51 protein-coding genes, 1 tRNA gene and 1 pseudogene (2 of these 53 running past the window's edge) are annotated in these 57,671 nt (G+C 45.0%); 29 read left to right on the top strand and 24 right to left on the bottom strand.

Annotated features, from left to right (window positions below; genetic code table 11):
• From ACR64J_RS10365 to ACR64J_RS10350, 4 genes and pseudogenes are all read left to right on the top strand, one after another.
• On the top strand, positions 1–498 hold the 3' portion of the coding sequence (locus ACR64J_RS10365) for a chemotaxis protein CheW (protein ID WP_435949622.1). 33 nt of this gene lie to the left of the window's left edge; only the last 498 of its 531 coding nucleotides appear in the window; the start codon falls outside the window, past its left edge; it ends in the stop codon at positions 496–498.
• A gap of 500 nt (positions 499–998) precedes the next feature.
• Positions 999–2,042, top strand: a pseudogene (locus ACR64J_RS10360) (methyl-accepting chemotaxis protein); the annotation flags it as partial.
• Positions 2,043–2,315: 273 nt separating this feature from the next.
• Complete coding sequence (locus ACR64J_RS10355) at positions 2,316–9,137, top strand: Hpt domain-containing protein (RefSeq protein WP_435949621.1); 6,822 nt, start codon at positions 2,316–2,318, stop codon at positions 9,135–9,137.
• Between the two features lie 37 nt (positions 9,138–9,174).
• The gene (locus tag ACR64J_RS10350) at positions 9,175–9,678 is read left to right on the top strand and encodes a hypothetical protein (protein WP_435949620.1); all 504 of its coding nucleotides are present in this window, start codon (positions 9,175–9,177) and stop codon (positions 9,676–9,678) included.
• A 62-nt stretch (positions 9,679–9,740) separates the two neighbouring features.
• Here ACR64J_RS10350 and minE read toward each other — a convergent pair whose 3' ends face one another.
• From minE to ACR64J_RS10325, 5 genes are all read right to left on the bottom strand, one after another.
• Complete coding sequence (gene minE, locus ACR64J_RS10345; RefSeq protein ID WP_317199176.1) at positions 9,741–10,028, bottom strand: cell division topological specificity factor MinE; 288 nt, start codon at positions 10,026–10,028, stop codon at positions 9,741–9,743.
• Positions 10,028–10,843 (bottom strand): septum site-determining protein MinD, encoded by an 816-nt coding sequence (gene minD, locus ACR64J_RS10340; protein ID WP_317199175.1) that lies wholly within the window; start codon positions 10,841–10,843, stop codon positions 10,028–10,030. The genes minE and minD overlap by 1 nt, the downstream gene beginning before the upstream one ends.
• 353 nt (positions 10,844–11,196) lie before the next feature.
• The gene (gene minC / locus ACR64J_RS10335; protein WP_435949618.1) at positions 11,197–12,009 is read right to left on the bottom strand and encodes a septum site-determining protein MinC; all 813 of its coding nucleotides are present in this window, start codon (positions 12,007–12,009) and stop codon (positions 11,197–11,199) included.
• A 213-nt stretch (positions 12,010–12,222) separates the two neighbouring features.
• Positions 12,223–13,305, bottom strand: a complete 1,083-nt coding sequence (locus tag ACR64J_RS10330) for a hypothetical protein (protein ID WP_435949617.1) — start codon at positions 13,303–13,305, stop codon at positions 12,223–12,225.
• A gap of 68 nt (positions 13,306–13,373) precedes the next feature.
• A complete protein-coding gene (locus ACR64J_RS10325; protein WP_435949615.1) occupies positions 13,374–14,336 on the bottom strand; it encodes an acyltransferase in 963 nt (320 codons plus the stop codon).
• 323 nt (positions 14,337–14,659) lie between these two features.
• On the opposite strand from ACR64J_RS10325, the gene ACR64J_RS10320 reads away from it, so the two are divergent.
• The 7 genes from ACR64J_RS10320 (at position 14,660) to ACR64J_RS10290 (ending at position 22,890) form a co-directional block, all read left to right on the top strand.
• A complete protein-coding gene (locus ACR64J_RS10320; RefSeq protein WP_317199171.1) occupies positions 14,660–15,316 on the top strand; it encodes an OmpA family protein in 657 nt (218 codons plus the stop codon).
• Between the two features lie 284 nt (positions 15,317–15,600).
• Positions 15,601–17,049, top strand: coding sequence for an imelysin family protein (locus ACR64J_RS10315; protein ID WP_435949613.1), 1,449 nt, complete (start codon positions 15,601–15,603; stop codon positions 17,047–17,049).
• Positions 17,050–17,187: 138 nt separating this feature from the next.
• On the top strand, positions 17,188–18,747 hold the full coding sequence (locus tag ACR64J_RS10310; protein WP_435949612.1) for a di-heme oxidoredictase family protein: 1,560 nt from the start codon (positions 17,188–17,190) through the stop codon (positions 18,745–18,747).
• 45 nt (positions 18,748–18,792) lie between these two features.
• Entirely contained in the window at positions 18,793–19,929 is a 1,137-nt protein-coding gene (locus ACR64J_RS10305) for an imelysin family protein (protein WP_435949610.1), read from the top strand.
• Positions 19,930–19,966: 37 nt separating this feature from the next.
• Positions 19,967–21,478, top strand: a complete 1,512-nt coding sequence (locus ACR64J_RS10300; protein ID WP_435949609.1) for a DUF1513 domain-containing protein — start codon at positions 19,967–19,969, stop codon at positions 21,476–21,478.
• 3 nt (positions 21,479–21,481) lie between these two features.
• Positions 21,482–22,156 carry a M48 family metallopeptidase gene (locus ACR64J_RS10295; protein ID WP_435949607.1) on the top strand — a complete coding sequence of 225 codons (675 nt, stop codon included), beginning with the start codon at positions 21,482–21,484 and terminating at the stop codon, positions 22,154–22,156.
• A 131-nt stretch (positions 22,157–22,287) separates the two neighbouring features.
• Entirely contained in the window at positions 22,288–22,890 is a 603-nt protein-coding gene (locus ACR64J_RS10290) for a methyltransferase domain-containing protein (protein ID WP_435949606.1), read from the top strand.
• Here the strand turns inward: ACR64J_RS10290 and ACR64J_RS10285 are convergent.
• Together ACR64J_RS10285 and ACR64J_RS10280 are read right to left on the bottom strand one after the other, a co-directional pair.
• Positions 22,871–23,518: an HD domain-containing protein gene (locus ACR64J_RS10285; protein WP_435949604.1), complete on the bottom strand. Its 648-nt coding sequence runs from the start codon at positions 23,516–23,518 to the stop codon at positions 22,871–22,873. The two genes, ACR64J_RS10290 and ACR64J_RS10285, sit on opposite strands and share 20 nt — an antisense overlap.
• Before the next feature lies 1 nt (position 23,519).
• The gene (locus ACR64J_RS10280; RefSeq protein WP_435949603.1) at positions 23,520–24,428 is read right to left on the bottom strand and encodes a hydrogen peroxide-inducible genes activator; all 909 of its coding nucleotides are present in this window, start codon (positions 24,426–24,428) and stop codon (positions 23,520–23,522) included.
• A gap of 279 nt (positions 24,429–24,707) precedes the next feature.
• Here ACR64J_RS10280 and ahpC point away from each other — a divergent pair, with 279 nt between their 5' ends.
• Positions 24,708–25,274, top strand: a complete 567-nt coding sequence (gene ahpC, locus ACR64J_RS10275; protein WP_317199162.1) for an alkyl hydroperoxide reductase subunit C — start codon at positions 24,708–24,710, stop codon at positions 25,272–25,274.
• Between the two features lie 379 nt (positions 25,275–25,653).
• On the opposite strand, the gene ACR64J_RS10270 is transcribed toward ahpC, so the two are convergent.
• Complete coding sequence (locus ACR64J_RS10270) at positions 25,654–25,896, bottom strand: YdcH family protein (protein ID WP_317199161.1); 243 nt, start codon at positions 25,894–25,896, stop codon at positions 25,654–25,656.
• A 418-nt stretch (positions 25,897–26,314) separates the two neighbouring features.
• On the opposite strand from ACR64J_RS10270, the gene ahpF reads away from it, so the two are divergent.
• Together ahpF and ACR64J_RS10260 are read left to right on the top strand one after the other, a co-directional pair.
• Positions 26,315–27,895 (top strand): alkyl hydroperoxide reductase subunit F, encoded by a 1,581-nt coding sequence (gene ahpF, locus ACR64J_RS10265; RefSeq protein WP_317199160.1) that lies wholly within the window; start codon positions 26,315–26,317, stop codon positions 27,893–27,895.
• Positions 27,896–28,119: 224 nt separating this feature from the next.
• Positions 28,120–29,568 (top strand): alanine/glycine:cation symporter family protein, encoded by a 1,449-nt coding sequence (locus ACR64J_RS10260; protein WP_435949602.1) that lies wholly within the window; start codon positions 28,120–28,122, stop codon positions 29,566–29,568.
• A gap of 99 nt (positions 29,569–29,667) precedes the next feature.
• Here the strand turns inward: ACR64J_RS10260 and ACR64J_RS10255 are convergent, their stop codons facing one another.
• The 5 genes from ACR64J_RS10255 to ACR64J_RS10235 all read right to left on the bottom strand — a co-directional run bounded on the left by ACR64J_RS10255 (position 29,668) and on the right by ACR64J_RS10235 (position 33,828).
• On the bottom strand, positions 29,668–30,528 hold the full coding sequence (locus ACR64J_RS10255) for a bile acid:sodium symporter family protein (RefSeq protein ID WP_435949601.1): 861 nt from the start codon (positions 30,526–30,528) through the stop codon (positions 29,668–29,670).
• 282 nt (positions 30,529–30,810) lie between these two features.
• A complete protein-coding gene (locus ACR64J_RS10250) occupies positions 30,811–31,143 on the bottom strand; it encodes a TIGR01244 family sulfur transferase (RefSeq protein ID WP_435949600.1) in 333 nt (110 codons plus the stop codon).
• Between the two features lie 86 nt (positions 31,144–31,229).
• Positions 31,230–31,556, bottom strand: a complete 327-nt coding sequence (locus ACR64J_RS10245) for a beta-lactamase hydrolase domain-containing protein (protein ID WP_435949599.1) — start codon at positions 31,554–31,556, stop codon at positions 31,230–31,232.
• A gap of 170 nt (positions 31,557–31,726) precedes the next feature.
• Positions 31,727–33,466, bottom strand: coding sequence for a SulP family inorganic anion transporter (locus ACR64J_RS10240; RefSeq protein ID WP_435949597.1), 1,740 nt, complete (start codon positions 33,464–33,466; stop codon positions 31,727–31,729).
• Positions 33,467–33,516: 50 nt separating this feature from the next.
• Entirely contained in the window at positions 33,517–33,828 is a 312-nt protein-coding gene (locus tag ACR64J_RS10235) for an ArsR/SmtB family transcription factor (RefSeq protein WP_435949595.1), read from the bottom strand.
• A gap of 385 nt (positions 33,829–34,213) precedes the next feature.
• On the opposite strand from ACR64J_RS10235, the gene ACR64J_RS10230 reads away from it, so the two are divergent.
• From ACR64J_RS10230 to trxC, 4 genes are all read left to right on the top strand, one after another.
• Positions 34,214–35,089 carry an MBL fold metallo-hydrolase gene (locus ACR64J_RS10230; RefSeq protein WP_435949593.1) on the top strand — a complete coding sequence of 292 codons (876 nt, stop codon included), beginning with the start codon at positions 34,214–34,216 and terminating at the stop codon, positions 35,087–35,089.
• A gap of 116 nt (positions 35,090–35,205) precedes the next feature.
• Positions 35,206–35,388 carry a YgaP family membrane protein gene (locus tag ACR64J_RS10225; protein WP_435949592.1) on the top strand — a complete coding sequence of 61 codons (183 nt, stop codon included), beginning with the start codon at positions 35,206–35,208 and terminating at the stop codon, positions 35,386–35,388.
• Positions 35,389–35,442: 54 nt separating this feature from the next.
• Entirely contained in the window at positions 35,443–36,063 is a 621-nt protein-coding gene (locus ACR64J_RS10220; protein WP_435949590.1) for a class I SAM-dependent methyltransferase, read from the top strand.
• Positions 36,064–36,105: 42 nt separating this feature from the next.
• A complete protein-coding gene (gene trxC / locus ACR64J_RS10215) occupies positions 36,106–36,543 on the top strand; it encodes a thioredoxin TrxC (RefSeq protein WP_435949588.1) in 438 nt (145 codons plus the stop codon).
• Between the two features lie 84 nt (positions 36,544–36,627).
• Here trxC and ACR64J_RS10210 read toward each other — a convergent pair whose 3' ends face one another.
• The 4 genes from ACR64J_RS10210 to ACR64J_RS10195 form a co-directional block, all read right to left on the bottom strand.
• The gene (locus ACR64J_RS10210) at positions 36,628–37,029 is read right to left on the bottom strand and encodes a hypothetical protein (RefSeq protein WP_317199149.1); all 402 of its coding nucleotides are present in this window, start codon (positions 37,027–37,029) and stop codon (positions 36,628–36,630) included.
• Positions 37,030–37,195: 166 nt separating this feature from the next.
• Positions 37,196–37,555 carry a SirB2 family protein gene (locus ACR64J_RS10205; protein ID WP_317199148.1) on the bottom strand — a complete coding sequence of 120 codons (360 nt, stop codon included), beginning with the start codon at positions 37,553–37,555 and terminating at the stop codon, positions 37,196–37,198.
• A gap of 47 nt (positions 37,556–37,602) precedes the next feature.
• Complete coding sequence (locus ACR64J_RS10200; protein ID WP_435949585.1) at positions 37,603–37,932, bottom strand: BolA family protein; 330 nt, start codon at positions 37,930–37,932, stop codon at positions 37,603–37,605.
• Positions 37,933–38,129: 197 nt separating this feature from the next.
• Positions 38,130–38,942 (bottom strand): M48 family metallopeptidase, encoded by an 813-nt coding sequence (locus ACR64J_RS10195; protein WP_435949584.1) that lies wholly within the window; start codon positions 38,940–38,942, stop codon positions 38,130–38,132.
• A 510-nt stretch (positions 38,943–39,452) separates the two neighbouring features.
• On the opposite strand from ACR64J_RS10195, the gene ACR64J_RS10190 reads away from it, so the two are divergent.
• A tRNA-Gly gene (locus tag ACR64J_RS10190) sits at positions 39,453–39,527 on the top strand.
• Positions 39,528–39,646: 119 nt separating this feature from the next.
• On the opposite strand, the gene ACR64J_RS10185 is transcribed toward ACR64J_RS10190, so the two are convergent.
• The 4 genes from ACR64J_RS10185 to nadR all read right to left on the bottom strand — a co-directional run bounded on the left by ACR64J_RS10185 (position 39,647) and on the right by nadR (position 44,189).
• Complete coding sequence (locus ACR64J_RS10185; protein WP_435949583.1) at positions 39,647–41,182, bottom strand: class I SAM-dependent methyltransferase; 1,536 nt, start codon at positions 41,180–41,182, stop codon at positions 39,647–39,649.
• A 513-nt stretch (positions 41,183–41,695) separates the two neighbouring features.
• Positions 41,696–42,151 carry a DUF962 domain-containing protein gene (locus tag ACR64J_RS10180; protein ID WP_317199144.1) on the bottom strand — a complete coding sequence of 152 codons (456 nt, stop codon included), beginning with the start codon at positions 42,149–42,151 and terminating at the stop codon, positions 41,696–41,698.
• 144 nt (positions 42,152–42,295) lie between these two features.
• Positions 42,296–43,045 (bottom strand): nicotinamide riboside transporter PnuC, encoded by a 750-nt coding sequence (gene pnuC, locus ACR64J_RS10175; protein WP_435949581.1) that lies wholly within the window; start codon positions 43,043–43,045, stop codon positions 42,296–42,298.
• A gap of 85 nt (positions 43,046–43,130) precedes the next feature.
• Entirely contained in the window at positions 43,131–44,189 is a 1,059-nt protein-coding gene (gene nadR / locus ACR64J_RS10170; RefSeq protein ID WP_435949579.1) for a multifunctional transcriptional regulator/nicotinamide-nucleotide adenylyltransferase/ribosylnicotinamide kinase NadR, read from the bottom strand.
• Positions 44,190–44,846: 657 nt separating this feature from the next.
• On the opposite strand from nadR, the gene ACR64J_RS10165 reads away from it, so the two are divergent.
• The 5 genes from ACR64J_RS10165 to ACR64J_RS10145 all read left to right on the top strand — a co-directional run bounded on the left by ACR64J_RS10165 (position 44,847) and on the right by ACR64J_RS10145 (position 49,588).
• Positions 44,847–45,059: a PspC domain-containing protein gene (locus ACR64J_RS10165; RefSeq protein ID WP_317199141.1), complete on the top strand. Its 213-nt coding sequence runs from the start codon at positions 44,847–44,849 to the stop codon at positions 45,057–45,059.
• A 553-nt stretch (positions 45,060–45,612) separates the two neighbouring features.
• On the top strand, positions 45,613–46,587 hold the full coding sequence (gene glyQ / locus ACR64J_RS10160; RefSeq protein ID WP_435949577.1) for a glycine--tRNA ligase subunit alpha: 975 nt from the start codon (positions 45,613–45,615) through the stop codon (positions 46,585–46,587).
• A gap of 19 nt (positions 46,588–46,606) precedes the next feature.
• A complete protein-coding gene (locus ACR64J_RS10155) occupies positions 46,607–47,002 on the top strand; it encodes a GFA family protein (RefSeq protein WP_435949576.1) in 396 nt (131 codons plus the stop codon).
• Between the two features lie 42 nt (positions 47,003–47,044).
• Positions 47,045–49,138 (top strand): glycine--tRNA ligase subunit beta, encoded by a 2,094-nt coding sequence (gene glyS, locus ACR64J_RS10150; RefSeq protein WP_435949574.1) that lies wholly within the window; start codon positions 47,045–47,047, stop codon positions 49,136–49,138.
• Positions 49,139–49,279: 141 nt separating this feature from the next.
• Positions 49,280–49,588 (top strand): hypothetical protein, encoded by a 309-nt coding sequence (locus tag ACR64J_RS10145; RefSeq protein ID WP_435949572.1) that lies wholly within the window; start codon positions 49,280–49,282, stop codon positions 49,586–49,588.
• 18 nt (positions 49,589–49,606) lie between these two features.
• Here the strand turns inward: ACR64J_RS10145 and ACR64J_RS10140 are convergent, their stop codons facing one another.
• The gene (locus tag ACR64J_RS10140; RefSeq protein ID WP_435949570.1) at positions 49,607–50,098 is read right to left on the bottom strand and encodes a cell division protein ZapA; all 492 of its coding nucleotides are present in this window, start codon (positions 50,096–50,098) and stop codon (positions 49,607–49,609) included.
• Positions 50,099–50,211: 113 nt separating this feature from the next.
• Positions 50,212–50,652: a hypothetical protein gene (locus ACR64J_RS10135; RefSeq protein ID WP_435949569.1), complete on the bottom strand. Its 441-nt coding sequence runs from the start codon at positions 50,650–50,652 to the stop codon at positions 50,212–50,214.
• Positions 50,653–50,829: 177 nt separating this feature from the next.
• Here ACR64J_RS10135 and ACR64J_RS10130 point away from each other — a divergent pair, with 177 nt between their 5' ends.
• The 4 genes from ACR64J_RS10130 to ACR64J_RS10115 all read left to right on the top strand — a co-directional run bounded on the left by ACR64J_RS10130 (position 50,830) and on the right by ACR64J_RS10115 (position 54,051).
• Positions 50,830–51,483 carry a UPF0149 family protein gene (locus tag ACR64J_RS10130; protein WP_435949567.1) on the top strand — a complete coding sequence of 218 codons (654 nt, stop codon included), beginning with the start codon at positions 50,830–50,832 and terminating at the stop codon, positions 51,481–51,483.
• Between the two features lie 31 nt (positions 51,484–51,514).
• Positions 51,515–52,000 carry a nucleoside deaminase gene (locus ACR64J_RS10125; RefSeq protein ID WP_317199135.1) on the top strand — a complete coding sequence of 162 codons (486 nt, stop codon included), beginning with the start codon at positions 51,515–51,517 and terminating at the stop codon, positions 51,998–52,000.
• Between the two features lie 23 nt (positions 52,001–52,023).
• On the top strand, positions 52,024–53,268 hold the full coding sequence (gene argE, locus ACR64J_RS10120; RefSeq protein ID WP_435949566.1) for an acetylornithine deacetylase: 1,245 nt from the start codon (positions 52,024–52,026) through the stop codon (positions 53,266–53,268).
• Positions 53,269–53,379: 111 nt separating this feature from the next.
• On the top strand, positions 53,380–54,051 hold the full coding sequence (locus ACR64J_RS10115) for a LysE family translocator (protein WP_317199133.1): 672 nt from the start codon (positions 53,380–53,382) through the stop codon (positions 54,049–54,051).
• 221 nt (positions 54,052–54,272) lie between these two features.
• On the opposite strand, the gene miaB is transcribed toward ACR64J_RS10115, so the two are convergent.
• Positions 54,273–55,763, bottom strand: a complete 1,491-nt coding sequence (gene miaB, locus ACR64J_RS10110) for a tRNA (N6-isopentenyl adenosine(37)-C2)-methylthiotransferase MiaB (protein WP_317199132.1) — start codon at positions 55,761–55,763, stop codon at positions 54,273–54,275.
• Between the two features lie 376 nt (positions 55,764–56,139).
• Between miaB and ACR64J_RS10105 the strand changes: the two genes are divergently transcribed.
• On the top strand, positions 56,140–57,671 hold the 5' portion of the coding sequence (locus tag ACR64J_RS10105) for a transglycosylase SLT domain-containing protein (RefSeq protein ID WP_435949564.1). It continues 607 nt past the right edge of the window; the window shows 1,532 of its 2,139 coding nt (coding positions 1–1,532); the start codon lies at positions 56,140–56,142; its stop codon lies beyond the right edge, outside the window.

Genomic DNA, 57,671 nt, shown 5'->3' with positions numbered 1-57,671 from the left:
CTAGCCGACTTAGCGCGTGCTCGCAAAAGCGGCCGCCGCGGCGGGCAGGAGTCTGATTGGCAAGGACTGGTTTTTGATATTGGCGGACAACGACTCATCGCCCCTATGGGCGAGGTGTCTGAGGTTTTGATGATGCCTGAGTATACAACCATGCCTCTGGTTAAGCCTTGGATGTTAGGGATTGCTAATATTCGTGGGCGCCTGCTGCCTTTGACTGATATGTCCAAATTTTTGCAGATACCAAGCATGCGCACGCAAATGAGCCAGCGCAAGGTACTTGTGATCGATCACGAGACCATGTTCTCAGGACTATTGGTCGATCAAGTGCTCGGTATTGAGCAGTTTAGTCAAGATCAGTACCGAGCAGAAGCCATTGATAGTCAGTCGCCTTTTGCGCCTTACAATCATGGCAAGTTTTATAAGGATGAGCAAGATTGGTTCATCTTTATGCCAAGCTTGCTAGCGCAAGATAAGCGCTATAGCGACGCTGCCATATAATAAGCTGTCATATAATAATAAATAAGATTATAGCGACTGATTGTGATACATCAGTACTCACGTAGACCTTTAGTTATCAAGCGCAACAATCTTGATAGGGACAAGGTCAGTCACGATAAGATTTTTGCGACTGTTTTAAAGGAATAAGCACGATGAGTAATATTACAAAAAGCCCAGCGATCGGGCCAAATAGATCTGTATCGGTACCCAAAGAGAGCGCCAACAAGTGGAAAGGGGTACTTGCGCTTTTGGCCTTGGTGAGCGTAGCCTGTTTATTTTGGCTTATAAGCTCACTATCTTCGGTCAGTGAGTACGTGACTAACTTTAATCAATCAATAGTGATACCTGCGCTGATATTTGTGGTAGCGCTATTGGGTATTTTGTATGCTTTGTCGCAGATATTTGGACAGCGAGGCAGCTCTGAGCGTTTATTGATCGAAAAAGAGACACTGCGTAATCGTCAAGAAGCCGACGCGGAATCTGAGCGCGCCCGTCAAATTCAAGAAGAGAATGATCGTAACCAGATGGCCATTTTGCGCCTGCTTGATGAGTTAGGTGATTTGGCAGATGGTGACTTGACTGTGAATGCGACAGTATCAGAGGATTTTACTGGAGCGATTGCAGACTCCGTAAACTTTGCAATTGACCAACTTCGTCAGCTCGTCACAGCTATTAACAGCACCGCAGATCGGGTATCGCGCTCATCAGAGCAAACGCAGGTCAACGCCTTTGAGCTTGCCCGCGCCTCAGAAGATCAAGCACAAGAGATCGCAGGCGTATCAGCGTCGATTAGTGAGATGACGCTCTCTATTGATCAGGTATCTAATAACGCTGCTGAGTCAGCTGCCGTCGCCAAACGTTCTGTTGCTATTGCCTATAATGGTGCTGAGGTCGTACAGCGCTCTATCGATGGTATGAATGTCATTCGAGATCAGATTCAAGAGACCTCAAAGCGTATCAAACGCTTAGGCGAGTCCTCACAAGAGATTGGTGATATTGTCGGACTGATTAACGACATCGCTGATCAGACCAACGTGTTGGCATTGAACGCCGCTATTCAGGCTTCTATGGCTGGGGAAGCGGGGCGAGGCTTTGCGGTCGTCGCCGATGAGGTTCAGCGTCTCGCTGAGCGCTCAGCCAACGCCACCAAACAGATCGAAACTCTGGTTAAGACAATTCAGACAGATACTAGCGAAGCGGTTGTATCTATGGAATCAACGACATCAGAGGTGGTGCGCGGTGCGCGCCTAGCACAAGATGCTGGTGAGGCGCTTGAGGAAGTACAAAACGTATCTAGCACCTTGTCTGATCTTATTGAAAACATCTCAAATGCAGCGCAGCAGCAAGCAAGATCTGCGGGAAGTATCTCGCAAACTATGACGGTTATTCAAGACATCACCTCGCAAACCTCATCTGGTACGATGGCGACAGCGCGTTCAATCGGTGAGCTAAGCGAGATGGCATCAGCACTACAAGAGTCAGTTACTGGCTTTAAAATCTCAAATGACGATGAGCAAATAGACGACGCTCACTACAGTTTTTAATTAAAGCACAGAGCCTTTGATTAGAGCATAAAGTGTTTGATGAGAGCATAGAGTGTTTGATGAGAGCGTGCAGTTTTTGATAAAAGCGTAAGGGGGAGACCCTGCGTTATTTAGCATGTTGCGATTGACTTTATTTACAGTCAGTCTTTGGGCGTTTGGTAGTCCGCCAAAAAGACCAAAGCGCTCAATTTTGTGCCAGCAAACCAGTCGCTCCACCTATTGTAAAGTCACTAAATGACAATAATCAGTGCCCAAAAGAGTCAGGATTAACTTATGAAAAATAAGCCCAAGGATATGGTGACGCTTGAGTGGCTACTACCCTCTCTCAACCAGCAGCTCACACAAGTTGCTGAGGACTGGCAACTAGGTTCTGACAATACAAATCCTCAGCAGACCGTAGATCATTACCAAGAGATCATCGATGCGCTGACGATAGCAGACTTGCCTGTGTTGGTAGAGCTGGCTGACAAGCTTAGGTTGCTGATACAAGTAAGCGCTCATACATCACTGGCTGATAAAGACAGACGCACAGGAATGTTGTCGCATCAGTTATTGCAGCATGAGCTAATGGAGTATGTAGAAACAGGAAGCTATCACACCGAACTGCTGAGCGATACTGTAACCGAGCTGACGCGAATACTCGCTACTAATCAAACGACTCAAGACATCTCAGTTGCGAGCATGCAAGGCCTTGACTCCACTACCAATGATAGAGTTGCTATTAGTGACGCTGTGATCGATAACACTGCTACTGACAATATCGATGTGATGGACGCCACTAATGTTATGGACGCCACTAATGTTATGGACGTCACTGATATAGACAGCATTGACGCCTTATCCAAAGATCAATATCAGCAATTATTGTTCGCTTGGCGTCAGCAAGTACAGCAGCTACTTACTATCAATGAGAATCATCGGCCCATCCTAAAAATACTAAAAAAGGTTAGTCATTATTTAAAGCAAACTGCTACTAATGCTGAGCAAGAGCGTCTTTGGCACCTCACTACACTATGGCTCAGTGCTCTTGCACATAATCATATCCCTTTACCTGAACATTATGCCTCACTACTTGCATCATTAGAGCAAGTGATAGAGTCAATCCCAGCGCATAACAATGATGACACTTATCAAGACACTCAAGATACGCTTAAGACACTGACAAATACGATTTATACTGAGCTGTTGGCACTCAATGACATCGATGAGCAAACGCTTACGCTCAGTCACTCTTTGATGGATGAGTCATTTAACATCTTATCTCATACCCTAACTGAGCTTGAAACCGTTATATTTAATCTCGACAATCCTCAGACTGTGGCGTCTTCAATGCATCGTATCAGCATGCAGCTTGAGCATAGTGGACAGTCCGCTTACGCAGACCAAGCTCGCATTACCGCGCAGGATACCGAGCAAAGTATGTCATCAGAAGCAGGATTTGCATCGCAGCAGTGGCAGATTGAGCATCAGCTCCAGGAGCTATATAGTGATATCTATCGGACGCTAGACGATGATCAGGCAGCAGATGAGCAAATAGATAATGCTGCGCCAGAAACAACAGCACCTACCGATACAATAGAGTGGACAACGCTTGATCTAGACGATGATGACTTTGATGATACAGACAATACCTATGATGAGAGTAGCCCTGTTCATGCCCAAGCCTTAGATGACACTGATCATATTAGTTTGGATGATATTGATTTTGAAGACATTAATTTTGAAGGTATTGATTTTAAGAGCACTGATTTTGAAGGTATAGACAGTTTTGATAATCTGCCCAGCGATGATATAGATCTTGAGAAGCAGATGTCATTTGATGAGAACGAAGATGATCAAAAGCTTAATCTTAAAGCCAAAAGTTTTGATGTAGATAAAGACACGCACGATGCCTTTATTGAGAAATCAATGGAAGTCATCAGTGACCTGCAAGATTTTTTACCCGTTTGGGAACAAGATCCCCAAGACCCAACGGCTTTGACAGAGATTCATCGCGGCTTTTTTGTGTTAACGAGCTTAAGCCGTATGGTTGATGCTGTAAGCATTAGTGAGATGACAGCATCTATTGCGCACTTACTCAATGATCGCTTAGACAACGCTAAGCCTGTGCAAGAGGCAGTTGTGACTTTAGTGACTGAGGCGATAGCTCATTTGCCTGAAATGGTCAGTGATTTTAGTGACCCTCAAGATTCAAGCTTTGATGCCAGCGTTATAGTGGCTAATAGTCGTCACTTACTAGACAATACGACAGATGATTTGGACGCTAGTGCGACGAGCACTAACGCTATCGAAGTCGATAACGAGCTTTCAAATAGTGATGACATCAATGACCATTTTGACGTAGAAAACGTGCCTAGCAAACAACAGCCTGTTTTAGCAGTTGCAGATTCGCCTGCAGCACTACTTCCTTTCATGCCAGACATTGGGCAATTACCCCTTGATGCCAACGATGCTGATCCAGACATCAAAGATATCTTTATAGAAGAGGCTGAAGAAGTCTTAGCTGAGATCTCGCCTTTGTTTGAAGAGTGGCAGCATAACTTGGACAATCTGACGCTTTTACAAGACATCCGCCGCGGCTTTCATACCCTAAAAGGCTCAGGGCGTATGGTTGGTGCCAACTATACCGCTGAGCTTGCTTGGTCTATAGAGAATATGCTTAATCGTATATTAGATGGCAATGTTGTGGCGTCAGCACCTATAAAGACGCTTATTAGCGACGTACTAACCGCGTATCCTGACATGATGAATGTTTTTGCCGCAGGCACTCATAATTATCCAGCAGATGTGCCTTTGTGGATAGCGTGCGCCAATGCATACAGCCAGCAGCTTGGAGATGCGTTTGATTATAATTTGATAAGAGATAGCACTTCGATAAAAGACAGCTTTGATTTGGCTCAAGCTGAATCGATGACCTCTACCACTGGGTACAACCTAGACGTCGATAGTACGCTACAAACTATTTATTCTATTAATGAAGTAATGGCAGAAGCGCCAGTAGCAATGCCGCCGCAAAGCGAAGAAGAACAAGAGTTTTGTAAGATATTTATCGAAGAAGCAGAAGAATTACTACAAGATATTAATGATTTTATTATCTTGCACAAAGACGCCACTGAAGTTGACGTAAGTGACGATATTGTCCGCGCTTTTCATACCTTGCGAGCTGCCTCAGGATCTAGTGCTTTGACAGCTATTAGTGAAGTCAGTGCCACGATAGAAAAAAGCCTAGAGCAATTGCAGCAGCAAGACACGCCGATGAGTGCGCAGCATATTACAGCGCTAACCCAATCTGTGACTTTGATTGATGGGTATTTAAATAGTTATAAGCAGAGCATTAAGCCGCAAGCTTTGACGCCTGAGAATACCCAAAGCCAGCAAGATTTAGTCTCCTTGCAAGCAATGCTTGAAGAGGATACGGTCATAGCACCTGACAATCAGCTGAGCGTTGCCCAATTGTTAGAAGATGATATTGACTCTTTATTAGATGCCGAGTGGCAGCTCACTAAAGTGCTCAAAGCCGCAGATATAGAGCAGACTACAGCCTATATTACCAAGCAAAGAGCGCAAATTGAGCGCCTAAGTCAAAAGACTCAAGAGTCGCCAAAGTTCAGCGCGCTGCTTAGCGCTTTAGATAATGCCTACGCCTATCTGAGCGCTCATCCAGAGCAGGCCTTTGATACTGACAATCAAAGCATACTTCTAGACGGTCATGCCCAATTGGTCGATTTGTTTGATGCGTTAGCTGCTAGCATGTCTTTGAAGGTCGATGGTCAAGTTCTAGAGAACTTGAATAATCTGCTTGATGACAGTGCTGAGACGAGCAAGCTTATCAATAGACCCTTTGCAAATGAGCATGCTACAACCGACAGCTCTATGGACGATGATTATCGCCAGGCACAAAGCACTGATGTACAAAGCGACGATTCACAAAACGCTTATGCAGAAAGTGTTGAGGCTCAAAGTGTTAAAACTCAAAGCGTTGAAGCTCAAAGTACTGATATGGCATCAGTCAAAAGCCGCCGTGATATAGAGACACAAAGCGAAGCTATCGATACCGACGCTGAACTATTAGAGATATTTTTGGAAGAAGCGCAACAGCTTGATGGCGCTATTGCGCAAGCCTTTGCTAAGTGGCGCATTGACATTGATGACTTTAGTGCCTTAAAAGAGTTGCAGCGCTACTTGCACACCATAAAAGGTGGCGCGCAGATGGCTGAGATCAAAAGTATTGCAGATCTGACGCACGAAATTGAGAGTATCTACGAAGGCTTTATAGAAGCAAAGATAGAGCCAACACTACAGTGGGTTGATATCATGCAAAGGGTGCAAGATGTCCTATCGCTACAGATCACCCATACTGTCAATTATCATGAGTCCTTTTTTGCCGCCTCTTTAACGACTCAGCTAAAGCAGCTGGCAACGTCAAAAGTCTTGCCAGAGCAAGTTGAGCTGATACTACCTGTACCGAAACCACCTGTACCGAAACCACCTGCACCGACACCGATCACTACAGGGGTATCAGTAGAAGTACAGAATCCATCACAAGAGGATAAGCGTGTAAGTTTAGAGGACTTAATTAATAGCTCTTGGCCAAATGGCTTACCCGATAGCGATATCTTAGATGTATTCTTAGAGGAAGCTGAAGAGATTACCAATCGCAATCAGAATCTATTAGCACTGGTAAGCGATGCTGATACAGTGGCTAATGTGCAAGTACTGCAGCGTGATTTGCATACGCTAAAAGGCGGCGCGCGTATGGTTGACGCCAGTGGTATCGCCGACCTTGCGCATGAAATGGAGACCGTCTATGAGTCCCTAGCAGATGGTCGTCGTCCCGCTACTGACACTATTAAAGCCCTGCTAGTCGCCTGTCATGATTGGTTAGCTGACGCTATAGCGATACTCAAGCAACAAGTCAATCCGTCAGCCCCCGTGTCTTTAATCAGCGCTTTACAGCAATTTATCAAAGATCCAAAGCAGCTAGTATCCATACCAAAAGAATCTTTGCAAGAACAGCGCCGCGCAATCATGGCAGCTCAAGCACCGCTACCATTACAAACAAAGCTGCAAACGTTAACCACTACAACTCTGCAAGAGGCATCGTCTACAGAGCTGCCTGCATATCAACCATCAGAGGCTTTAGCTCAAAGCTCAAATCAGCAGCAAATAACTCCTAATGGTCACGACATCAGTGTCATGCCTGATATGAGTGGTCAGTTCGCGCAGCAAGAGCAGCGAGCGGATAGCAATGAGATGATCCGAATATCAGGTGGCCTCATTGAGCACATGATTAACTTGTCGGGTGAGTCAGCGATTAACCGTGCTCGTATCGATATGGGTATGAGTAGCTTGACCGGTAGCATTGAGGAGATGGGAGTAACTGTACAGCGTCTCGCCGATCAGTTGCGCCGAATGGAGATTGAGCTTGAGGCGCAAATCCTATCACAGATTGATGAAGAGCTTATTAATCATGAAGGATTTGATCCGTTAGAGATGGACCAATATTCATCCTTAAATCAGTTGTCTAAGTCCTTAACGGAGTCTGCCTCTGATTTGATTGACATCAACAGCACCTTGCTTGAAAAGACGCGAGATAGCGAAAGTCTACTACTGCAGCTATCTCGGACACAAACAGAGCTACAAGATGGCTTGATGAACTCTAGAATGGTGCCGTTCACCCGTCTAAAACCTCGTCTTGAGCGTACAGTGCGTCAAACTGCCAATCAGCTTAACAAAAGAGTCGCTCTAACAATCAAAAACGCAGAAGGTGAAATAGACAGAACTATCCTCGAGCGTATCACCTCGCCTTTAGAGCATATGCTACGTAATGCTGTCGATCACGGTATTGAAGATGCCAAAATACGTGAGAACGCTGGCAAGAGTAGTGAGGGTAATATCTCACTAGAGGTTGTGCGAGAGGGTAGTGAGATCGTCATCATGCTAACAGATGATGGCAGCGGTATTGATGTTGAGGCGGTACGCAAAAAGGCAATCTCTCAAGGCTTGATTCAAGAGGGTGATACTAGCCTAACTGATGTCGATATTATGCAGTACATCTTTAATGCAGGCATCACTACCACCCAAAAAGTGACGCAAATATCAGGTCGCGGCGTGGGTATGGATGTCGTTATTAGTAAGATCCGACAGCTGGGCGGCTCGGTATCGGTGGCATCAGAGACCGGGGTTGGTTCACGCTTTACTATTCGCGTACCGCTGACGGTTGCGATATCCGATGCGCTGGTAGTTCGCGCCGCTGATCGCTACTACGCTATTCCTTTGGTACAGATTGAGCGTGTGGTCCGAGTCAATCCAGAAAAACTACAAGACTATTATCAGTCGGGCGCGGCAACGCTACAGATTGACGACACAGACTATAGGGTACGTTATCTCAATGAGATATTATCAGGTAACGCGCTCAATGATCTCACCGTTAGCACCAATGTCAGCTTACCGCTTATCATTATAAAAAACAGTAGCGGACAGAACATCGCGCTACAAGTTGATCAAATAGCAGGGTCTAGAATTGAAGTTGTGGTCAAGCCTCTAGGGCGTCAACTATCACACATACAAGGCGTGTCTGCGGCGACTATCATGGGTGATGGATCTGTTATGCTCATACTAGACCCCATCGCTTTGATGCGTAATGTATCGATGCTCGAGCCTACGCGCGTGCTACCTAAAGAGGTATCTAAACAGACACAAGTTCAACCGCACATCCTAATCGTAGATGATTCGGTGACCGTTCGTAAAGTCACTTCACGCTTTTTGGAGCGTCAAGAGTATACGGTCACCCTTGCTAAAGACGGCGTAGATGCGGTTGAAATATTACAAGAGACTTTGCCTGATCTAATCTTACTTGATATCGAGATGCCGCGTATGGATGGTTTTGAGGTTGCAACTCAAATCAGGCACAGCAAGCGCTTGCAACATATTCCAATCATTATGATCACCTCGCGTACTGGAGAAAAACATCGCACGCGTGCGCTTGAGATCGGCGTGAATGATTATATGGGTAAGCCTTTCCAAGAAAATGAGCTGCTTGGTAATATACAGCGCCTATTAGCTACCAAAAACAGTGTCACTTACCAAGGATAAATGTATCCTCAAATAATTTAACTATTGAGAGCGCTATATGAGCGAGATTGTAAAGCATTCTTTTGAAGCGGTCAGCTTACTGACGACCAGTAATGGCGTGTTGGATGTGACTGTGATTGCAGCTGTTGATCAGCCTGATTGGATAGTGCCTACTAGCCTAATTTTGGACATAGAAGATAGCACTGAGCAAATAGGGACGCATGTCTGGCAACAACAGCAGCTTCCTGTTTTTCACCTATTCTTGCGCGCCCAGACGCCGAGCAAAATGATTGTAATAGAGGGCAATACCAGCGAGCAGCGCATTGCTCTACAAAGTGTAGATACGCCTCACGCCTTGCAAGTACGCATATCTGATGTCAAGGACGCTGATCTCCCTGAGCATTATGCAACCTCAATGTCTGATATTCAACAAAATGAATCTCATTCGACGCACAACATTAATGACGTGTCTGCTTTTTGGTATCAAGCAGTGATGATAGACAATATTTTTTATCTGATACCAGACGTAGATAAACTTGCTCATCATCTGATTGAAAGCTAAAAGTGCAGCCATAAAAAAGCCCTAAGTGTGATACTTAGGGCCTATTTATAGCTATCAAATCGTTATTTTTTGTGTTCAGGCAAACTGATATTCATCTCCAGTACATCAAGACTGTCTTCTGAGCGATGATTAATATTAACATCGTCAATCTGCACGCCATTGACGTACTTGTTGACTACCTCGAGTATTTCGCGTTTCATCTTTTCGATGCGATCAGCCGTCAAGCGGTTGTTTAGCCGATTTTCGCTGGCGACGATCACTTTTAGACGTTCAGTCGCCATATTCGCGCTGCCAGCATTGCTATCGTCAGTACCAAATAGGCTACTCCAAAATCCTTTTTTCTTACTCATTATTGACCTCCAAACCAGCGCTGTAATAGACTTTTCTTTTTCACATCAAGATGACGTATAGGACGCTCTTCACCCAAGAACCGAGCTACGATATCGTCATAACATTGACCCGCGACAGAGTCGGTATAATGGATAACAGGCTCACCGTGGTTGGACGCTTCTAGTACGGAGTGACTCTCAGGAATGACGCCGAGCAGTGGCACCTTTAAGATGTCGTTAGATATGGTATCAATGTCCATCATCTCATTAGCCGCTGCGCGCTCAGCATTGTAGCGCGTGATAATCAGATGCTCACGGATAGATCCATGACCCTCTTCAACCTTTTTGGTACGGCTTTGTAGGATACCGATAATGCGATCTGAGTCACGTACTGAGGAGATTTCAGGATTGGTCACGATGATAGCTTCATCAGCATGATACATCGCTAGCTGCGCGCCGCGTTCGATACCAGCAGGAGAGTCGCAAATAATATAATCAAATTGCTTTGAGAGCTCATCCATCACCTCGCTGACACCTTCATCTGTCAAAGCGTCTTTGTCACGCGTTTGACTGGCAGGCAAGATATATAAGTTCTCAAGTTTTTTGTCTTTGACGAGCGCTTGTGACAGGCGAGCATTACCACTAATCACATCAACAAAGTCATATACGATGCGGTTTTCACAGCCCATGATGAGATCTAGGTTACGCAGACCCACATCAAAGTCGATGACAACGGTCTTGTAACCGCGTAATGCCAAACCGGCAGCAAAAGAGGCACTGGTGGTGGTTTTGCCAACACCGCCTTTACCTGAAGTGATTACAACAATTTTTGCCACGATGGCACACTCCTATCTATCAATAAAATATTTATGAAATAAAATAACGCATTTGTGCTACATGTGCTATTTGCGAGGGCAAGCCTACCACACCTACCTATAAATTTATAGTTGACCTACAACAATCGACCTTTGATATTAGATAAGTATAAGACTCACATTAAACAGTTCTTAATCTATATAGATAGTGGCTGAGTTGTAGATATATAGTAGCGCAGTTTTGTTAAATAAACTTACTATATTATTAAGTGGTTTTTGCTAGCCTACTAGGTTCATGCTCAATACTCAAGTTTTAGAATATAGTCTAATATAAAAATTTAATATCGGCAGCTTATAAGTCAACGTTATGCTTTTTAGACCGTATCCATTAGCGTAAATACTAACCCCTGGTTTTCAACGAAGCGCACTTGTACCGGCTTGTCTATAAGATGCTCAGGTATGTTGTCACGTAAACAGTAAGTCCCTGCGACTGACACTAGGGAGGGGTTAAAGACCTGACAAAATATACGCGCGTCTTGATCACCCGTAGCACCAGCGACTAAGCGACCTTGGGCACGCGCGTAGACATGTAAGTTATTATCAGTAATCGCTTCAGCGCCGCTATTGACACTATTGGTTAAGATAAGATCGCCGCCGACGTGATTGAGACTCTGACCTGAGCGCAGTACTTGATCATAGATAAGACTGGCAATGTGCGCGTCACTTACCAAGGTTTGGGGCGCATCGGTAGATAACGTAGTTTGACTACTTTTATCCGTCCCCTCATTCACAGCTTCTTTAGGCTCTACAGCTGTTTCGCTGACTTGAGATGCCGCCTTTTTACTCGGTATAATGCGCTCGATACGCTTGCCATCTGCTGGAAATATAGCCATCTTTTGCGCGCGTGCTTGAGTCTCAAGAACGCCTTTTACTACCCCGATTGGCTGCAATCCCCAAGACCAGAGCATATCTACGAGCGCGGGCAAATCTTGTTCGATGTCACTATCGATAATCACAGGCGTATTGGTGTTTTTATTATCAATCGTCGCAGATAGCTGAGCATCAATAGCGCTTAGATCATTGGTATTGAGCTGAACGCGTGAAAAGGTGAGCATTTTGCCAAAAAAGGCCATGGCAGGGCTGTCGCTATCGGTGGCTAAAGGATTGCCGATGTCCGAGATTGTCATAATACTTATCCTCAAAATACTGCCATTACCATGCAGCTACTTAGAATCACTCTACAAATACTGCAGTATAACTATTTAGATAAAAGAGTGTGCCACTTTAGATAAAAGGACAGGCCACTTATCATCTAAGGTGTCCAAATCTGCTCATAAGTTTACCGTTTATCTTTTGATATTCATAGGGCGTGTTTACTATTTGGCACGCCTTTGACCCCATTACAGGTTTAACATATCTTTGTGCTTCCATTGCTGAACTTTTACTTGTGCCTCAAGCGCCGATAGACTGTCATTGATTATACTTGCGACCAAAACATCTAGCGCAGTATCATTGGCATCGATATGAGTGACGCTATGGGCGATAGTTGCCATCATATCATCGATACGCTGATCATCTAGCAGGCGCGCATTAAGTGCGTAGACGACATTTTCACCGATACTCTGTCCGATATGTTGTAGCTGCGATTCAATCAGGCTACCGGCGATAGGTATCAGCCTAAGATAACGCCTGAGCTCTGGCGTATTGGCAAGCCCACTTTGAATGGCATCACCGACTTCATGAGCGATCAGCTCACCGCCCTCAGAGCCGCGTTTTAGCTTTTGTAACTGTGGCACCAGCTCGCGGCGCAGTAGCGATAAGATGACCGCTTCAATCTCTACGCGGTTACGGCTGATAGTCGAATCTATCATAGATTTTTGCGTTTTTGGATCAGTGAGCTGTTGACGATAATTGTCAATTGCGGTCAAGATGACTCGATCTGATAACTCCTCGAGTACTAAATCAATATAGAACTTGATACGTCTAAGCCAAGGCTGCGGTAGTACTTGATAGCCAAGCTGATGCAGGCGCCGACCGATCACGACTGCTCGGAACAAGCGCAGCGCACGCAGCTGCGGAAAACAGCCCAATACTTCATACCAATGTACAAAGGGGAAAAAAAACCAGCGGTAATAAACACGATCTTTGATCGCAATAGTCCAGCGCACGGTTAATTCAAAAATTAAAAACAGCGTAAAAAATCCACCTGCTGTACGCAGCGGATCATGTAGTACGTTTTGATACCAAGAAAGCGCCTCGCTAAGCATCAGCCAATTAGCAACATTGGCGCTAAAGTTACTCATCAATATCGCATCAATACTGATTAAGAACAAATCAATACCAATAGCAATAAGCATTAAAATGTCATAAGTCAGCTTTAAACGACTAGGCGCAGGACGTGTTGGCGGCTCAGGAGGAAGGGATCCGTCCTGCTTGGGGAGCGGTTTTGAGCGTTTGGGTAAATGAGTACTAGAGGCGGGCACAGTTATACCTTATATCAAGTAAAAAGCGCTTAGGATAGTCCAAAAGGCTTAAGCAATTATCTTAAAAACTATAGAGTGCTTTTGTCAGGCGTATTTTCAAATTCAGCTAACATCTCGCTGATAAGCTGATCCTTTTGTTGCCATATCTGCTCAACCCAATCAAACATTTGCACTTTGATAGCCTCATCCGTCTCATAACGACCGTCTTTGATTGCAGTGGCTAGGTCATCTGGTATATGAATATGGCGCACATCAACGCCTAAACGTTTGATATTTCCTTTCCACAAATCACTATAGGTCGGTATGCCGTCAGGATAGACGATAGTCATATCCAAAATACTGTCGATCTCATCACCCAGAGCACTAATAGCTAGTGCTAAGCCGCCAGCTCTTGGCTTTAGCAGATGAGTGTAAGGAGAGTTTTGGCTTTTATGTTTAGCAGAGGTAAAGCGCGTTCCCTCCAAATAATTGAGCAAAGTGAAGGGTTTGTCTTTTAGTAGAGCGCAGGCGCGTTTGGCCTCAATAATATCTTTACCTTTTAGTGCTGGGTTTTTTGCGATCTGCTCCTTTGAGTGACGGCGCATCATCGGAAAGTCTAAAAAGTAAAAAGCTTGACCGATTACAGGGATATATATCAGCTCAAACTTAGTAAAAAATCGGGTGAGCGGTAAGCGTTTTTCACTGATGTACTGAACGATGCTCGTATCGACCCAAGATTGATGATTGCTGACGAGCAGATATTTGCCTTGAGTATTGACGTCATCAGGCAAGTTAATACGCCAGTCTTTACGCGGCAGAATATTATCAATTAGCGCATTGTTACTATTGATCCAGTAGTTGGTGACTTTGATGACGGTATCATCTGCAATAGCTGAGCCTGTAATAGTTTTGGCAGCGCCCATGATCCACACTGGAGGACCTGCTGCTATACTGTTAGCCGTAATGACACCCGTCGCTGTGGCGAGAGAAACAACCTTACCAAGTTTAGGCGTACGCTTATGCACCTTTTGTATCAGTGATGACAGTTGCATGATTATGTCCTTGTAATCGCTATTTTAATTGTTGTTGCAATCGCTATTATAGGCGCTATAACAAAATATTTTAGCAGATAAATAAAAGCTTATGACCCAAAATAGTTGTGAATGACTCTAAGCTTAAGCTCAAAATTAAGATGATTATGACGTATAGTTCTGCATTTTGCATACATAGAGGTGACAAAATATTACACATAGATAGGTTGCGATTGCCATAATAATATCAAGTGTGAATAGCACCCAATAAGACAAAGGCAATTATTCTTGCCAAGAAAACAAATTTATTGAAAACTCCATTTGATTGAATAGAGGAAATTATTATGCGTAACCAATTAATGATCGTCGCCGTAGCATCTGGCCTAGCCCTTAGTGGTTGTACTACTGATCCTAACACAGGACAACAGCGTTTAAACAAAGCCGCTTTGGGTGGTTTGGTTGGTGCAGCTGGTGGTGCCACAATCTCAAAAGCAACTGGTGGCGACAAAACAGGTCGTGATGCCGCTATTGGTGCCGCTTTGGGTGCAGGCGTGGGCTACTACATGGAGCGTCAAGCGCGCCAGTTAGAGCAGCAAATGGCAGGTACAGGCGTAACGGTTGAGCAAAACCCAACGACAGGTAATATTGATTTGGTTATGCCAGGTAACATCACTTTTGCTTTTGATGATGCCAGCTTAGCCCCTTCGTTTAGACCTACTCTTGACAAACTAGCGTCAACGATGAGTCAGTATAACCAGACTACTGTGACTATTGCAGGTCATACTGATAGCCGTGGTGATGCGTCTTACAACACGCGTCTATCAAGAGATCGTGCTTACTCAGTAGCGAACTACTTGACTGCTCGCGGCGTAGCATCTAACCGTGTAAACGTTGTCGCTTATGGCGAGTCACGTCCTATCGCTGACAACAACACTGACTATGGTCGTCAGCAAAACCGCCGTGTTGAGCTAACCATCAACTCACCACAAAGCATTAACTAAGATTTAATATCTATAGTTTAAGCTAAAAAGAGCCAGCGTCATGCTGGCTTTTTTGTGTTTATAATTCAAGGTTTAGCAATATTTATAGATAAAAATCGTTAAAGATTAAGCGCTAAGATTGTTGTCCTTTTATTGCCAAATAAAATAACATTAATTTTTATTTGATAATAGTTCTCAATAACATTATAATTTGCAAAATTAAGTATTATCGCAGTAGCTAGAGATTTACTCCTCCAATTCTCATTAGCTAGATTAAACTTTTACACCATTGATTAAGGCTATTTATGACCATCACTACGCTAAAACGTCGTCGCTTTTTGCCAGCGAGTTTGGCAGTTGCGCTATCTTCTATGCTGATGATATCTGCTTGCACCAAACAGACCGAAGAGAATGCTGTGGCGACTGAGCAAAATGAGACTGCTGCAACTACAGATACCGCAAACACAGCAAGTGATGGTGCTCAGCATGCAAGTTTAGATAGATTGCTAATTAGTTATAGCAATATGGCGCATGCTGCCTACAAGGATTCGCTTGAGAGCGCAAAAGTGCTCCAAGCTGCCGTTGACATTTACGTTGATGCGCCAAATGAAGCCAATCTTGCTGCAGCTAAAGCGGCGTACAAGGCGGCGCGCAAGCCTTATTCGCAAACAGAGGTGTTTCGATTCGATGAGGGTTTTGTCAGCAATGACGATAAGCGCAAGATCGGTAGTATCGATAGCTGGGAGGGTCAAGTCAATGCCTGGCCGCTTGATGAGGCACTTATAGATTATGTTAGTGATAGCTACGAAGGCGAGTACAATAGTAGCGATAACATTATCAATAGTAAGCGCATTACCGTCGGTAGTGTCAAGCAAGACACTAGCGAGATTACCCCTGAGCTTTTAGTCGATATGGCTGAGATTGGCGGGAGTGAAGCCAATGTCACTACAGGCTATCACGCCATAGAGTTCCTACTATGGGGTCAAGATACCAACGGCGTAGGCGAAGGTGCAGGCAAGCGTCCTGTTAGTGACTATGTTACGGCAGAGGGTCAATGCACCAGCGGTGATATAGTAAACGACGATGTCAGCATATGTGAGCGCCGCGGCGAGTATCTAAAAGCAGCGACCCAGTTATTGGTTGATGATCTAGCCTCAATGGAAGCCCAGTGGCAGCCCAAAAGCGAAAACACACTACGTAGTGATATGCTAGCCCGCCGAGATGATAATGCCCTGCGCCAAATCATGTATCAAATGGGTAGCCTAGCCCTAGGCGAGCTGGCCTCGCAGCGCATGCAAGTGGCTTTTGTCACAGGCTCTACCGAAGATGAGCACGACTGTTTTAGTGACTTAACTCACATTAGCTATGCTAATAACGCGCGTGGTATTCAAAACTTATTTAACGGTAATTATCAGACTATCAATGATAAAACTATCGGCGGTTACGGTCTTAAACAATACCTCGTTGACACTGGGCATAAAGACGCCGCAGATCAACTAGACTCTGACTTTACTCGAGTAAAAGCGGCCTTTGACGTCATTAATGACAAAGCTGAAAACGAAGGGATAAAGGTCGATCAGATGATTGCTACTGCTGGACAAGTCAGCAAACAGGGAATCACTGCTGAGGAGCAAAACAAGCGCCGCAGTTGGGTTGAGAATGGTATTACAAGTTTGCAAGCGCTAACGGATAGCTTAGAGAATGCTGCAAAATCAGTCGGTATTGACAATCTAGCGGCGGACGATGGAATGTAAGTCAAAGCTTACTAGCAGTGGCTACTAAGTCGTTAAAAGTGAATGAGAATTGTTTTCACAAACGAGCGATTGGAGTACAATAACACGTTATCAGCGTTGACTGATAACGTGTTTTTTTTGTGTTAAGTTAAGGATTTTATGAGTACTGATAAGATTTGCAGTATTAATAAGCGAGTAATCACTATTACGGCAGCTTTGGGTATAAGCGCCTGCCAGCCTACTATAAGCGATAGCGAGGCCTTGTCTTCTGAGCGCGTACAGACTATAGAGTCACTAGCAGGTGTTCCTATGCAGCAGCTGGCCGCTTTTGATCCACAAGAGATCAAGCAAGGCGGCGACACCGGTATCACTATTAGCAGCCGTGAGAGTTACTCAAAACCCTCATCGAATCTAACTGCCTCACGTAAGGGTGACTTTTTTATTGGTAATGCTTTTTTTATGCAGCCTTGGGTTGCCGCTCCTGCTAGTACCGATAGCCGCGACGGTCTAGGTGCTTTATTTAACGTAGCCGCTTGTCAGTCTTGTCATATAAAAGACGGGCGCGGGCATGCTCCGATGACAAGTGATGACGATGCCGATAGTCTATTGATTCGTTTGGCTATGCCGGCACAAACTGCTGAGCAAAAACAGCAACTACAAGACTCCCTTATCGAAAAGGTCGTACATCCAAATTATGGTGGCCAGTTGCAAGACCGCGGCGTCCAAGGCGTACCTGCTGAGGCGCGTATCCGTGTTACGTGGACAGATAAACCGGTTACTTTTGCTGATGGTCACGTGGAGACGCTGCGCGCGCCTACCTTTAACTTAACTCATCCCGGCTACGGCGCTTTTGATGAGGCATTGATGGTGTCGCCGCGAGTCGCGCTACCGATGATAGGGCTAGGACTGCTTGAGCAGATACCAGGCACCGACATCAAAAACCAAGCCAATAGTAGCAAAGACGGTATCTCTGGTAAGTTCAATCTGGCTATGGATCCACAAACAGGCAAAGTCGCGCTAGGACGTTTTGGCTGGAAGGCGGGTCAAACCAGATTGGTGACTCAAAACCAAAGCGCCTTTAATGAAGATATGGGCTTGACCTCAAATATCCGTCCTCATGAGTCTTGCATGCCGACTCAAGCCGCTTGCTTAAATGCTGCAACGGGAAGCGATACGCAAGGCGATGGCAAGCCTGCGGTAGAGGTCAGTGACGAGATTACTAAGTTTGTGGAGTTTTATACGCGTAATCTAGCGGTTCCACATCGCCGTGATGCAGATAGCGAGCTGGTGCTCGCAGGCAAACAGCGTTTTTATGAGATAGGCTGTCAAAGCTGCCATACCCCAAGATATGTGTTGCCAAAAACCGACGATGACCGTCTTGAGCAGCACGGGCAAGTCATCTATCCTTATACTGATTTACTATTGCATGACATGGGTGATGACTTGGCGGATCGTACTATTGCAGGCAAGCTTCCAGCAAAAGACATACAAGTTGAGTTTTTAGCCAATTCTTACGAATGGCGCACCCCAGCGCTTTGGGGTATCGGTCTTGCGCAAACTGTCGATTCGCAAGCAACGTTTTTGCATGATGGACGCGCGCGCACGCTAATGGAAGCGGTACTGTGGCATGGCGGCGAGGCTGAGGCGCAAAAGCAAAACGTACTTAAACTAGATAAGCAAGGTCGCGCTGAGCTTAATGCGTTTTTAAAATCATTATAAAAATAATCGAAATCTGCTATAGAATTATAAATTACCGAGAACTTTATGAAAATAAATCATGGTTTAGTGCTAGCGTTATCCGCTCTAAGTGCAGGGCTACTCATCAGTTGCGTCAAACCTGCTGACGATACTGCTAGCGAGGTAGATAGCCAAAAGGTCACTCAAGAGCCGACCCAATCGGCTGCGGCGCAAAGTAATGGTGAGCGGGTCGCTACTGTAGATATTAGCGCTGAGACAGCCAGTACTTATCTGACTCATGTCGCTGATGATATAGTGATTCCAGCTTATGCAGATGCTGCCAAGCAAAGCGAGCAATTGTATAAGCTTGCTCAGCAAAACTGCCAGCAAGCGCCAGTTAGCGGCGCTAAGCTACAAGAATTACGAGATCAGTGGTTACAACTTGCACAGGCTTGGGCGGCAGCTGAGATGATTAACTTTGGCCCTGCGACTGATAGCATGAGTAACTTATATATAAACTACTATCCTGATGAGCGCGGACTGGTGCATAGCGGCGTGGCGGATCTTATCTCCGCCAACCCAAACCTAACTGCTGAGCAACTGGCTAACGAAAGTGCTATTGTTCAAGGCGTACCCGGACTTGAGGAGGCGCTATATGTCAACGACAGCTTAGATGCTACGCAGTGCGCGTATGTCATTAGTGCCAGTAGTGCTTTGAGCACGCGCCTCGAAGCTATCGAAAGCAACTGGCGCAAGAACGCGGTCACCCTGATGGCTATCGACAAAACCCCAACTAGTGATCAGGGACTCAACCAGTGGTTTAACTCGCTACTAGCGCTTGTTGAGATCACAAAAACCAATGCGATCGATCAGCCATTAGGAATCACAGGGTCTACAAAAGGTCATCTACCAGCAGCAACAGCAGAGCAAAGCCGCGCTATCATAACCGCAAAGGTAGATGCGCTAAACCAAACGCTGACCGATCCTGCTTTGATCGCTATACTTGGGCGCAATAATGAGAGCCTAGTCAGTGATAATCTCTCCACCGCGCTTAGTGATACCACGACACTACTTGCGCAAATGCCAGAAGATATCGCCGACGCAGACAAGTCTGAGCAGCAAGCCTTGTTTGATCAATTAACGACAGTTACGCGGCTTATAAAACGTCAGCTTATTCCCACTTTAGGTATACGTGTGGGCTTTAATAGTAATGATGGCGACTAAGACATGACTATCCATAGCGTTAAGCGGGGAGCTGATTATGAATAATAAAACTAAAATAAGCTCTGCTAATACGAATAAAAATCTATCTACCACTCCCTCAAACCAGCAATTGAGTTACGAGCTTATCAAGACATCCGCGCTAACAGCGCTTGGCACCTCTATTTTTGTAGCTATGCATCATCAGTATCGTAAGCAACGTCAGCCTGAGGCAAGATTACAAGATTATATAAGGGGTGCTCAGGCGCGGCTAAACGCATTCTCTGTTTTATCCTCACCAGCAAAAACCTCAACACCAGCCAAACCGCTCATACGTTTGCGATGTGCTTTTGATGCAGCAAAACGAGCATACTCAAACCCTGATGAGACAAATGCTAATAAAGATAAAGCGGATCAGGAGTTAGCGGCATTATATACGACAACTAGGCTTGCGCGTCCAGTGTGCTGGGTGAGTGGGGTAGCCGCTATACCAAAGAACATGTCAGCACATGATGATAGCGAAGACAATAGTGGTAACGATTTTGGCGTCGTCGGTATCGATGCTGATCGGCAGCTTGTCTGGCAAACGTTGATGCCTGAACGTGTACACGATATCGTCGTCCAGCCTATCTCTAACAGTAGAGCAGCAACTGATAAGCAAAGCCGCGATGTCGTCGTTATGGGACGGCGGCCAAGTAAGAGATTTTGGGTATTAGACGCCGCTACTGGGCAAGTTAAGCGCGCCATCAAGGCATCGGTTGATCGTCACTTTTATGGTCATGCTTGCTATAGTTTAGATGGTAATCGGCTCTACGTGACCCAAAACGATACGATAACTTTGAGCGGTAAGATCGGCGTTTATAATGCTCGCAACTATCAAAAAATAGCAGAATTTGACTCCTACGGTATCGGCCCGCACGAGCTGATTATGCATCCAGACGGCGAGACATTGATCATCGCTAATGGCGGTATCAAAACCGAGCAGGCATCGCGCGAGGAGCTAAATCTCGATACTATGCGCCCCTCTTTGGTATATCTAAACTTACGTGACGGCCAACTACTGGAGCAAATCACCCCTGAGCACAATCAGATGAGCGTGCGTCATCTTGCCATTCACGATAACGGTACGGTCGCTATCGGGATTCAGTTTCAAGGTGAGCGTCATATCAATGTACCACTGGTACTGACTCATAAACGCGGCGATACTCAGTTTACTCCTTTGGTTATGCCTGATAATCAGTGGCAGAGGTTTCATCAATATATCGCTAGCGTCGCTGTCGATAGCGAGCACGATCAGGTTTGCGTCGCCACGCCAATGGGTGGCTGCGCGGCTATCTTTGATTTAAAAACGCATAGCCTCGTTGATACTGTGCGCCTGCCAGATTGCGCGGGTGTAGCAATAAACTTTGAAAAATCAGGCTTTATCGTCAGTGATGGGCATGGTCATCTTAGCGCTTTGCACGTCACTGATAGCAAAGCAAAAGCAAACAATCAGTCTAGCAAAGCGTGTATCGTGGTAGATGGTCAGCAGCATTTGATGTCCTTTGACAATCACTTGCAAGCGTTGTCATAGTTGATGAAAAAAAATCACTCATCGCCTAAACACCGCACGCCTTTATTAGAGAATGCGCTCAACCAGTTGGCAGCAGCAGGTATTGCCTTAGATATCACACAAAAGCGTGTTAAAAATATTAACTTTCGTCTAAAGCCGTATCAGCTTAAGGTGTCTATACCGCTGTTTGTGGGCTATGAGCAAGCCGCGCAGGCAATTGATAAGCGCGTGCCTTGGGCGATTGATAATCATGCACAAATCCTAGCGCAGCATCAACGTAAACAAGCGTTTTCAGCTAACGATATGGATAATAGTCCTGTGCTATTGTGGGGCGAGCCGCAAGCGCTTGTTTTAACTGATGATGAAAAAATCGCTCTCTATCGCCAACAGCTTACAGAAGTCACGCCTGCACTGCTCGATAAGTGGCAACCTATCGTCGGTGCCAATGCTAAAGAGGTGAGATTCAAAAAAATGCACACGCGCTGGGGCAGCTGTAACACCCGCGTGCGAAGAGTATGGCTGTCTGTTTACTTGCCCGCCTACGCTATCGAATGCACCGAATATGTCATCGTCCATGAGCTGTGTCATTTACATCATGCCAATCATAGCGAGGCATTTTGGCAAACGGTAAGAGAGGCGATGCCTGAGTACAAAAGATGGCATGATATGCTGGCGGGTAAGTCAGGACGACTAGATTGATTAGTAATCGTTTAAATAAAAAACGGGCTAAAATTAAAATACAGGTGTAAATAATATAAAAACCTATTATAAGCCTGATATGATAGGTCGTAGCAGATTATTGTTTTTAAAAATGGACAACAGGATACGTTATGGACAAGGTCAACCAAGCTAAGTTTTGGCAGCAGCGCTACGAGACAGGCAGTATACAGTGGGATATGGGACAAATATCGCCACCACTCAAAGCCTATATCGATCAGTTGCCAGAGTCTGCCAAAGATCAGCGTATCTTGGTGCCAGGGGCGGGCAATGCTTATGAAGTGGGTTATATGCATGAGCAAGGATTTACTAACGTCGTTCTGGTCGACTTTGCGCCAGCACCTATTGAGGACTTTGCCAAGCGCTATCCTGACTTTCCAGCGCAGCATTTAATACGTGCGGACTTTTTTGAATTATCGCCAGAGGAGTATCAGTTTGACTGGATACTTGAGCAGACGTTTTTTTGTGCGATTACGCGCGCGCGCCGCGATGAATACGTGCAGCAAATGGCAGCTCTACTTAAACCAAAAGGCAAACTAGTAGGTTTGTTATTTGACAAAGAGTTTGGCGGTGACGATATTCCATACGGCGGTAGCAAAGCGGAGTATCAGCAGCGTTTCGCGCCTTATTTTAATATTAACGTTATGGAAACCAGCATCAACTCACATCCTGCACGTCAAGGCAATGAGTTGTTTCTTAATCTGCAAGTAAAGTAATCTCGCGGCTGATATTCTCGCGCGCCTGAGACTCTAGCTGATGATAGTGCTCGGTGAGATAGAGCTTAGGATGCGTCAGTAAACCCTCTAATACTTTGGTTCGTCCTATGCGGTATTGCTCCTGCGTGACATGCGCGTATTCTTTGCGGACGGCCTGCGTATAGTGCTCGTACTCTACCCACGGTGCACCCAAAATACTCAAATCCATATCCAGCATGTAAGCGGCATCAAGGCGGTTCTCTGTGCCTGCAATCTTATGATCAGCGGTCATCATGATCAGCGCATAAATACGCGCGCACTGCGCAATATCAAGATAAGGGCTTAATTTTTCTTGCGCAAATTTTGCGCTTTTACTCTCATTACCAGCGCGCTTAGGATCGTATATTATGTCGTGATAATATATAGCCAGCGCTACGATATCTGGCTGGGTCAGTTGGCTCTGAATCTTATCAAACTGGCTAAACAGCTGCGTTAAGTGCTCTAAGGTATGATAAGCGCGAGCAGGCTCGCTATAATGCGTGGCGATATCGTGCCAGAGTATCAAGGCAGTATCTGGCGTCGTGCACCCGCTCATAGCTAGGTGCGCGGCGAAACGCTTGCTTAGGTTTGTATTTTTGTGCGTGTTCATACTATTGCTGCTTGGCGTCGTCTTTAAAGGCCTGCCCAAACACTTGACCGAGCAGGTTGACATCATCTACGCGCGCATAATTTAAGCGCGTGACAAAGGCGATTTTGCGATGGGGACCTTGTTCCGCTAGTGGCACGGCGACGGCGTTTTGATTTTGCAAATGCAATTGATCTAGCGCCATCTCAGGGACTAAGGTCGTGCCCATATTAGCAAGCGCCATTTGAATCAAAGTGTTTAAGCTGGCATCAGAAAAGCTCGATTTCATTTCTGCGCGATCAAAATGACAGACCGACAGCGTCTGATCCGTTAAGCAATGCCCCTCGCCTAGTAGCATGAGGTTGGCAGTCGCCAGCTCATCTGAGTTAATAGTATCGAGCTTGGCATGTACGTCATCCTTTGGAAATACTGCAAAAAAGTCCTCCGCCCAAAACTCAAAACTATGTAAACCCTCTACAGCGTAAGGTAGCGCGATAATAGCGGTATCGATATGACCGTAGCGCACTTGTTCAAGCAAGCGCTCTGTTTGCTGCTCGATAATGGTCATACGAAACTCTGGGTACTGCGCGCGCAGCGCTGGCAATACCTTTGGCAACAGATAGGGCGCAATCGTCGGAATGATACCGACAGTCATAGGGTAGGCAAGGGGTGTTTGATGACTTTGCGCGCGCGTGGTCAAATCATTGACCTCAGAGAATATGCGCTGCGCTCGGGTCAAGATATCTTGTCCGATAGGCGTGATCAGCACTTGCTTATTATTGCGCTCAAATATTTGCGTATCAAGCTGTTTTTCAAGCTCCGCAATTCCCAAACTTAGCGCTGATTGGGAAATATTGCAGTCCTCAGCCGCGCGTTTGAAATGACGATGTTTAGCAACGGCTAAGGCAAATTCGAGTTGGCGTAAGGTAATCATAAAAAGCTCTCTTTATAAGTATTTGGTAAGCAGTATTGAGATCAAATAGTAATCAAAGGTACAGCGGTCATATCAGGTAAAGGGCTCTAGTTGATAAGACGAAAGGATAGGATAAGGTAGTGTATCAATATTAATAAAACAAAACATCAAGTTAAAAACTTTTAACTGGAGTAATCATAGAATTCGCGTATAGTTTGTCAGGTAGCCAAGACAACTCATGGCTTATATCAAACAACTTAATAATTATATCTTAACTTACTAACTATAAAGGAGCCAATCATGGCGTCTATTATCAATCAAGAAATCCCAGAATTCTCAGCAGATGCATATGTTAACGGTGAGTTCAAAACTATCACCTCAGACGATGTAAAAGGTAAGTGGGCAATCTTTTTATTCTACCCAGCTGACTTTACTTTTGTATGCCCAACGGAGCTTGAAGACATGGCCGCTCATTATGACGAGCTACAAGGCCTAGGTGTCGAAGTCTATTCAGTATCAACAGACACGCATTTCACTCACAAAGCATGGCACGATTCATCAGATGCTATCGGTAAAGTAAACTACCCAATGATTGGTGATCCTACAGGCCGTATCACTCGCGGCTTCAATGTGATGATCGAAGAAGCAGGCCTAGCTGAGCGCGGTACGTTCTTGGTAGATCCAGATGGCTTAATCCAAGTCGCTGAGATCCATGCAGGCGGTATCGGCCGTAGCGCAAAAGATATGCTACGTAAAGTAAAAGCGGCACAATATGTCCGTGAAAATGACGGCGAAGTATGCCCAGCAGCTTGGGAACAAGGCGGCGATACTCTAAAGCCAAGTCTTGATCTTGTCGGTAAAATCTAAGCGCTTGATTACAGGTGTTTAGTTAGGGCGTGTTAAACATTCGATCATGGCACTGACAGAGACTATTTTTTAGTCGATTCAAAGATAAAAATAGTAAGTTTAGTTATTCTAAGCGTCTATTTTTATCAAAGGAGCGGCAAAAAAGAGTCCTGTCCTTTCAGGCTGATGCTAAAATTGCCCCATACTGTGTTGCAAGTCAAGCTAAGGTCTAGACATTATCTTTAACTTGCGCCGTGTCTGGAACCATTTTAGCGATCAGCAGTGCCCATTTATGAATATTCAACACGCCCTAGTTTTTAAGCATTAAGCTAAACTATAAAAAGACCTTACCAGCATACGTTGGTAAGGTCTTTTTATGTTTTATAATTATTTTTTATGATTAAGACTGTATTTTATTTTTATCGATTATTTTATAAATTTCATCTTTTAGCTGTAGCTTTCGTCGTTTCATCTGCTCAATTTCATCATCACGACTAGCGTGCGTGACTCTGTCTTTTTCGAGCTGATTGATTTGCTGATCTAGCTGGGTGTGCTCATCAAAGATGACTGCGAAGTGGTCATCCTTTTTCTTAAGTTCAGCGATTATCTCTCTATTGTCTTGCCAAGTATCCGTCTTTCTCATGTGATCATCCTTTTTATAGAGCGCAAGCCTTCGCGCATTACAAGTTAAAGTGTCATGTAGAGTGCTTTGATAATATGGAATTCATATCTATTGTGTAGGCGATATGAAGACAAATAGATGTAGCTTTTCTATCGGTCTTACTCGATTGTATCGAATAAATTCTGTGGATACCATGACAATAAAACTTATGTGGTTTTGTTTTTAATAACGTATGATAATTAACGATTGGTTTTTTAAAACTTAAGATTTGAGTTTACCCGCTTGTCTGTACCCCTCAAACCTATGATAATAGGGACATCAAAAGGCAACAGCCTAATACTCATTGAGTATTTATCTTCTTATTCATACCAAATCATAAAAATTTAGACGAGTAACCTGATAGTTGCCGTTACCTAATTAATAATATTAAGGAACAAACATGATAGACCAAAGTTTATTAGACGCCGTAAAGAGTTATAGCGAAAACATGACTCGCCCGATTACTTTTGTATTAGGTAGCGGCGAGCATAGCAAACGCGCTGAGCTTATCGATTTTTTGACCAAGATCGCAGGCACTACGGATAAGATTAATTTTGACCCAGCCGCGACTGATGATAGTTTGCCAAGTCCGATTAGCTTTGCCGTTTATAGTCATATCGACGACACTTTGACCGATACGGGTATTGTGTTTAGTGGTATTCCAGGAGGGCATGAGTTTACCTCCTTAATCTTGGCTATTTTGCAGGCGGGCGGTCATACGCTTAAATTAGACGAGGGTATTCAAAAACTAGTCAAGCGCTTTAATCAGCCGTTAGAGTTTCAGACTTATGTATCATTGTCTTGCCACAGCTGCCCTGAGGTTGTGCAAGCGCTCAATCAATTCTCACTGCTTAACGAAGGTATCAGCAATGAGATGATTGATGGCGCATTGTTCCAAGAGCAAGTAGAAGCAAACAAAATCCAAGGCGTGCCTGCGGTATTCTTAAACGGTAAGCCGTTCGCTAATGGTTTGATTGATACCGCTAAACTCATTACTAAGTTGCAAGAGCAATTTCCTGATCTTATGGGTGAGGGTAGCGATGACGATAGCGATCAACTAGAGCAGCAAGATGTCACTATCATTGGCGCAGGTCCCGCTGGCGTTGCCGCGGCGATTTATACCGCGCGTAAAGGTCTAAAGGTGACGATGGTCGCCGATCGCATCGGTGGTCAGGTTAAGGACACACAAGATATCGAGAACTTGATTTCTGTGCCTTTGACTAACGGTACGAACTTGTCAGCGGATTTTGTCAAGCATATCCAAGAGTACAATATCACCCTCAAGCAGCACGTAACGGTCAAAGAGATTGATGAGACCGTTGAGGAGAATTACAGCATTCATCTCAACACCGGCGAGCAGTTTGAGACGCGTAGCATCATCCTAGCGACAGGTGCACAGTGGCGTAAGCTTGGTGTTCCGGGTGAAGAAGAGAATACAGGTAAAGGCGTGGCATACTGCGCACATTGTGATGGTCCGTTCTTTAAAGGCAAAGATATCTCTGTCGTTGGCGGTGGTAATTCAGGGGTTGAGGCCGCACTTGATTTGGCAGGTATCGTCAAAAGCGTCACCGTGCTTGAGTTCGCTGACGAGCTAAAAGCCGATCAGGTCTTGATTAATAAAGCCAAAGAGAAGTCGAATATTGAGTTCATCACGGGAGCGGCGACCAAAGAGATCAAAGCGACCGATGGCAAAGTCAGCTCTATTGTCTTTGAAGATCGCAAAACGGGCGAGACCCATGAGCGTGATCTAGAAGGGGTGTTCGTGCAAATTGGTCTGGTACCCAATACTGGATTTATCAAAGGCTTTGTTGATTTAAACCGCTTTGGTGAGATTGAGATTGATGAGCGCTGCCGCACTGATCGCAAAGGTATTTTTGCTTGTGGTGATGTAACAACCGTTCCCTTTAAGCAGATCAATATTGCTATGGGCGAGGGTAGTAAGGCGGCTTTAAGTGCGTTTGAATACCTTGTAATGCAATAAACCATTTGGCTAAAAAGTTAGCTTAATAAGCCACCTCTTTTGAGGTGGTTTTTTTGTGTCATTACTCAGATAAAATTCAGTCTAGTGTTTACAAGGGAGTTGTTTAAGCGACATAATGAGGAATGTTACCTCTAAAAAAGTAGTATGGCCTAAAATAAATGCCTTGGTTAGTCATACTACTAATAAAATATGTCGATGCGTCGTATCGTTCAAGGAAGACAGTCATGGAATATATTGAAGCGTTTTTCTCCTTAATTGGAGACTTGACATGGGGTTGGGCACTCGTCCCAATGCTCATTATTTTCGGATTGCTATTTACCATAGTAGGTAGGTTCGCTCAGTTTAGATATTTTAAACGTATGTTTAGGGTGTTTAGGACGGACGAGGTCGGCGACGACGGGATTTCTGCTCGTCAAGCCTTGCTCGTGTCTATCGGCGGGCGAGTCGGCGGCGGTAATATTGCAGGTGTTGCGGTTGCCATATCACTAGGTGGTCCGGGTGCAGTGTTTTGGATGTGGGTCGTCGCCTTAATTGGAATGATGACTAGTATTGTTGAGTGTAGCTTAGCTCAGCTATATAAGCGCAAAGATGTTGATGGTAATTTTCGCGGTGGTCCTGCGACTTATATCTTGCATGGTTTAGGCAAGGATTATCGCTGGCTGGCTGTTATATATGCTATTTCTTTGCTACTGTCTTTCTCGATTGGCTTTGTGGCATTCCAAGGTAATACGGTGGCAGGTTCTGCTCTTGAGAGCTTTGGGATTGATCGCTGGATATCAGGCGTAGTACTGGTTATTGCGGGTGGGTTTATCGTTTTTGGCGGTATTCAGCGTATTGCAAAAGTCGCTGACGTGGTTATTCCTGTAATGGCGCTCATCTATATCGGCATGGCACTTATTATTATCGTGCTAAACTTTACAGAGCTGCCAGCGCTAATGGTTATGATCGTCAAAAATGCCTTTGGTATTGAGTCTGTCGTGGGCGGCGGTATCGGTGTGGCGATTGAGCAAGGTATGAAGCGGGGCCTGTTCTCGAATGAGGCAGGTTTGGGTTCTGCGCCAAATATCGCTGCTACGGCCTATGCCACCCATCCTGTGAGTCAAGGCATCTCGCAGTCGTTATCAGTGTTTATCGATACGATTGTGGTTTGTAGTGCTACGGCATTTATGATTTTGCTCAGCGGGGTATATCAGCCTGGGGCTGAGGTCGATGGTATTGTACTGGCGCAGCAAGCGCTAAGTAATCAGCTAGGCGATTGGTCACAGTATATCTTGACTATAGCGCTATTGTTATTTGCCTTAAGCTCTATTATGTATAACTATTATATGGGCGAAAATTCTATTAACTTCTTGGTCAAAAAGAACGTCAAAATGGCGACTTTGATTCTAAGAGTGGTCGTCATCGGCGTATTGTTTTTAGGAGCGGTCGCGCCTGCGGCAACGACTGTATTCTTCTTCGCTGATCCATTGATGGGTGTGCTAGCGCTTGCCAACTTACTCGCTCTAATTATGCTATTTCCACGCGCTAAGCGCTTGCTTGATGACTTTGCAAGACAGCTCAAAGCAGGTGTCAAAGAGCCGTTATTCGACGCGCAGCAGTATGAGAAGTTGGATATCGATTTGAGTGCTTGGGGTAAAGAGGCGGTAGAAGAGGCTTTAGAGCAGAAGAAGTAGTTTGAATATACTCTATGTCTTATAAATAAAAAACCACTTCAACCTAATAGCATGGTTGAGGTGGTTTTTTTGTGTCTGCTGTTTTTGTGATTGCTAATATCAATTCTTATTCCGAATCAGAGCAATAACTGGAATCGCCACTACATACATCAGTACGCCATATACCGCAGCAGGCAGGGCAATAGCGGGTAACCCTGCCGCTGTACCCATAATGATCGGGGCTAAGGTGATCGCCGTCGTACTGTTTTGAATACTGGTCTCTATCGATATCGTCTTGGTATCAAACCAGTTGAGCTTGAGCATTCTCGCTATAATCATACTCAAAGCAAATAAGATAACGATGATAACAATCAACTCAAGACCGATAACTGCTGCTTGAGGTTTGAGTAATTCCCAATTAGAGGCCACAGCAGCAAGAACGATTAAGACAAAGAAAACACTAGCAATAGCATTCAAAACACTGCTTTTACGCTGCATAAAACCCGTGAATTTGCGGCGAGCAAGCATGCCAAGAGTTACAGGCAAGGTCGTCAACAAGAACATCACTAGACCGATCTTGACTGCGCTAATAGAGCTCGCTTGATCCTGCATAAAATGATCAAAGGCTAAAGTAATAAGAATAGGCAAGGTCACAACTGACAATAAGCTTACGACGCCAGTCAAGGCAATCGATAGCGCGACATTACCTTTGGCATAAAAGGTCAGCATGTTACTAGTAACACCGCCCGGACAAAAACTAATAAGCATAATGCCAAAAGCAATCGTTGGTGGCGGCGTCATGACCAATACCACGGCTAGCGCCACTAGCGGCACCAAAACAACTTGATTAGCCAGACCAATGAAAAAGGCTTTGGGGTGAGCCGCAATCACTTTAAAGTCGCTAAGCCTCAGCCCTGTACCTAAAGTGAACATAATATAGGCGAGCGCTAACGGTAGTAAGCTGAGTGCGATATTACTCATAAAACATCCTTGTAAACATACTAGTATCTATAGAATTTGGTGGCTGCGTCATCATTAAATCTAATGATTATAAGTGACGATAGCATAAGCTCAAATGATTTTCCTACTAAAAGGTGGGTCACATTAACCTAGGGTCATCATCAAACTATCGTAGAGTTAGACTTTAATACTAGAGCGCTCACACCTTTGGTGAACAAATAAAAAACGCCCATCCAAATCTTAGACGGGCGTTTTATTTCAACTAGTAGCAACTATCTATCAGTTACTATATCTAAGCTACTATCAGTCGTCTAACAAATCCATTTTCTTCGCCGCTTCATAGATACCTGTCGAGCGATTGCCTGTGCGGCAAAATATCAGCATGGGCTGCTCAGCTTGATTAAAGAAATCTGCAAACTCCTCGACGTGATTTTGATTAAGCTCACTACCTGCAAACGACACCTCTTTATATGCAAGTCCCGCTTCCTTAGCAGCCGCTTCAATCTCAGCGCTGGTCGGTTGACCTGGCTCTTCGCCATCGGGGCGATTATTGATAATAGTTTTAAAGCCGTTTTCGGCGATCATTGGTACTTGATCAGGGGTGATTTGTCCTGTGATACTAACTTGATGACTCATGATTTTTCCTTATTCTATTCTAGTGAGATGTCGTTTTGATTAGAGGGTGTATTTACTGATTTGTAGTGCCTTTAAATTTATAAAGACTAAAGCAAGCCTTGCATCAATGCGCTTTGATACAAGAGTTTGGCGCGAGCGCCCGTCCCGCAAAACATCAGTATGGGTTTGGGCATGTCATGATAAAAGGCAGCAAACTGCTCAACCGTAATCGTGCTCAGACGCTCATCATCAAAAGGCAGATAATGATAAGTTAGGTTGGCCTGCTTGGTAGCATCAGCGAAATCAACACTGCTCGGCTGAGTGTCACTTTCAGCATCAGGGCGTACATTGAGCACGGAGCGGTAGCCCAGTTCTGCAATCTTGATACATTGGCTTGGATAAATTTGCTTATAAATAGTGATATCGTCGGTCATAAAATGTCAGTTATAAATTATGGTATGAATGAGGTCTAAAGTTGTCGTCAAGGATAGGCGCTACGCAAAAATGAGTGCGCTGTCTCAAATGTTTTACTATATCGTAACCAACTTTGGCAATGAGCCATCATAACGGTATTCGGTAGTAGACAGCAATAGCCAGTAGCCGTTTAGGACGGATATAAGGGCGCAGTATTAGTCATCTCATCTTTTAAAGTGGTAACCGCCTCTAATGTGCTCATAAATACCTGTCCTGATAACTCAGTAATAACTGGCGTAGCAGCGATGACATCCATCACAGGACCTTTGACGAAGCTAAAATGTAAGCGCTTATTTTGCGCTGCAAGCTCTTGGGTCAGCGTCATCAGCATCTCTTGAGCGGTCAGGTCAATATGATTGACCGCCGCCATAATAAGGATAATCTCAGATGCCTGTGGGTACTGACGTACGGACTGCAAAATACGCCGATGCACCGATTCGGTATTACCAAAAAATAAGCTCTCATCGATACGTAGCATCAGTAAACGCTCAAAAGTCACTACATCATGACGATTGATGTTGCGAAAATGTCCAGTGCCGCCCAACTGTCCGACGACAGCAACGTGCGGCTGGCTTGATTGCCAAATAAGACTAGCAAAAGAGACCATAAGGCCAATGATAAGTCCAGTATTGAGGCCAAATATGAGCACCCCAATGAAGGCGGCGATATAACTGACCGCATCCAAACGATCACGCCGGCGTGCAGATTTTAGAGTGGCAAAGTCAATTAATCCGATAATGGAGGCCATGATCGTCGCACCCAAAATCGCATAGGGCAGCGGAGCTAGAGCATTGCCAAAAGCAATCAATGCGGCGATCATAACGACAACGGTGACAAGGCTAGCAAGGGGCGTTTTGGCCCCTGAATCGACGTTGATAGCAGTACGAGAAAACCCGCCTGCGACCGTAAAGCTTTGAAACAAGCCGCCTGTGAGGTTAGCCAGTCCCAAGCCCGTCAGCTCACGATTGGCATCAAATAACTCGCCGCGCCGGCGTGCGTAAGTGCTCGCCACCGAACTGCTGGAGACAAAGACAATAAGTGCCATAAGTCCTGCAGCGGGCAGCAGTTCAAGCGCCTCTTGAAAGCTTGGCACATGCGGTATGATAAAGGTCGGCAGCCCCTGCGGAATACTACCTATGGTCGCCACATCGCGCGCCGACCAGTCGAGCAGCATACTAAATAAAATGGCAACAAGCAGTAAAATCAATGGGAATAAGCGCTCAGCCCACTTTGCATAATTGTCTGATAACCAAGATCGCCATAACCACAAGCTGGCGTAGCGATTACTGACCAAAAGGATAAAAGCGACAACGCCAATAATGAGCGTTAAAGGATGTAGCAGATATCGATAAAGCTGCATACTCGATAAGTAACCGATCAAGCTGTTACCTGTAATCGGTATTGCTGTGAGGTACTTGAGCTGACTAAAAAATATCAGTACCGCCGCGCCGCTGATAAATCCTGCGGAGACGCCGCGACTGATAAACTGCATAATCCAGCCAAGTCTAAGCCGTCCCGCTATCCATAGCAAAGCGCCGACCATAAAGGCGAGCAGGCTTGCCATCAAGATATAGTGCTCAGCGCCGCGGTCGGCATAACTATGCAAGCTACTAGCCGTCATAATAGCAGTGATAGCGACAGGTCCCACAGCTTGTACGTTGCTCGATCCCAGCCACGCATAGACAATGACGGGCACAATAGCAGCGTATAGACCATATACTGGTGGCAGGCCTGCAAGCACGGCATAACCTAAGCTTTGCGGAATGACCAGCACGCCCACCACCAAACCTGCGATAACGTCCGTCGGCAACGCTGCCAGCTGGTATTGACGTAGCCAAGTAGGAATGAGACGAGCGGCGATAGAAGGCATATCAATACGTCACCACAATCAAAGGCGTTACTTATAAAGGTGCTGCTTAGCTAGTCGACTTGCGCACAAAAACGCTGGTACAAGAGCTGCAACACGGCTAAAGCATCATCGCTTGCGATACTGTAATAGATTTGCTTGCCCTCACGGCGAGTAGCGACTAGCTCGTCTTTACGCAAAATACCTAACTGCTGCGATAGGCTTGGCTGACCAACACCGACCAGCTGTTCTAGATCGCCGACACAGTATTCGCCTTGGGTAAGCTGACATAATAATAACAAGCGATCAGGATGCGACAGCGATTTGAGTAATTTGCTCGCCTGCAGTGATGCCGCCTGCATTTGCAAAGCTAAATCGGCTGGCACGCTCTTTGTATTATTTAGAGCCGTTTGATCTAAATCTGCGCTGTTTGCGGGGGTAGAAGTGGTCAGAATAATCTCCTTAGAGAAAAGCGTTGCGAGATGAGTCGCTGATATTATCGTGGCTATAAGCTGCTATTTTAACACTCAAAGATAAAAAGTGCAGAGTCAATACATTCTCTATAGTTGACGCATACTTATTTGAGATACAACGTAAGCTAATGGGCCAAAAAAAATTATGCTTAAATTATCAACGATTTAACACAAGATATCAAGTTATTATTATTTACATTATATAAATTGATAAATTGTAAGGTAAATGCTATATTATTGCTATTGATTAACTTAAAAAATATACGAACAAAACGTCTAAATAATAAGTGAGATACCTATGCAAGTACATTCTTTTTTGCACCAAGATACCGAGACTTATAGCCATGTATTAGCAGACGCTAATCAAAAGCGGTGCGCCATTATAGATCCAGTATTGGATTTTGATCCCAAATCTGGCTTTACCAATACCACGAGTGTCGATGAGGTCATTGAGTTTGTGCGCAGTAAGGACTGGGAGCTGGTTTATATTATTGAAACCCACGCCCATGCTGATCATCTGTCAGCGGCTATTCATGTCAAAGAAGCGTTAGGCGGGCAACTGGTTATCGGCAAATACATCACTGACGTACAAAAGATATTTAAGCAAGTGTACAACTTTGACACCAGCTTTCGTACCGATGCCAGTCAGTTCGATATCTTGACCGATGAAGATACGATTTTGGCTGTAGGCGACATTAGTATTAGCGTCATGCACGTGCCAGGTCATACGCCAGCGGATATGGCCTACGTGGCAACCGACAGCGAAAAAACAGCGGTATTCACAGGCGATACGATATTTGCCCCTGATGTAGGTACGGCGCGCTGTGATTTTCCAGGCGGCGATGCCAAAATGTTGTATCAGTCTATTCAAAAACTATTGGCGCTTCCTGAGGATACCGTCATGTACTTATGTCATGACTACCCAAGCCAAGGCCGCCAGCACTGTCCATCGACTACTGTTGGCGCACAAAGGCAAGGCAATATTCATGTTAAAGACGGTATAAATGAAGCTGAGTTCGTCGAGATGCGCGAGCGCCGCGATACGACGCTATCTATGCCGCGCCTAATCATTCCCTCAGTACAAGTCAACATCGATGCCGGTCACTTGCCTGATCCTGAAGATAATGGCGTACGCTATCTAAAAGTACCTATCAATGCTAAGGCGTTTGGGTAGCCTATTCTTTAAACTAAAATCAATGACTAACCATCTAACTAATAGCTGGCAAGTTCATTTATAAAGCTTTAAATACTCGCTATGTCTCAACTATTACACTCACTAAGGATTGTATTATGAAAGTTAACGTAGGTAGTATCGATAGAAGGTTACGTATCATCGCAGGTATTGTTATTATTGCTTTGGGCGTTTATTTTCAAAGCTGGTGGGGCATTATAGGCTTAGTGCCTCTACTGACAGGATTGTTTCGCTCTTGCGTGTTGTACTCAATACTTGGTATCAATACTTGCAAGGCTTAGGGCGCAGACAGTGTATATGTCGTTGAACATTGAGCGACTAAAATGGAGATCACAATGAACCCGTATGAGCGCTATGTACTTCCTAAGTTGATAGATATAGCCTGTAGTACGGGTAATGTGATGAAAGCGCGCGCCAGCCTCGTCCCCCAAGCAGTGGGTGAGGTGTTAGAGGTTGGACTCGGTAGCGGTCTTAATTTGGCGTTTTATGACCCTGAAAAAGTCTCTAGTATCGTCGGTGTTGATCCAGCAGCGCAAATGCAACCGCTGGCACGCACGCACGCAGCTAACATCAGTATCCCTGTCGAGGTACTAGCAGTAGATGTGCATGGTATCGATGCCCAAACCGATCGCTTTGATACTATTGTCATGACCTTTACGCTATGTAGTATTAAAGATCCGCTACCTGCGCTAAGAGAGATGGCACGCGTGTTAAAGCCGAGCGGTCGATTGTTATTTTGTGAGCATGGTCTAGCGCCAGATCCTAGTGTTGCGCGCTTCCAGCATCGATTGACGCCGTTTTGGAAGCCTATCGCTGGTGGCTGTCATTTAAATCGTGATATCCCAGCACTGCTTCGTGCTGGCGGTTTTGTCGTTGAGGATTTGACTACCCAGTATCTACCTGGCCCAAAACCGATGACCTATGTGTATAGCGGATCAGCGCGGCAAGCGATTTAAACAATACGCCTAAAACCAAAAATAATTAAAATAGGAGTCTTTATGAGTATAGAAGGTTTTCACATTGTCTGCCCGCATTGTCAGACAACCAATCGTCTGCCCGCTGAGCGCCTAAGCGCACAGCCTAATTGCGGCAAATGTAGCCAGTCGCTACTGACAGCAAGTCCACAAGAGCTAAGCGCTCAAACGGCTAACAAAGTCATTCAAAAAAATGACGTACTAACGATTGTAGATTTTTGGGCGAGTTGGTGTCAGCCGTGCTTAATGATGGCGCCGCAGTTCAAAGACGCCGCCAAGCAATTGCCGCAAGTTGTCTTTGCCAAGTTGCAGACGGACAAATACGAGCAAGCGGCAGCGCCTTATAATATTCGTAGTCTGCCAACGATCGTGGCCTTTAGAGGGGGCAAAGAGGTCGCGCGGCAATCTGGCGCCCTACCAACGAGCCAAATCGTGCAATGGGTGAATAGTTTAAAGTCTTAATGTTTATATTGACTAAGGTGCTATCATCAAAAAAGCCAATACGGTAATCCCGTATTGGCTTTCCTATTTTAAATCTAAATAGTACTACTCACCATATATCTTTATACCGTTAGCAAAGGTGCAACGCTTGACGCGCGCGGACTGGATAATAGCGTCAGCTTCGCCGTACAGCCTAGATAACTTCGCATCACGCGCTTTAGTATTGTTGCTTTTGCCTAGTCCGACGCTAATGTTAGGCGAGATACCCCAACGTCCAGCCGAGATACCAACGCCAACGCCTGATGCTGCTATCGTCGATTGCTCATTGCGAGTAGCATCGACATAACGCTCAACGCGGGCATATTCTTGACTGAGTGATTGACAGTCATAGCTCTGATAAGTGCTAGGCGGTACATATTGCGGTGTCACATTGCCAGTAGAGGCACAGCCTGCCAAAGCCAGCACACTGGCCGCTGCCAATACCGTCGATTTGCTCAAATTTTTCATAATCATTCCAGTGGGCTAAAGTATAAAGGGGTGTATCTAATTGATTGCATTACTATAAAACGAATAGTTGAAGATAGCAATAACAAAGCAAATAAGGGTCTAGGTCTAGAGTCTGACGCTAACACTTATTTAAGCTAGAACCTAAGCTAAAATCACTAGGGCGTTCTTAAAAAAAGTTCTCAGGTTTTGTATAAGCCAAAGTTACAATACTGGCATAAGCAATACCTGCAATGATGATACCCACTTTGCTCTGGCTAGGGGTCGCATCAGGCTTAAAGGCTTTGATACTGGCGCTAATCGCCGCGACTAGCAGTATGATCTTAGCAAATACCCATTGCACTGGGGCGTTGACGCTCATCAGCTGCATGAGCATCCAAGCACCCGACACGATAATGAGTAGATAGACGATATGATTAGCAATTTTGATAACTCGCGGCGCTTGTTTATTAGCACTTAGCACCAAAATACTTTGATAGATAAAGAGGCCGATGACAATAAGTGCTAGAAGCGTATGTAGATGTTTCATTGAAGGTAGGTTCCTGTAGCGCAATGTTTAGATTAAATTAGGTGACTTTATAGGTTTTGTCCCGCGCACAAGGGACTCTCAGGGCTAACTCCCTGCGCTTGCCATTCGGCAGGCGTATAGGCATGAATAGCCAAAGCGTGTACCATGCCGCCCTTTGAAGTCAGCAACTCTGCTACCGCGTCATATACCAATTGGTGACGCGCGACCAGACGCTTAGCGTCAAAAGCGTCACTGACCAGTGTGAGTTTAAAATGGCTCTCTTTACCTTCAAAATAGCCTGCATGATTCATCGACTCATTGACCAGCTCTAAATACTCAGGGTGCAAAGTCTGTAGCGCGCTCTTTAGCGCTGTTGCTGTTGGCATATTATTATTCATGGTAATCCCTATAAAACGCGCTCTACTAAAAACTATAATATTTATGTCATTATAACAGACATCGTGAGAACCAAAGTGAGTTGTACCGCGCATAAAAAAGCGGAGCGCATACTTCTATAACGCTCCGCTACTTTAGCTATCTTGATACTTTTAGTAGAACAAACTAACTAGTAGAACAAACTAACTAGTAGAACAAACTAACGGCGCGATCTTTGATATAGCGGCATAACCTTTGGCAATAATGATTGTATCTCAGCGATACGGTTGCCACTTGTTGGGTGAGTACTCAAAAACTGTGGCGGCTCACCTTGGCTTGCGCGTTGCATTTTTTGCCAGAGCGTAATCGCTGCTTGCGGATTGTAGCCTGCGCGTGCCATGAGCTCAAGACCGATCTGATCCGCTTCACTCTCTTGCGTGCGACTGTGCGGACGACTCAAACCCAGATCGCCTGCAACGTTCGCGAGCTCTGCTTGACCTTGTGATAAGCCAAAAATGCTAGCTGCTACGCCGATACCCGTCTGAGTGGCATACTGGCGCGAGATACGCTCACGTGAATGCTCACGTAGCGCATGTGAGATTTCATGACCCATGATAGCGGCAATCTCATCATCGCTTAGATTGAGACGATCAATAATACCTGAGTAGAACATAATCTTGCCGCCTGGCATAACAAAAGCGTTGAGCTGATTAGACTTAATCGTATGAACTTCCCAGTTCCACTTGGCCGCGTCTGGACGATACACGCCAACTTGACCGACTAGGCGATTGGCAATGTTCTTTAGGCGCTGAAGCTGTGCTGCGTTGGTATCGAGTACGCGAGCTTTTTTGGCATCTTGCAATGTTTTAGCATAGCTTTGCGCTGACATTTGCAATACTTGTTCATTAGAGACTAGCAGTAACTGCTGGCGATCAACGCCAACTGCGCCACTATTGGTCGTACTGGTACATCCTGTCAGCGCCAGACCAGATAGCGATGCTGCCATTACTGTTGTCGTGAGTAATTTTTTCATAATAGTAATCCCCGTAATAAAATGAAGTGGTACAAAGATAAAATCTAGCTGTCACTTAAGAATAAAAGTCAGTATATAACTAACCTATTGTCCCAAAGCGAGAGCTTCAAATTAGATTAAGCATAGCAAAAGTCAAGCTCAGCAAAAGTAAAAAAATATATTTTTTAGTATGATAATGATGTTATAAGCTCAGTTAAGACCGTAAAAGTTACTCTATTATGTCGCTGTACCCTTTTGCAAAATCAGCAATCCGTACAAAGAATGATGAGCATAAGGGATAAAAAGCAGCATAAAGTAAAAAGTTATCAGAGAATAGTTGGCGTTTTATAATTTATCCATGATAAAATTTATCATGATATCAAAGCGATACCCCTAAATGGAGTATATTTCGTCATCGTAGGTTATGACCTGTGTCATCAAAAGCAAAAATAGCGGTTGACATGAGCAGGATAGTTGCTAAAATAGCCAGCCTATCGAGAGGTAATAGTTTAACTACTACGTTTTGATCATGCGGGAATAGCTCAGTGGTAGAGCATAACCTTGCCAAGGTTGGGGTCGAGAGTTCGAATCTCTTTTCCCGCTCCAAATATGGCTCCTGTCCTCACAGATATAGTGCAAAAGCAGGTACAGAGCAAAAGCCTCACAACTTTAATAAAGTTGTGAGGCTTTTTTTTGTCTAAAATCTGCATAAAAGAGATTACAGATCAGTCAACGATCTGTAGTCTCTTGACGATAGGCAAGGTGTCTTTCTCAAAGCTATCTACCATCTGGTTGAGCTCCTGAATATTGTCTTTTTCCTCTTGTAGCGTATTACCGTCTTTTAGTAGTAATTGATTATTTTTCTTGAGCGCTTGCCAAGCGTAATCAACCCATTGTTCCCGCGTTGTCTTGCCCTGAATATAGGCGTGCAAAAAGATAAGATGGAACCTGCCATAAGTTGTCGCGCTGCCTGTAAGGGGACTCACTAGAGCGGCAAGTTCAGGGCTAACGAGACTTTGCTGCATGATATAAGCGTTAAGCCTGCGGCAGTGCTCTTGCACCTTTTCGATGACCGCATCCTCTTGCACTAAGATAATATGACCTTGAGCATGCAAAATGGCTAACGACTCAAACAGCCAGTTTTGCTCGAAGTCATCAGGCAGCCGCTGTTGTAAGTCTGCGACTTGATGTATTTTATGATCGCTAAGCAAGGTCACTACCGTCTTAAAAATATCCTCACGCAGTGCAATGGTACCTGCCGCGCCATTGACTTCATATTTAATGTTCTCAGCATTAGCAATCATCTTAAAACGTAATTGGTGCCAGATCTGCTCTGATTTGGCCACAGATATCTTGCGCGCGCCTTTGACCCAGTAATCACGGCGGAACTGCTTATTGTGCATATAGTCTTTGACGCTTTGAGCGAACATAGGATCATCTAGCGTCTCGATAAATGCCAGCTGCTCATTGTTATAGCTACTTGGATTATAATCCTCCAAAAAGCTGGCAGAGCACGCAAAATTGGTCTTGGTCGGTGAGAGCCAATCTGCCATCTCAGAAAAATACATCGGCTGCCACTCACGATTGAAGTACTCATGAGCCAAGTAGTTAGAGTTTTGCTTACTGATATCCTCTAAGCGCTGCGGAATAGAGGGCACTTGCTGTATGAGCGGCTGACAGAGCTTGAGCAGATCTTGGTTAAATTCGATGGAGGCCTTAACACGTTTGCCTATGCCTTGACCTCGGCTACCATGCATGTGGTCGTGCTCAGTGAGCATATGACGTATAGGGGAGGCCGCCGCCCAGCCCGGTAAGGTGTTGTAACTGATATAGAGGACGCCGCCGACTTTGAGCTTGCGGCGAATAAAGTCGGTAATAATGTCGCGGTTGTCATTGGAGACCCAAGACCAAATGCCATGCAAACCAATAAAATCAAAATCTGGCAAATCCTCGCGATTGCAGAACTCACCAAAGGACTGATCAAAGATATGAGCTGCGCTACCTGAGATATCAGCAAGCTCTTTGGCAAAGCTGGCTTGCGACGGGTTAAAATCTGTGCCGTACCATTTGACATCTGAGGCGGCGGCATGGGCATTGATAGACATACCTTGACCAAATCCAAGCTCGCAGGCGCTCGTGAATTTAGGTGCCTCAAGTCCTGCCATCAAAAATGGGATTTTTACGTTATTAGGGCTAAGCTCTGCGTAATAACCATACGTGTAGTCGATATCGCTAATGTAGCCCTCTGACCAGTTTGCCATGCTCACATCCATATGTTGATTGATTAGGTTAAGACAGACAGTTTCAAACATCCTGTTGTCTGTTTGGATCAAACATAAGATAATAGCAGTAATTTGCCCAAAATATTATAAAAGCCTGTCAACTTGTCGCATGGTATAGTTAACACTAGATAAAATGGATACGTTATTCAAAAACGCGGGACTAGTATAAATTTTTCTGGCGTGCTGTGCCTACGCAGACAGAGGCTGCAAAAAATTCATTCCAGCCCCGCTGTATCTTTTTTATATTGGACTGACTATATAGGCTATATATTAAAAAATAACTGTGCCAAAATTCAAACATTAAGACTTTAACGAGTTTTTAATTTATCAGGTAAGACAGCTATTTTCGTCAACGGTGACGACGTACAGACTTTAGACTAAAGGTGTATCCATCATTCACAAAAAAAGCATCAACCGATATTTAATCAATCGACGCTCTCTTATTAAAGCCTAGTATTTTATTAAGGCCTACTGGCTTATATTGCCAAAAACTCAAGCGGTTTGCTTGTTTTTTCCGCCCATTAAGCTGTTGACTACCCACGCAGGACCAATCAATAAAAACTGTAAATCTTCAAAGAACGACGGTTTTTTGCCTTCTATCTTATGACCAATGAACTGCCCAATCCAAGCGATGACAAATATACTGGCCCACGTTTTAAAGCCAATAGGTAATGTTGCCATCACACTCAAGCAAATCAGAATAAAGATACCCATGGCCAAAAACAGCGGCGTTGAGAGCTGCATATAAAATAGTAAGACCAACGCACTGAGTACTAAAGTAATCCAGACCGATAGCGACATGCCCATACCCAAGATACTGACAAAGATTGTAGGCACTGCCATCCAGTGAATTTTTTTGTTGACCAAGTTTTGGTGACTGACCGCGTATTCAGAGAGCCACTGCTCAAGCGTGCGCTTAGACATGCGTTTTTGTGACGTACGAGACATGCTAACCTCCATGTTAGTAAGTAATAGTGAATAGATAAATGGTGCAAAATACAGTATTGGATACAGTCAGTTGTAGCACTATTTGCATCGTTATACCATGTTATCTGGTAAACCCCAAGGTCATAAACGCAGCTTAATCTTGCTCTAAGCTGATACTTTTACCGAATCGCGCTCGCTACGATACCACTCATAGAGTCCGACAAATGAATTGACTTGATAAACCATGGTTTGAATAGCAAAGATATAATTACCGGTCATAAGATTGACGGTCAGCCAAACAAAGTTAGATATGATCCATAGCCACCAGTTAAACGAGTAACGCAAAATCATCGCTGTTTGCGCGGTAATAGATAAAATAAAAGCAATAACGTTAATCCAAAAAAACGAGATAAATCCTAAAAACAGACTACTATCGTCTTCAACGACTGCATAGCCATAGCTGGCAAGTAAGTCGTTAATGGTGGGAAACAAGGCTAAACCCACCACCATAAAGGTAATAGTGATGAGCCAAACCCACTTATTTGCTGATTTGGGTATCATATCGCCATCAGCGTCTGTGTTTTTTGACCAGTAAAACAAGCCGTATAAATGGGTAAAAAAGTTAAAAAGCGGCGCCAGCATTAACCCCACTGAGCCTGCCGTTCCTTGCACGATAACTTCACCAGCAGTCGCTCCCATACCAAAGCCATTGCCCAAAATGTTTTTGCGAAAGGATAACGACACCACGCAAATCAAGCCAATAAAAGACACGCCCAAATAAAAAATATCTAAGCCAGTATGGTCTGTGGTGAGCCAAAATCCGGCTGAGAGCGCAATCACACCGCAGATGAACCAAGTCACGATCCATTGCATCGACCATTTGCCTGTGATGTTGTCTAGTAGCTGAATGCGCATAAGGGTGCTGTCCTAAAAGTAGTTGAGAATATAAGGGCTTGAGGATATAAAAGCGTGAGATTATAAGGTATAAAGTTTTTATTTTTTAAGTCATTTTATTATAGATGTGCTGATCGATAAAAATAAGCGCTTGCCGATAACGCGCATCATAATCAGGCTCGTCTATCAGATGCGGCTCTATGTCGTGACGTGCAAATATATCAATAAGTCGCTGCTCAAAGCGCCCGCGTGCGTCAGGATCGCCCAGTGTACGCATACCATCAGCGACCCAAGGCACGTTGTTGTCGAGCATAATTGTATAATCTAAGCGCAGCTCCTCGATGCATGCGGCGACAAAAGGATGCGTGCGCCCCTCATATTCTTCACAAAACGCCTGCGTCGTCACAAAGTCAGTATCAACGATAGTAATCGGCGCGCTCGCCTGCGCTTTTGCTGCGCGTATGGCCTCAGCATGATCAATAACGATCGGCGTATAGTCGCTATATTGCAAACCCAGCTCCCGTCCGCCCAAATCCGTACCGACGTAGATGCGCCCCATCTCAAGCACAAAGGTCGCACCATAGTAGTTAGCCAGTTTATGCACCAAAGTCGTCTTGCCAGAGCTCTCCCCGCCGACGATAGCGACGGTCTTGGTATAGTTAGCGCGCGCCTGTGGGTGAATCGCCCACCAGTGCGCCACAGGATTGTGAGCAATAGCGTAGGAGTCATACTCAAGCTGCAATGGGGTTGTGATAATATCCATTATGAGCTGCTCTTTGATAGTGGGCTGCGCCAATGGATGATTCTGAGCAACAAAAAGCGGCGTATCACTAGGTATAGCCAAATCATCGATCAAGCGCTGCAACTTTGCATTACTATTCTCAATGTTTATAACAACGTCTTTAGCTTGGCTATATAAATGCTCATGCACTGGCAAATCGATCTCATCGGTAATATGCAATTTTATAAAGGGCAGATCTGCACAAGCCATCTGTAGCCAGCGCGCCTTGTCTTGTAAGCTAATAGCAAAGTCTGGATGCGGCGAAGGGTGTTTGGTAATGACGATATGCAAAGTTTTAGCTTGACCTGCTGCATCCAATATACTGCGCATTTGTCCCAAATGTAGCGGTTCAAAATGACCTATCATAAGACCCGTATCGTACATAAAAATCCTTATAAACCAATCACTTTTGATAGGGCGTGTTTGATAATTCACAAATAAGCACTGACAGAGACTATTTTTTAGTCGATTCAAAGATAAAAATAGTAAGTTTAGTCATTCTAAGCGTCTATTTTTATCAAAGGAGCGGCAAAAAAGAGTCCTGTCCTTTTAGGCTGATGCTAAAATTGCCCCCCAGCTCTATATAAGCAGTGTGTTGCAAGTCTAGCTAAGGTCTAGACATTATCTTTAACTTGCGCCGTGTCTGGAACACAGCTTTGATAAACTAGCAGCGATCAGCAGTGCCATGGTTGAATGTTCAACACGCCCTAATGTTGTATTTGAAGACTGCCAAATTATATAGCATTGCAGCAAGAGTAGGTAATAATTGAGCAACAAAACATCTTTGAAACATTTTGAAATATCTATTTAAAATCAGCTATTTACTCGCTGTAATGACAGATTGTAGCAACCTTAATTAGCACAATATGCACAAAGCACACTTACACTATCAACAGACTATATAGAGATACTTGCTATAATTACTCATAAGTTAAAAGTACTGACAACAACGAGAATAATCATAAAGAGAATAATCATAAAACAAATATTAAGTGCATTGTCAGTTTACAAATAACAGAAAATATAAAGAAGGAGTCAGATTTGGCTAAGTTAGTAAAGTTACATCGTTCTACCAATAACCGTATGATTGCAGGTGTGATGGGCGGCATTGCAGAGTACCTTGGATGGTCGCCTACGTGGATACGAGTATTGTTTGTTTTAGTATCAACCTTGAGCGCTGCAGTACCTGGTATTTTAATCTATGTGATTCTTTGGATTATTATGCCAAAAGCAAGTAGTCAATCTTATCAGTAAGCTAAGCATCATTAATAAAACGTACAACCTATAAAAAAATAAAATCCTGACCAAACAGGGTGCCTGATATACTTTTCCTCCTGCCCAGATGTTCATTCATCTGGGTATTTTTTTGCTTATATTTTGTTATGTTCAATATAATTAATAGGTTCTTTAACTAGGGCGTGTTTGATAATTCACAAATACGCACTGACAGAGACTATTTTTTGGGCGATTCAAAGATAAAAATAGTAAGTTTAGTCATTCTAAGCGTCTATTTTTATTAAAGGAGCGGCAAAAAAGAGTCCTGTCCTTTCAGGCTGATGCTAAAATTGCCCCATACTGTGTTGCAAGTCTAGCTAAGGTCTAGACATTATCTTCGACTTGCGCCGTGTCTGGAACTATTTTAGCGATCAGCAGTGCCATGGTTGAATGTTCAACACGCCCTATAAATATAGTTGCCGTAAATATAGATAAAATCATCAATTTTTAGTAAGGTGAGCACACTATAACTTGGCAGCAAAAAACTGTGCAAGTTTCTATACTTTAAACATCCTCATTCATAGTGATTATTATGACCAGTCAAGATATGACCCAAGACCAAAACACGCAACCGATGACGTTTCAAGATCTGATTTTGACGCTACAAAGCTTTTGGGCGGCAAAAGGCTGCGTTATTTTGCAGCCTTACGATATGGAGATGGGCGCAGGGACGTTTCATACGGCGACGTTTTTGCGCTCTTTAGGGCCTGAGCGCTGGAACGCCGCTTACGTTCAGCCCTCGCGTCGTCCAACAGACGGTCGTTATGGCGACAACCCTAATCGTTTGCAGCATTATTATCAGTTTCAAGTCGTGCTCAAGCCCAATCCGCCCAATATCCAAGAGCTGTACTTGGACTCACTCAGAGCGATCGGTATTGATCCGCTCGTGCATGATGTGCGTTTTGTTGAGGACAATTGGGAGTCGCCTACGCTTGGCGCGTGGGGCCTTGGCTGGGAGATTTGGCTCAACGGTATGGAGGTCACGCAGTTTACTTATTTTCAGCAAGTCGGCGGTATCGAATGCTTCCCCGTGACAGGCGAGATTACTTACGGTCTTGAGCGCCTAGCCATGTATGTGCAAGGTGTTGATAGCGTTTATGATTTGGTCTGGGCCGATGGCGAATTTGGCCGCGTGACTTATGGCGATGTCTTTCACCAAAACGAGGTGGAGCAATCGACCTATAACTTTGAGCGCGCAGATGTGCCTATGATGGGGCAGATGTTTGACTTTTATGAGCAGCAAGCAGATAAGCTCGTTGACGTAGGGTTGCCGCTACCTGCTTATGAGATGGTGCTCAAAGCCTCACACGCTTTTAACTTACTCGATGCGCGCGGTGCAATCTCAGTAACCGAGCGTCAGCGCTTTATTTTGCGCGTACGTACGCTGGCACGCAAAGTCGCTTTTGGCTACGTCGAGGCGCGCGCCAAGCTCGGCTTCCCGCTTGCAGATGATGAGCATCGCCAAGCGGCTTTAGATAAGTATTTGCCAAAAGTTGAGAGCGAGTAATAAGCTTGTGGAGCAAAGTATGAATCATTATGGCAGCTGCCTTTGCGGCGGTATTGTGTACCAGATCAGCGGTGACATAACCGATGTTCTAAACTGTCATTGCTCGATGTGTCGCAAGCTGCATAGTAGTGCGTTTCGAACTCGCGGTGTGGTATTGACAAAAGATTGGCAGACGACTCAAGGTCAAGAGCTACTGACGTTTTATGAGTCATCATCAGGTGAGTACAAAGGATTTTGTAGGGTTTGTGGCTCACAGATGTATACCAAGTTTGACGCCAAGCCTGAGGTGCTAGGGTTTCCACTAGGTACTTTAGATAACGATCCGCAAGTTACGCCCCAGCGTCATATCTTTGTTGCTAGTAAAGCGCCTTGGCATAGCATTACAGATGATTTACCGCAAATAGATGAATACTAACACTTTTATATCAATTAAGAATTTATAAAAATAGAGTCCATTATGAGTACCATATTATTTGAATTAGGCTGTGAAGAGCTACCGCCAAAGAGCCTAAAACCCTTACGTAATGCGCTAGAGCATAGTGTTAAAGAGCAATTAGATGAGGCTGATATTACCTTTGATAGTATCAAGGCCTTTGCCGCGCCGCGCCGTTTGGCGATTCAGATTCAGGGTATAGCACAAAGCCAGCCTGATCGCAGCGAGCAAAAACGTGGGCCTGCGATAAAAGCGGCTTTCGATAGCGATGGTAATCCGACACGCGCGGCGATGGGCTTTGCCAAAGGATTAGGTATCGAGGCCAGTGAGCTTATCACTATCAATACTGACAAAGGCGATTATGTCGGCTATGAGCAATTAATACAGGGCCGCGCGACGACAGAGCTATTACCTGGTATCTTTCAAACGGCATTAGATAACTTGCCGATTGCCAAGCGTATGCGCGCAGGTAGTAGTCGCGAGGAATTTGTTCGCCCTGTGCAGTGGGTAGTATTGATGCAGGATGACACGGTGATTGAGGCGACGATTCAAGGCCACAATACGAGCAATCAAACGCGCGGCCATCGCTTCCATAGTCCTGAGTACTACGCCATTACTCATGCTAATGACTATGAGGGCTTATTAAAAGGGCTCAAAGTCGTTGCAGATTTTGATACCCGTCAGATGCTAATCAAAAACCAAGTTAAAACATTAGCTGATGAGGTCAATGCTAATGCTATTATTCCGCAGGATTTACTAGATGAAGTGACTGCTTTAGTAGATTTCCCAATTGCCCTGCGCGCAAGTTTTGAGCCGCGCTTTTTGCAAGTACCGCAAGAGGCGCTGATCTCTACCATGCAGGCGGATCAAAAGTACTTTTGCTTAACGGACAAACAAGGCAAATTGCAACCTTACTTTATCTTTATCACCAATATCGAATCAAAAGATCCCAATCAAATCATCGAAGGGAACGAAAAAGTGGTGCGCCCGCGCCTGGCCGATGCTGAGTTCTTCTTTTTGCAAGATCAAAAACAGCCGTTGTTTGCACTGACGGAAAGTCTAAAAACACGGGTGTTCCAAGATAAGCTTGGGACGATTTGGGAAAAATCTGAGCGTATTGCTAAACTTGCCGCTTTTATCGCCACTTTGATGCAAGAGCAAGGCCATACCATAGATATCAATGAGACGGTACGAGCAGCGATACTGTCCAAAGCAGATTTGGCCAGCTCACTGGTTGGTGAATACCCTGAATTGCAGGGTATTGCAGGTACTTATTACGCGCGTTTGAATGGTGAGCCAGAAGCCGTCGCAGCCGCTATTGAGGAGCAGTACTTACCCAAATTCAGCGGCGACGAGTTGCCACAAACCGCGATTGGTATTTGCTTAGCGCTAGCAGATCGTTTAGATACCTTGGTCGGTATCTTTGCGATAGATCAAGCGCCGACGGGCTCAAAAGATCCATTTAGCTTACGCCGCTCAGCTATCGGTATTTTGCGTATATTGATCGAAAAGCAGTTACCGATTAATCTAATAGCGCTCGTTGAGCAAGCGATTAAAGGCTATAGCGATAAGAGCGGCAGCAAAATCGCCAAAATGGGTGATGCTTTTACTCAAGTCATGACCTTTTTGAACTCGCGCTATCGGGCAATGTATACCGAGCAAGGCGTCAGCGTCGATACTATTCAAGCAGTGCAAGCGATCAACCCGCACATGCCGCTTGATTTTGATCAACGTATTCGCGCGGTACAAGCTTTTAGTGAGCTGCCTCAAGCGGGTATGCTTGCAGAATCTAACAAGCGCGTGGCAAATATTTTGGCCAAGTCTGAGAGCGATGTATCAGATAGTGCCGATGAGAAGCTGCTCAGTGAGACCGCCGAACAAGAGTTATATCAAGCCCTGCAGCACGCGCAAAACGATGTCACGCCGCTTCTTAAAACTGCAGATTACACGCAAGTACTGCAAACGCTCGCGCGTTTAGACGCGCCGCTTACTCAGTTCTTTGATAAGGTAATGGTCAATAGTGAAGATACTGCGCTCAAAGCCAACCGGCTAGCCCTACTTAAGCAAGTGCGCGCGCTGTTCTTGACGGTGGCGGATATCAGTGAGTTACAACTCTAAGCGTGCGGCGATAGTTCATAATCGATAAAAAACTGGCCTATAAAGCCAGTTTTTTATTAACAGTATAACGATAGTGCTATAGCGATTATTTACGTAGACTCTATCTTATATTTATCTGTGATCAATCAAAGGAGCATTGCTGTGTTCGCTGCTGTCGTTATTTTTATAATCATTTGGGTTAGCATGTGGGGCTTTTATAAGTTTATGTATCCGCGCGCGCCCAAAAGCATGATGCCAAAAGAGGGTGATGTTACAACCCCGCGTATATGCAACTTTTGCGGTCATAGTTTGGCTGAATATCGCGGCGTCGTTGAGCATGCCTCACCAGTTATCAATCATGAGGCAAACGTTACGGCAACGAGTGCTGTTCAATTGGATAAAACAGGCGAGCTATTTTTTTGTAATTATGAGCATCAAGCGGACTTCCATGCGGGCAAGACGTATCGCTAATGTTTAGTTTTTAAAGGCTTACAATACCGACTGCGCGTCTTTTATAATTTTGTTTAGTAAGCCTTCTGCTTTTTTATCCTCGTCATGACGCGCATCATTGATTTTATTGTTAGTGTTTATCTTTTCGTACAAGTTCAAACAGCATAGAACGAGTAAGTTTTCTTGACTTAGATTAGGCGCTTCAGCTTTAAGATCTAGCGCGTAGTTATTAATATAAGATACTGCCGCACGCAGCTCTTCTTCTTCATGTACTGGGCAATAGATTGGGTATTTATTGCCCGCAATAGCGATATCTACCTTTTTTATTTGCGGCTCTTTAGGAGCGGGCTGCTGCGGTTTAGAGTGCTGCGATGGTGCTTGTGATGACGGCATTAGCTTGTCTGTTGACTCTATTTTTGGCGCACTGGTGCTAGAGTGTTGCGTTTTTAGATCGTCATTTTTAGTCGTGTCTGACTTTTGGAGCTCTTGATCCGTCTTGGTTTTTGCTACATCAGATTGGGCGTTAGTCATAATAAATCCTACAAAATGTGGTGATAGAAATAGGTGGGTAAGCGCTCTACTTAAAAACCTTTAAGGGCGGTTAGCTCATATTGTCAATATTCTTTTGCATTAAAATGACGCTATCAGCTCTCTGTTTGATCGATAAGGGTCAACCGCTTTAAGACCACTTGCGTGCGCTCAGCTGCCAGTTGATTCTTTTCTTGCAAGTCGCTATTTTGCTTTTGCAGTGTCTCGTTTTGCTGTTGCAGCTCTTGATTGCTTTGCTTAAGATTGCTGTTTTGCTGCTCTAAGGTTTTGATTTGAGTTTGTAGTTTGTCTTGCTCTTCGCCAATCATATGATGCGCTTCAGCTAAGCTTTGATAGCGCTTATCAAAATCAACCAGCTGTTTTTTGGTGCTATCACGTTCTTTATCACTATTATCAAGCTTGGTTTTGAGCGCTGACAATTCTTTTGGATCAGCAGTGGGCTGCTGTTTGAGACGGGCAAGCTCGTGACTGACAGTTTGGTACTGTTTTTTGATATCGAGTACCATTTTTTCTAGTATTTTAAGTTGGTCATACATAGTCCGTTGTTATCCTTAAGTGACGTCTGCAAGTGAATTTGGGTAGCTGCCTTTACTACTAGGTTTAATAATGCCATAGGTGACCGCATAATATCTATATCAACAAAGTAATTGCCTCCCTTACCATACCGCAAAATCTGTGAGCCGTTTTGCTCACTTCTTATAATAGGATTGTTTATGAATGATAATATTTCAGGATGGAACACCTGGTCTGCTGCCATTGAAGACTGGAGTGATGTGACTATCAGCGAGCTGCATGGGTTGATGACAGGTCTTATGACTGCTTGCTATGCGCCCGACGCAGCAGGTTGGGCTAGTGTCCTTGAGGAGTTAAGCTTTGCGCCGTTGCCTACTGAGGCGCTGACACTACTGACTGAGGAAGCCGAGGACACGGTATTTGTACTCAAAGACAAAGACGATGCCTACGGCTTTACGCCGCTAGTACCTGATGACGAACACGATTTGTACGAGCGCGTAATGGCTTTGAAACAGTGGTCAAATGGCTTTATGACTGGTTTTGGTATCACTGATTGTCAGATCAGTAGCGATGAAAAAGAGATGCTCACTTATCTGGCAAAAATTGGGGCGATTCGCTTAGAGATGGATGATGAGTTTGACGGCGGTGAGGAGTCCTATTTAGAGCTTTATGAGTTCGCTCGTATGGTGCCCATCAGCTTTGCCACGCGTAAGCGCAAAGCGGTCAAAGATTTGGCGCTGATATCAGGATTGGCTATTGATGCAAAGACGACCAAAGAGCGTCAAGCTGAAGAAAAACGCGCGAAGCCCATGCCGCCTGTTATCGATATTATGAATCAAGATAATCCATCATAAATAATAGTGATAACGCTAAAGACAAGGAGTCATGATGATAAGTGATCAGGATAAAATACATCTGCGCCGCTGCGTTGAGTTGGCATCAGAGGCACTAGAAGCAGGCGATGCGCCCTTTGGTAGCGTGCTCGTTGATAGTGATGGGCAAGTGCTGCAAGAGGATCGTAATCGTATCAACAGCGTTGATGCCACTTACCATCCTGAGATTGCGCTTGCACGCTGGGCGGCGCAAAATATGAGTGAGACTGCGCGAGCAACAGCTACCGTTTATACCTCAGGCGAGCACTGCGCGATGTGCTCAGCGGCGCACGGACTAGCAGGCCTTGGGCGTATCGTCTATATCAGCTCAGCTAAGCAATTGGGCGAGTGGATGGCGGATATGGGCGTAGAGTCGCCTCTGTCTATAAACACCTTGTCCATCAAAGAAGTTGCGCCTGACATTGCAATTGAAGGGCCAGTAGCAGGCCTAGATGATGAGATCAAATCCTTGCAACAGCGCTTCGTTAAACAAGGCTAATTTTATATAAATAAGGATGTCTTATGTCCGTAACTCAAGATCCTAGTACTCAAGAAAACAGTACTCAGTATTCTAGTACTGTATATCCTGTACAAAGTTTGGATTGGCTTAGCCGTCTGATTGGCTTTGACACCGTTAGTCGGCACTCAAACTTGGCACTGATAGAAGATTTACAAGGATACTGCAAGCAGCTAGGCTTAAGCGTCGATTTAACTTTTAATGAAGCTAAGAATAAAGCCAATCTATTTGTCACTGTGCCCGCAGGCAAGCTGGCTGATATTGTCGATGGCGGTCTTGTGCTCTCAGGTCATACTGATGTCGTGCCCGTCGATGGTCAAGACTGGACGTCTGATCCGTTTAAAGCGGTCATTCGCGGCGATAAGCTTTATGGTCGCGGCGCTTGTGATATGAAAGGCTTTATCGCCTGCAGCTTAGCGTTATTGCCAAAAGCAGTAAAATTATCGAATGCAGGTCAGCTTAAACGTCCGCTGCATCTGGCGCTATCCTTTGATGAAGAAGTGGGCTGTTTGGGCGCGCCGCTGATCTTAGCGGATCTAAAGACGCGCGGCATCACGCCTGATTATTGTATCGTCGGTGAGCCAACTCTGATGACGATGGTGACAGCGCATAAGGGCATCGCCGTCTATCGTTGCCGCGTGCATGGCAAGTCGGCGCATTCTTCCTTAACCAATCAAGGCGTCAATGCGATCAGCTATGCCAGCCGTTTGGTTGGCTATGTTGATGAATTAGCAGAGCAGATAAGCCATCGTGATGATAATGACCCTGTATTTGATGTGCCATATTCTACCTTATCTGTTGGCACGATAAAGGGCGGTACGGCAACTAACATTGTACCGAATCTATGCGAGTTTACTTTTGACTATCGCAACTTGCCGCACATGACCCAAGAGGACGTGATTGCGCCTATCAAAGCAAAAATAGCTGAGCTGAGTGCGCAAATGCAGGAGCGCGATGTGAGTACGGGTATAGAGTTGACACAAAAAGAGGGCGTGCCGGCAATGACCGATAGTGATAATGGCGAGCTACAAGCGCTAATCGCCGCGCTCACAGGTGATGATACCCGTCATAAAGTCGCTTATGCGACCGAAGGCGGGCAGTTCACCAATAGCGGTATTCCAACGATTATTTGCGGCCCAGGTAGCATTGAGCAGGCGCATAAAGCTGACGAGTTCGTTGAGCTTAGCGAAATTGCGCGCTGTGATGGGTTCTTAATGAAGTTATTAGACAGCTGTACTGCCATCTCATAAGCTAAAATCTAAAAAAGTTAAGCACAATACACACCGTCTTATGGGCGGTGTTTTGTCGTTTTACAGACTAAATATTGAATTTGTATTTTAATTCAAACGTAGGGGTTACTGATGTCTTGGCATCTATTTACCGTATTTTTTATCACCACGTTTTTTATCTCAGCGACGCCAGGACCCAATATGCTACTGGCGTTTCAGTATGGGCTGAACTATGGCGTTAAGCGCACCCTTTGGACGCTAGCAGGGTTAAGTCTGGGCTTATTTATCCTGCTGCTCTCAACCTTACTGGGACTCGATGTCATCAGCCGTCAGTCGCCTTGGCTGCTTGATATTATCAAAATTATCGGGGCGCTGTATCTCATCTATTTAGGGGCCGTCACATGGCGCGATACGGGCGAAAGTGATGGCTTGGTAGCAGACGCAAAACAGATGAGCGCTGATATAGCGAGCACGCAAAAGAGGGGTGTCAGTGATTGGCGTCTGTTTCGTATTGGCGTCTGGGTGTCGCTATCTAATCCTAAAGCGATTTTATTCTTTGCCGCCTTTTTTCCAAAATTTATCGATTTTGCAGCGCCGCTCTGGTCGCAATATATCTTGCTAACATTAGGCTTCTTTTTGAGCGAAACGATTTGGCAAATTATCTATACCATCGGCGGTAAACAGTTGGCAGGCTGGCTTGAGGTTGGCAATCGCTTGGCTTGGCTCAATCGTATTTGCGGGGTAATATTTATTTTGATTGCTCTGGCTTTATTGATTGAAGTGGCTAGTCCTTTTGTGGTCTAAAAGACATCACTCATAAAAGGACTCATGCTTACTCGCAAAAAAAGCCGTTCACTATTGATAGCAAACGGCTTTTCTTGTTTAAATCGTTGGGTGTCGCAAGCTCCACACCAACCTACATATCTAAATTTTAACTTAACGATGAACCGTCGTAGGGTGCGTTCCACGCACCGTTAAGTTTAACTGGTGCTTAAAAAGCACCCTACAATACAAACCAGATTAACCTAAGCCAAAACTTCAACCAGCTCACCTTTAACCATATGCGGGCTGACAAAATCAGTCACTTTCACGCTAACGATTTTACCCAGTAGCTCGTCCATTTTATCGACATCATATTTAAACATTACCGTACGGGTGTTATCCGCCGTACCGATTAAGCAGTCAGGATGACGATTGGCAACTTGCTCAACGAGTACGCGAGTCGTCGTTCCGACCATTTCATGGGACTTGGCGAGCGTCGAGTCGATTATGACCTTTTGAAATTCTGCCAAGCGCGCTTTTTTAGTGCTAAAGCTCACATCATCAGGTAGCTCTGCCGCTGGCGTGCCCGGACGCTTAGAATAAATAAAGCTGTACGAATGATCAAAGTTGAGCTCTTTAGCAAGATTGAGCGTATCCTGAAAATCCTGATCGCTCTCGCCAGGGAAGCCGATAATAAAGTCGCTAGACAGATGAATATCGGGACGCACCGCTTTAAGCTTATTGATCTGATTAATATAAACATCAATGGTATGGTTACGCTTCATCGCGGCAAGTATAGCGTTTGAACCGCTTTGTACTGGCAAATGCAAATGTGAGACCAGCTCTGGCAACTGCGCGTAAGCATCGATAATGTCATCGGTGAATTCTAATGGGTGGCTAGTGGTGTAACGAATACGCTCCACACCATCGACATGTGAGACGTAGTGCAACAGTTCTGCGAAGCGGCAAATACTGCCATCGTCTTTTTCGCCGCGATAGCCGTTGACGTTTTGACCTAATAGATTGATCTCGCGCACGCCTTGCTCAGCTAAGCTGTCGATTTCTGCTAGTACATCATCAAGTGGGCGTGATAGCTCTTCGCCGCGCGTATATGGCACCACGCAAAATGAGCAATACTTTGAGCAGCCCTCCATAATAGAGACGAAGGCCTTGTAGCCATCAACTTTTGGCTCAGGCAAAAAGTCAAACTTCTCAATACTGGGAAAGGAGATATCTATCGTTCCAATACGATTTTTGGGAGCGATATCACGCTGCTCGTTGGATTGATCGTACAGCTCTGGCAGGCGATGCAAGGTTTGCGGGCCAAATACCATATCGACATATGGCGCACGCTTTTGGATATTATCGCCCTCTTGTGAGGCCACGCAGCCGCCAACACCAATGACCAAATCGGGACGTTTTTCTTTGAGTTTGCGCCAGCGTCCAAGCTCTGAGAACACCTTTTCTTGCGCTTTTTCGCGAATAGAGCAGGTATTCATCAGGAGCACGTCGGCGTCATCAATATTATGAGTAACTTCCATACCATGTGAGTCGCCAAGTACATCAAGCATTTTGTCAGAATCATAGACATTCATCTGACAGCCTTGAGTGGCGATGAATACCTTTTTGCTCACGCCTTTATTCCCATCAGTCGTTACAGGTGCTGCAACTGAGCTTGACTCATCAGCTGCAACCAAAAGGGTGGATTTGGCCGCGACGTCATTGATACGGGGATTAAATACAGTAACACTCATAAGGAAAAGTCCATGATTGCGCAAAATATAGCGAGGTAGCCGATTCTAAGAGTCTACCAAAACAATAGACGGCGTATTTTATCACAACCCACTATCAAAGTGAAAAGTAAGCAAGCATATTCAGTGACTATAATAATAAGCTATTTATAGCAGTATCAATCGCTTAGCGCTATTGTCATCGATAGCTTCCTTCATTTACGCTTATTATCACAGCTGTGTTACGCGCCACTGTCCTATTTATTAACAAAAGGTAAAGGCTGTGGTTGAAAGTGCTTTGACTATAGTATGATGAAAACCTGAATCTGAGCGAAACCCAATCGCCACCCCTGCATTTGTGCAGATACCATTTGATGCAGACCCAATATAGAGAGCCAGTATGACAAAGCCAAACCGCCCTATGCACCAAAAAAAGTCTAACAACAAAAAACTAATAACTGCAATCTCTAAATGTCTAGAGACCGGCTCGCTACGATTTAGCGTGCTAAGCATAGCGACGGCAATAAGTGCGCTGGGGCTATCGCAGGTGGCTTGTGCTGAGCTGACTTGGGGCGAGGGCGATAGTATGCAATCAAGCGGCAATTATCAAACGGATGCTTATAGACCTGACAACAGCATTGATTATTTCAATGCAGCGGCGCAAGCAGAAAATCGCGGCGATACCAGCGCACTCTACAATTATGAGCAAATGATGAGCGGTGGCATCTTTGCCATGTATCCCACTTATTGGCGCATGAATCTAGACCTAAATTCGCAAAGTTCTGCAGCAATATCACAGTTCGTCCGTCAATATCCAGATACGGTCATGGCAGAAAAGCTGGTTGCGGACTATGCAGAGACCAAGGCGGGCTCCAACGACTACGCGTCTGTGCGACAAGTGGCTAACCTAATTACCAATGCTGATAGTTCTGAGCGCTGCGCGGTAGCGCTTGGGTTTAATAATGGTGGCGATACTATGCGCGCCATGGCGGCCAAATCTGACGTGTGGCTGACCACCAAAAAGCAGCCAGCACTGTGCGATCAGCTGGCGATGGAGATGAATAATAACGCGCTAATTAGCAATCAGGATCGCGCGGCGCGTCTCAAACGTATGCTACGTGTTGGCAAGACTGGTGATATTATGGCGCTGTCATCGCGCCTTGGTACGCCTATTCCGTACTCATCATTGAGTGAAATTCAGCTCAATCCCTCCGCTTTCTTTGGTCGTTTTGGTCGCGAGTCTGCAAGCCAAACTAATCAGTATCTCTATCTATATGCGCTAGGCCGTCTGGCTGATAAGTCTTATCGCGAAGCGGCTATGCAATTAGAGTTTGATGTCAAACAAGATAATCAGCGCGCCTCAAAGCTCCTGAATGATGACACGCGCCGCTATGCTTACCGTATCATCGGTGTCAAGCGTATGAATCACAATACCGATGATGGCTTTAATAGTGAGGCGGTAGATTGGTTCCGCAATAGCTTAGATGATGATTTTAACTTTGAAGAAGCCGAAGACTATGCGATGGCAGCTATTCGCTTTAGTCGCTGGGATGATGTCATTGCCGCTATCTCACGCATGGATAGCGAGACGCAAAAGTCTGAGCAGTGGCAGTATTGGCTGGCGCGTGCGTATGAGCAATCAAGCGACGCGGGCAAACGCGCTCTTGCCAAACAGATGTACCAAAACCTTGCAAGTAGTAATGAGTATTACGGTCTGATGGCAAAAGATAAGGTCGGTCAGCGTTTTGATATTACGCGCCTAGGTGGTAGCAGTTTGCCAAATGTTAGTAGTAGCGACCGTACGCGCGTGATGCAAGACCCCAACTTTGCTCGTGCCTTTGCGCTTTATAATGCCGATGCTAGCCGTGCGTATGCTAACCGCGAATGGAATTGGGCGGTCAAACAGGCACGCGATAATCGTGATGATAATCT

This window comes from Psychrobacter sp. DM8 (assembly GCF_051307025.1).
In the GTDB taxonomy this organism is placed as follows: domain Bacteria; phylum Pseudomonadota; class Gammaproteobacteria; order Pseudomonadales; family Moraxellaceae; genus Psychrobacter.
Note: the sequence above shows the minus strand (reverse complement) of the source record. Positions and strands in the feature narration are given on the sequence as shown.

Bases quoted from the DNA above. Each gene is read 5' to 3' on its own strand.
- ACR64J_RS10355 (WP_435949621.1), top strand. From the start codon at position 2,316: ATGAAAAATAAGCCCAAGGATATGGTGACGCTTGAGTGGCTACTACCC.
- ACR64J_RS10350 (WP_435949620.1), top strand. From the start codon at position 9,175: ATGAGCGAGATTGTAAAGCATTCTTTTGAAGCGGTCAGCTTACTGACG.
- minE (WP_317199176.1), bottom strand. From the start codon at position 10,028: ATGAGTAAGAAAAAAGGATTTTGGAGTAGCCTATTTGGTACTGACGAT.
- minC (WP_435949618.1), bottom strand. From the start codon at position 12,009: ATGACAATCTCGGACATCGGCAATCCTTTAGCCACCGATAGCGACAGC.
- ACR64J_RS10325 (WP_435949615.1), bottom strand. From the start codon at position 14,336: ATGCAACTGTCATCACTGATACAAAAGGTGCATAAGCGTACGCCTAAA.
- ACR64J_RS10320 (WP_317199171.1), top strand. From the start codon at position 14,660: ATGCGTAACCAATTAATGATCGTCGCCGTAGCATCTGGCCTAGCCCTT.
- ACR64J_RS10315 (WP_435949613.1), top strand. From the start codon at position 15,601: ATGACCATCACTACGCTAAAACGTCGTCGCTTTTTGCCAGCGAGTTTG.
- ACR64J_RS10310 (WP_435949612.1), top strand. From the start codon at position 17,188: ATGAGTACTGATAAGATTTGCAGTATTAATAAGCGAGTAATCACTATT.
- ACR64J_RS10305 (WP_435949610.1), top strand. From the start codon at position 18,793: ATGAAAATAAATCATGGTTTAGTGCTAGCGTTATCCGCTCTAAGTGCA.
- ACR64J_RS10300 (WP_435949609.1), top strand. From the start codon at position 19,967: ATGAATAATAAAACTAAAATAAGCTCTGCTAATACGAATAAAAATCTA.
- ACR64J_RS10295 (WP_435949607.1), top strand. From the start codon at position 21,482: ATGAAAAAAAATCACTCATCGCCTAAACACCGCACGCCTTTATTAGAG.
- ACR64J_RS10290 (WP_435949606.1), top strand. From the start codon at position 22,288: ATGGACAAGGTCAACCAAGCTAAGTTTTGGCAGCAGCGCTACGAGACA.
- ACR64J_RS10285 (WP_435949604.1), bottom strand. From the start codon at position 23,518: ATGAACACGCACAAAAATACAAACCTAAGCAAGCGTTTCGCCGCGCAC.
- ACR64J_RS10280 (WP_435949603.1), bottom strand. From the start codon at position 24,428: ATGATTACCTTACGCCAACTCGAATTTGCCTTAGCCGTTGCTAAACAT.
- ahpC (WP_317199162.1), top strand. From the start codon at position 24,708: ATGGCGTCTATTATCAATCAAGAAATCCCAGAATTCTCAGCAGATGCA.
- ACR64J_RS10270 (WP_317199161.1), bottom strand. From the start codon at position 25,896: ATGAGAAAGACGGATACTTGGCAAGACAATAGAGAGATAATCGCTGAA.
- ahpF (WP_317199160.1), top strand. From the start codon at position 26,315: ATGATAGACCAAAGTTTATTAGACGCCGTAAAGAGTTATAGCGAAAAC.
- ACR64J_RS10260 (WP_435949602.1), top strand. From the start codon at position 28,120: ATGGAATATATTGAAGCGTTTTTCTCCTTAATTGGAGACTTGACATGG.
- ACR64J_RS10255 (WP_435949601.1), bottom strand. From the start codon at position 30,528: ATGAGTAATATCGCACTCAGCTTACTACCGTTAGCGCTCGCCTATATT.
- ACR64J_RS10250 (WP_435949600.1), bottom strand. From the start codon at position 31,143: ATGAGTCATCAAGTTAGTATCACAGGACAAATCACCCCTGATCAAGTA.
- ACR64J_RS10245 (WP_435949599.1), bottom strand. From the start codon at position 31,556: ATGACCGACGATATCACTATTTATAAGCAAATTTATCCAAGCCAATGT.
- ACR64J_RS10240 (WP_435949597.1), bottom strand. From the start codon at position 33,466: ATGCCTTCTATCGCCGCTCGTCTCATTCCTACTTGGCTACGTCAATAC.
- ACR64J_RS10230 (WP_435949593.1), top strand. From the start codon at position 34,214: ATGCAAGTACATTCTTTTTTGCACCAAGATACCGAGACTTATAGCCAT.
- ACR64J_RS10225 (WP_435949592.1), top strand. From the start codon at position 35,206: ATGAAAGTTAACGTAGGTAGTATCGATAGAAGGTTACGTATCATCGCA.
- ACR64J_RS10220 (WP_435949590.1), top strand. From the start codon at position 35,443: ATGAACCCGTATGAGCGCTATGTACTTCCTAAGTTGATAGATATAGCC.
- trxC (WP_435949588.1), top strand. From the start codon at position 36,106: ATGAGTATAGAAGGTTTTCACATTGTCTGCCCGCATTGTCAGACAACC.
- ACR64J_RS10210 (WP_317199149.1), bottom strand. From the start codon at position 37,029: ATGAAAAATTTGAGCAAATCGACGGTATTGGCAGCGGCCAGTGTGCTG.
- ACR64J_RS10205 (WP_317199148.1), bottom strand. From the start codon at position 37,555: ATGAAACATCTACATACGCTTCTAGCACTTATTGTCATCGGCCTCTTT.
- ACR64J_RS10200 (WP_435949585.1), bottom strand. From the start codon at position 37,932: ATGAATAATAATATGCCAACAGCAACAGCGCTAAAGAGCGCGCTACAG.
- ACR64J_RS10195 (WP_435949584.1), bottom strand. From the start codon at position 38,942: ATGAAAAAATTACTCACGACAACAGTAATGGCAGCATCGCTATCTGGT.
- ACR64J_RS10185 (WP_435949583.1), bottom strand. From the start codon at position 41,182: ATGGCAAACTGGTCAGAGGGCTACATTAGCGATATCGACTACACGTAT.
- ACR64J_RS10180 (WP_317199144.1), bottom strand. From the start codon at position 42,151: ATGTCTCGTACGTCACAAAAACGCATGTCTAAGCGCACGCTTGAGCAG.
- pnuC (WP_435949581.1), bottom strand. From the start codon at position 43,045: ATGCGCATTCAGCTACTAGACAACATCACAGGCAAATGGTCGATGCAA.
- nadR (WP_435949579.1), bottom strand. From the start codon at position 44,189: ATGTACGATACGGGTCTTATGATAGGTCATTTTGAACCGCTACATTTG.
- glyQ (WP_435949577.1), top strand. From the start codon at position 45,613: ATGACCAGTCAAGATATGACCCAAGACCAAAACACGCAACCGATGACG.
- ACR64J_RS10155 (WP_435949576.1), top strand. From the start codon at position 46,607: ATGAATCATTATGGCAGCTGCCTTTGCGGCGGTATTGTGTACCAGATC.
- glyS (WP_435949574.1), top strand. From the start codon at position 47,045: ATGAGTACCATATTATTTGAATTAGGCTGTGAAGAGCTACCGCCAAAG.
- ACR64J_RS10140 (WP_435949570.1), bottom strand. From the start codon at position 50,098: ATGACTAACGCCCAATCTGATGTAGCAAAAACCAAGACGGATCAAGAG.
- ACR64J_RS10135 (WP_435949569.1), bottom strand. From the start codon at position 50,652: ATGTATGACCAACTTAAAATACTAGAAAAAATGGTACTCGATATCAAA.
- ACR64J_RS10130 (WP_435949567.1), top strand. From the start codon at position 50,830: ATGAATGATAATATTTCAGGATGGAACACCTGGTCTGCTGCCATTGAA.
- ACR64J_RS10125 (WP_317199135.1), top strand. From the start codon at position 51,515: ATGATGATAAGTGATCAGGATAAAATACATCTGCGCCGCTGCGTTGAG.
- argE (WP_435949566.1), top strand. From the start codon at position 52,024: ATGTCCGTAACTCAAGATCCTAGTACTCAAGAAAACAGTACTCAGTAT.
- ACR64J_RS10115 (WP_317199133.1), top strand. From the start codon at position 53,380: ATGTCTTGGCATCTATTTACCGTATTTTTTATCACCACGTTTTTTATC.
- miaB (WP_317199132.1), bottom strand. From the start codon at position 55,763: ATGAGTGTTACTGTATTTAATCCCCGTATCAATGACGTCGCGGCCAAA.